Here is a 57671-nt window from a genome sequence, read left to right as displayed (position 1 = left end):
GGCGATGCCTTTGATCACGTCCACCACACTGCCGATTTCGTCGCTGTCCTTGGCCAATTGCGCCACGGTGGTGCCGGTTTCGCCCACCACGGCAGACAACCGCTCAATGGCCAGGCGGGTATCACGCGCCACTTCACGGCCACGGCCGGTCAGCACATTGGCTTGCTGGGTGGCGTCGGCCGTGCGCTGCACATGGCTGGCGACTTCCTGAGTGGTCGCCGCCATCTGGTTGACGGCGGCGGAGACTTGCTCGGTTTCGACGCGCTGGCGATCCAGGCCTTTGGAGCTGGCGGTGGCCAGCTGATCCGATTGCCCGGCCAGGGCGCTGAGCTGTTCGGCACTGTCCTGCAAGCGGGTGAGGCAGGTTTTCAGGCGGGCGTTCTGGCTGAGGAACGCGGTTTCCAAGCGCGCCTGGGGGCCGCTCGCGTCGCTGTACATCTGGGCGATCAAGGCATCCGATGTCGAGGGTTCGACACCCGCCAGCAGGCGCAAGGTGCTGCCTTGGCGTACGCGGGAGCAGAGCACGCCCACCGGCACGGCGACGGCGACGGCTACCGCAATGGCGACCGGGGCGCTGAGGAACAGCCCGGCCACACTGCCGGCGATACCGGTGGCTGCGTAGGGGATGCAGCTCATCAGTGCCGGCACCCAGGCATTCATGGATGAAATACCCGTCTTGCCTTGGCCCAGACGTCGATACAACGCCTCGGCGCGGCGGATTTCATCGGCTGTGGGTTTGACCCGCACGGACTCGAAACCCACCACCCGGCTGCCTTCGAAGATCGGCGTGACGTAGGCGTTGACCCAATAATGGTCGCCGTTTTTCGAGCGGTTCTTGACGATGCCCATCCACGGCAGGCCTTGCTTGAGCGCAGCCCACATGTGTGCAAAGACCGCCGGCGGCACATCGGGGTGACGCACAATGTTCTGCGGCGCGCCGATCAGATCGGCGCGTTCAAAGCCGCTGATTTCGACAAAGGCGTCGTTGCAATAAGTGATGCCACCCTGAGTATCGGTGGCAGAGATCAGTTTTTGTGAAGGCGCGAGTGAAATCTCGCGTTGTGTTACGGGCTGGTTGTTGCGCATTCCGACTACTCCCTGGTTGCACACAGTCCATCGGCGCCAACGTGCAGAAGATTAATCCACATTGGCTATTTCGCCAGCCATTGGTCAAAAGCCTGAAATTAATCGACGAAAAACCCCATAATGGCGGCCATTTTTGTTTAGCCCGTTATTCTGGTGTGCCCCCATGGAAATCAAGGTCAACTTTCTCGACAACCTCCGGCTTGAAGCCAAGTTCGATGACTTCACGGTGATTGCCGACCAACCGATTCGCTATAAAGGCGACGGTTCGGCACCGGGGCCATTCGATTACTTCCTCGCATCGTCGGCGCTGTGCGCCGCGTACTTCGTGAAGCTGTACTGCCAGACCCGCAATATCCCCACGGACAATATTCGCCTGTCCCAGAACAACATCGTCGACCCGGAAAACCGCTATAACCAGATCTTCAAGATCCAGGTCGAATTGCCGGCGGATATCTCCGATAAGGACCGCCAGGGCATCCTGCGTTCCATCGACCGTTGCACCGTGAAAAAAGTGGTACAGGCCGGGCCCGAGTTTGTGATCGAAGAGGTGGAAAACCTCGACGCCGACGCCCAGGCCTTGTTGATGCCCAGCAGTCTGTCGGAGCAGGGCACCTACATCGCGGGCAAGGACCTGCCGCTGGAGCAGACCATCGCCAACATGTCCGGCATCCTTGCCGGCCTGGGCATGAAGATCGAGATTGCGTCGTGGCGTAATATCGTGCCCAACGTCTGGTCGCTGCATATCCGCGATGCGCATTCGCCGATGTGTTTCACCAACGGCAAGGGCGCGACCAAGGAGGGCGCGCTGGCGTCGGCATTGGGCGAATTCATCGAGCGGCTCAACTGCAACTTCTTCTACAACGATCAGTTCTGGGGAGAGGCGCTGGCCAACGCGCCGTTCGTGCATTACCCGGATGAGCGCTGGTTCCAGCCAGGCCCGAATGACGAGTTGCCAACCGAGATCCTCGACGCTTACTGCCGCAAGGTCTACGACCGCGAAGGCGAGTTGCGCGGTTCGCACCTGTTCGACACCAACTCCGGCAACGAAGCGCGTGGCATTGTTTCGCTGCCGTTCGTACGCCAGTCCGATGGCGAGGTGGTGTACTTCCCGTCCAACCTGATCGAAAACCTCTACCTCAGCAACGGCATGAGCGCGGGCAATACCCTGGCTGAAGCCCAGGTGCAATGCCTGTCGGAGATTTTCGAGCGTGCGGTCAAGCGTGAAATCATCGAAGGCGAATTTGCTTTGCCGGACGTGCCAGCTGACGTGCTCGCCAAGTACCCGAGCATTGTGGCGGGCATTGAAGGCCTGGAAGCCCAGGGCTTCCCGGTGCTGGTCAAGGATGCGTCCCTGGGCGGCGAGTTCCCGGTGATGTGCGTGACCTTGATGAACCCGCGCACCGGCGGTGTGTTCGCCTCGTTCGGCGCCCACCCGAGCCTGGAAGTGGCGCTGGAGCGCAGCCTTACCGAACTGCTGCAAGGCCGCAGCTTCGAAGGCTTGAACGACTTGCCGCAACCGACCTTCGAAGGCCAGGCAGTGACGGAGCCGAACAACTTCGTCGAGCACTTCATCGACTCCAGTGGCGTGGTGTCGTGGCGCTTCTTCAGCGCACAGTCGGACTACGAATTTGTCGAGTGGGACTTCAGTGGCGAAGGCGAAGACTCCAACGTCCAAGAGGCTGCGACTTTGTTCGGCATCCTGGAAGGCATGGGCAAAGAAGCCTATATGGCGGTGTACGAGCACCTCGGCGCCACCGCATGCCGCATCCTGGTGCCGGACTACTCGGAAATCTACCCGGTGGACGACCTGATCTGGGACAACACCAACAAGGCGCTGTTTTTCCGCGAGGACATCCTCAACCTGCATCGCCTGGACACAGAAGAATTGCAGGCGCTGGTCGAGCGCCTGATCGAAAGCGAACTGGACGACTACACCGACATCACCACGCTGATCGGCATTGAGTTCGACGACAACACTGTGTGGGGCCAACTGACCATCCTGGAGTTGAAGCTGCTGATCTTCCTGGCCTTGCAGCAGTACGAGGAGGCGAAGGAATGCGTGGAGATGTTCCTGCAGTACAACGACAACACCGCTGACCGTGGCCTGTTCTACCAGGCGCTGAACGGGGTGCTGGAGATGGAACTGGACGACGACCTGGACCTGGCGGACTACGAAGCCAACTTCCGCCGCATGTTTGGCAATGAGCGGATGGACGCAGTGATCGGCTCGGTCGATGGCAGTGTGCGGTTCCATGGGTTGACGCCGACCAGCATCAAGCTGGAAGGGCTGGACCGGCATCTGCGCTTGATCGAGAGCTACAAGAAGCTGCACAGCGCACGGGCGAACATCAAGTCGAACTGATCGCGTGCACAGGCGCACTGGCTTCTTGGGGTGAGCAGGCTTCTGTGGTAATTGGGCTACCTAGGGTGAGCAGGCTTCTGTGGTAATTGGGCTCCTTAGGGTGAGCAGGCTTCTGTGCTAAGTGGGCTCCTTAGGGTGGGCAGGCTTCTGTGCTAAGTGGGCTTCTGTGGTGAGCGGGCTTGCCCGCGCTGGGCTGCGAAGCAGCCCCAATAACAAACACCGCGTAGCATCAGCAAGGGCCCGGTCGCCTGGTTTTAGGGCGGCTTCGCCACCCAGCGCGGGGCAAGCCCGCTCACCACAGAAGCCCGCTCACCACAGAACCTCACTTACCAAGGAACCCTGCCCGCCATAAGAACCCTGCTCACCACAAGAAGCCCGCTCACCACACAAACCCGGTAGCGCAGTTAGATGCGGGCCAACGCCTGCGCCAAATCCGCCCGCAGATCTTCCACATCCTCAACCCCCACCGACAACCGCACCAGCCCGTCACCAATGCCCAACTGCGCCCGCGTTGCCGCCGGGATGCTGGCATGGGTCATGATCGCCGGATGTTCGATCAGGCTTTCCACGCCGCCCAGGCTTTCGGCCAGGGCGAAGATCTGCACGTTTTCCAGAAAGCGTGTGGCGCCAGTCAGGTCGCTGTTCAGGTCCACTGAAATCATCCCGCCGAACCCGCGCATCTGCTGGCGGGCCAAGGCGTGCTGTGGGTGAGAAGCAAGACCGGGGTAGTAGACCCGCGACACCTGCGGCTGCTGTTCCAGCCAGGTGGCCAGGTCCAGGGCGTTGCTGCAATGACGCTCCATGCGCAGGGCCAGGGTTTTCACGCCGCGCAGGGTCAGGAAGGCGTCGAAGGGGCCGGCGATGGCGCCCACTGAGTTCTGGAGAAAGCCCAGGCGTTCAGCCAGTTCGGGGTTGTCGCCGACAACGGCAATGCCGCCGATCACATCGGAGTGGCCATTGAGGTATTTGGTGCTGGAGTGCACCACCACATCAACGCCCAACTCCAGCGGGCGCTGGATCCATGGGCTGGCGAAGGTGTTGTCGGCCACGCAGATGATCCCGCGGGCCCGGCAGATGCGTGCGATGGCGGCCAGGTCAGTGAGGCTCAACAGCGGGTTGCTCGGCGTTTCGACCCAGACCATGCGCGTATCGTCTTGCAGCGACGCTTCAAACGCCGGTACATCACTCAAATCCACAAAGCTGAAACGGTGCCCGGCGCTGCGTTGGCGCACCTTGTCGAACAGCCGAAAGGTGCCGCCATACAGGTCATTGCCGGAGACGATATGCGCGCCCGCGTCCAACAGTTCCAGCACCGTGGAAATCGCCGCCAGCCCAGATGCAAAGGCAAACGCCTGGCTGCCGCCCTCAAGGTCAGCCACGCAACGCTCCAGGGCGAATCGCGTGGGGTTGTGGGAGCGGCCGTAGTCGAAGCCTTTGTGCACGCCGGGGCTGTCTTGCAGGTAGGTCGAATTGGCGTAGATCGGCGGCATCAGCGCGCCGGTGGTGGGGTCGGGGGATTGCCCGGCGTGGATCACACGGGTGGCAAACGCGCTTTTATCGGGCTGGCTCATGCAAGGGACCTCCGCAGGTGGTTGAGCAGGTCGACGCGGGTGATCAGGCCGTAAAAGCCGTCTGCGTCGGCAATGATGGCGACCAGGCCGCGATCCAGTTCGGCTTGCAGTTCGATCAGGCTGGCGCTGGGGGCCAGGGTTTGCAGGTGGTCGGTCATGGCGCTGGCGACGATCATCGTGAAGTGCGCGGCGTCGTGGTGCAGGCCCAGCAGGATGTCGGACTCGTCGATCACCCCCACCAGTTCACGGCCGTTTACCAGCACCGGCAGTTGCGACACATCGGCCAGGCGCATGCGCTGGAAGGCGGTGAGCAAGGTGTCGTCGGGGCTTACGCTGATCACGCGGCCGTCTTCGAAACGGCGGGCGATCAGGTCGCGCAGGTCGCCGTAGTGGGTGTAGTGCAGCAGGCCTGCGTCGGTCATCCATTGGTCGTTGTAGACCTTCGACAGGTACCGTGTGCCGGTGTCGCACACAAAGCTGACCACGCGCTTGGGCGTGGTTTGTTCACGGCAATAGCGCAGCGCGGCGGCGAGCAGGGTGCCGGTGGAAGAACCGCCGAGAATACCCTCGGCCTTGAGCAGTTGGCGGGCGTGGTCGAAGCTGTCTTCATCACTGATGGAATAGGCGTGGCGCACGCTGGACAGGTCGGCAATCGACGGGATGAAATCCTCGCCGATACCTTCCACGGCCCACGAGCCGGGAGTGATCAACTGGCCGCTGCGGCTGTATTCGGCCATCACCGAGCCCACCGGATCGGCCAGTACCATCTCCAGTTCCGGTTGCACGCGCTGGAAGAAACGGGTCAGGCCGGTGAGCGTGCCTGCCGAGCCGACGCCGACCACGATTGCATCCACGTCGTGCTGGGTTTGCGCCCAGATCTCCGGCGCGGTGCTGGTTTCGTGGGCCTGGGGATTGGCCGGGTTGTTGAATTGGTCGGCGAAGAATGAACCGGGAATGTCCTGGGCCAGGCGTGCGGCGATGTCCTGGTAGTAATCGGGATGGCCCTTGCCTACATCGGAGCGGGTGATATGCACCTCGGCGCCCATGGCCTTGAGGTGCAGCACCTTTTCGGTGGACATCTTGTCCGGCACCACCAGTACCACGCGGTAACCCTTGGCCCGGCCCACCAGCGCCAGGCCCAGGCCGGTGTTGCCGGCCGTAGCCTCAATGATGGTGCCGCCGGGGCCCAGGCGGCCGTCGCGTTCGGCGGCGTCGATCATGGCCAGGCCAATGCGGTCCTTGATGGAACCGCCGGGGTTCTGGGACTCCAGCTTGAGGAACAGCGTGCAGGGGCCGGTATCGAAGCGACTGACGCGAACCAGTGGCGTGTTGCCGATCAGTTCGAGTACGGCGGGGCGTGAAGGTGTGGGCATGTCGTCACCTGGGTACGCAAGGCAGACATGAAACAGTAGGTCGGTATTGGTTGAGTCGCAACCGGGCGGTCGGCTTGCTGTCTTTTTTCGGCGCATGGGCGACGCTGTACCTGTGGCGAGGAGCTTCGCGACCAGCCACTGTTTTTCGACTACCTGAGCATTTACCCCGAGACGCCGCAGGATCAATGGCAAACCGATATTTATGTGCCGTTGCAGTAGCGCCAGAGGGGAAGGCGGCAAGCATTCATGAGTGCTGATGAAGACGAGTCTTGCCAGTGACACAAAGTGTCATTAGTATTCATTTGTGTCCTTGTCGGTGGTCCGTAAGGGCTTGGTTCTGATGGTCATGCGACGTTCGTTGAATCTGAGGGTGAAGAATTGAAAGTTCATTTTTTGGTGCATGAATCCTACGAAGCACCCGGTGCATTTGAAGACTGGGTAAAAGCTCGCAGCTATCAAGCCACTTATTCCCGCGTGTACCTGCAGGATGCGCTGCCAGCCAGCGCAGCATCGTTCGATCTGTTGGTGGTGTTGGGTGGCCCACAAGATCCGGCAACGACGCAGGCGCAATGTGCGCATTTCAATGCCGTTGCCGAGTGTGCGCTCATTAATGAAGCCATTTCGGCCCGACGTGCTGTGGTTGGAGTGTGCCTGGGGGCGCAATTGATCGGTGAAGCCCTGGGCGCGACGTTCAGCCACAGTCCCGAAAAGGAAATTGGCAAGTTCCCGATTTACCTGAGCCAGGACGGCTCGGCGAATCCGAAGTTCGCGCATTTTGGGGAAACCTTGGACGTCGGCCATTGGCACAACGACATGCCAGGGCTCACGCCGGATGCAAAAATCATCGCGCGAAGTGAGGGTTGTCCGCGTCAGATCGTCGAATACACCCCTTTGGTCTATGGCTTCCAATGCCATATGGAACTGACACAAGACGTCGTGGAGCAGTTGATCCAGGCATCCGAAGTGCAATTGCGAACGCTGGTTGATCAGCGATTTGTTCAGCAACCCGCCGTGTTGCGGGCCAATGAATATGATGAAATGAACCAGAAGCTGTTTTTGTTTTTGGACAAGTTGATGGCCGATTACCACGCACGATAAAGAGAGAGGCAGGCCACAGGCCTGCCTCTGTTTGGTTGAGCGTCAGCTTATTGTTGACGTCTCCACACCGCCAATTCGTTGAACTCGATATTGTCGATCTGTCGGTCTTGCCCACGCGTGCCCATGGTTGCCTCCTTGGCATAGGTATCTACACAACTCTTAAAGGTTGACACAGAACCCTGTGGTGAGTGGGCTTGCCCCGCGCTGGGCTGCGAAGCGGCCCCAATTCAGGCGCCGCGTTTTCTCAGTCATAACCCATTGGCCGGTTTTGGGGCCGCTTCGCAGCCCAGCGCGGGGCAAGCCCGCTCACCACAACAGCGCGTTTGACATAGATTCCGCCTTCACCGGAAGTTGTGTGGATACCTATGCTCCTTGGCGGATGATTGAGGTGCGAGTGTAGCGGTTCTTGCGCTGGACTGAGTTACCATGCCGCCGCGAAATTCCCGCCGACCGCTCTGGCCACCTATGTCCTCCAATGCGCTGTACACCGACCTGTCCATCTATTACGACCTGATGTGTGCCGACATCGACTACCGCGCACAAAGCCACAGCGTGCACCGCCTGCACCAACTGTTCGGCAATGGCGGACGCCGGCACCTGGACCTGGCCTGCGGTACCGGCCCTCACGTGCGCCATTTCCTCGACTTCGGCTACCGCAGCGCCGGCCTGGACATCAGCCAGCCGATGCTCGACCTCGCCCAACGGCGCTGCCCCGAGGCACTGTTCAGCTGCCAGGACATGGCGGGTTTTCAGGTGGACGACGCGCAAGATCTGATCACCTGCTTTCTCTACTCGACCCATTACAACGCCAGCCTGGCCCAACTGCGCGCTTGCCTTGCCAGCGTGCACGCTGCGCTCGCTGAAAACGGCGTGTTTTGCTTCAACGCGGTGGACAAGCTGCACATCGACAACCGTTTGCTGGTGCGCCATAGCGTTGAGTGGGAAGGCAGCCACTTCACTTTCGGTTCCGGCTGGCACTACAGCGGGGCAGGTGAGCAGCAGGCGTTGCGCCTGAGTATCGAGAAGACCACGGCGGGCGTGACGCAGGCTTGGCAGGACGAGCACGCTATGGTCGCGCTGAGTTTCGTCGAGTTGCAGCAATTGCTGCAGGTGCATTTTGAAGTGCAGGTTTTTGAGCATGACTATGAGCGGATTACGCCTTGGGCTGGCACGACCGGGAACGCGTTGTTTGTGTGTGTGAAGCGCTGAGGATGTGCCTGCGCTCTGTTGTTATGGCTTGCCCGCCGCCGTCGCGGGCAAGCCTGTAGCGTTTTTTAGGCCTGACGCGAAAGCACCGTCGCCGCGCGTTTTTCTTCCGAACCCACATCATGCAGCGAGATCCTCGACGTCTCCGGCAACGCCAACCCGCCTGCCAGTGCCAACACGGCCACCGCAATCAGATAAAACGCCGGTGACAGGTTGCTGCCCGTGGTGCTGATCAACCACGTCGCCATCAGCGGCGCGGTGCCGCCGAAAATTGTATAGGCCATGTTGTAGGTGATCGCCGAGGCGGTATATCGCGTGCGGGTCGGGAAGGTCTCGGACAGCAACGCCGCCGTGACCACTCCACACAACACCGCACCCACCGCAAGCAGCATCACCCCCACAATCGATGCTGCGAACGACCCGGAACTGGCCATCAGGAACGATGGATACACCACCACCATCAGCAACACGCAGGCCGTCATCACAGTGACCCGACGCCCGACCCGGTCCGAATACAGCCCCGCCAGCGGGCAGATCGCCGCGGCGAAAATCAGCGCGATCAGCGACACCAGCAACGCCACCGCCCGACTCAGTCCGCCTGCCACTTGCAGGTACGTCGCAAAGTAGGTGGTGAACATATAAAACGACAACGCCGTCAGCGACACAAACGCGCCCAGGCAGCAGATCGCCGCACCGTGGTTGCGCAAGGTTTCCTTGAGTGGAGAGTGGGCAACCGCGTGTTCCTGCTTCACGGCCTGGAAGGCCGGCGTCTCATCCAGTTTCCAACGCAGATACAGCCCCACCAAACCCAGTGGTGCGGCGATCAGGAACGGCAAGCGCCAGCCCCAGCTGCCCATCGCCTCGGCGGACAACGACGCTTCCAGGGCGTACGCCACCACCGCGGCGGCGGCGAACGCGGAGAACGTCGACACCGGCACGAAACTGCCATACCAGGCGCGTTTGTCGCTCGGCGCATGCTCCATCAGATAGGCGCAGGCCCCGGCGTATTCGCCCCCGGCAGAGAAACCCTGGGCGCAGCGGATCAACGACAACAGAATCGGCGCTGCGACGCCGATGGCGGCATAAGTGGGCAACAGGCCAATCAAGGTGGTCGCGCCGGCCATCAGCAAAATCGTCATCGCCAGGGTGCGCTTGCGGCCGATGCGGTCGCCCAGCATGCCGAAGAAAATCCCGCCCAACGGCCGAAAGGCAAAGGCCACGGCAAACACGGCAAACGTCTTGAGCAGCGCCGCGCTGGCGTCCCCACTGGGGAAAAATTGTTGGGCGATGGTCGTGGCGAGGAAACCGTAGACGGCGAAATCAAACCACTCGACGAAGTTACCGATGCCGGCGGCGATGATGACTTTTCTCAGGGTTTGGGGGCTGACCTGTTCGGTGGATGAGCTCGTCATGGGTGAAGGCCTCGGAGTGCGCAGGGGGATGCCTGATTATCCGAGGTGGTGGGCGGGCGGCGGGGTTCAAAAGAGGCCTGCGCGTAGTCAACAGCGACTTCTTCGCGCCGGGACCGGCCCGCTTCAGGCCTTGGCGGAACGCTGGGCGGACTTGCGATACGTCAGCAGCACAATCCCCGTCACCACAATGACGCCGCCGGCCACCTGCCCGGCGCTGAGCATTTGATCGAGCACGAGCCAGCCCATCAGCAGCGTCGCCAGCGGCTCAATGTTCATGACCGGCGCATTGCGCGGCATATCCAGGCGCGGCACCGACATGAACAGCACGATAAAACCGGTGCCATACAGCACCACCAACGTCGCCAGCGCCAGCCAGCCGGTCGGCGACGCTGGCGGGTTAAGGCCGTTGGCAAGCGCGCCACTCCAGCCAGCAAGGTTCACGCTGCTGAACACAATGAAGATCGTCAGCAGGCTGCGCACCGAACCCCGTACCTGGGACAACTTGTGATCGGTGATCCACAGCGCGCAAGCGAACACGAAGGCGGCGCAGAGGGCGAGGGTAACGCCCAGCAGCCATTGCGGGCCGATGTCGGCGTCGGCCGAAAGCCGAGTCGGCACGTCCAGCACAAACACCAACCCCACCAGAATCAAACCCATCAGCAACGCGGTGCGCGCCGTCGGGCGTGGACCGCCTAATCCCCAAGTCAGCAGCGCCAGCAAAATCGGGAAAACGTTAGCCACCAGCAACGCCAGCGCGACTGGCACACGGGCCACGGCCGAGTAAAGGCAGAGGCTTTGGGCGGTAATGAGTAGCCCCAACAGCAACTGCCAACGCCATGCTCCCGAAGGCAGGCGCACACTCTGGCGTTGCCAGAGCACCAGCGCGCCGAGCACCAACAACGTGCCGCCAGAGCGCAGCAAAATGGCCAGGAGCACACCGGCGCCATCGTCGAAGGCGACGCGAGCGGCGATGTGGTTGCCAGCGAAGGCACAGCCCATGCAGAGCAGGATCATTACGGCGACGTGGCGGGGGAAAAGGGCGGGGGCAGGGGGTGTCATGGTAAGGGCTCGGACAAGGGGTGCCATCTTCGGGAATGGCGATTTATTTTTATGGTCATCGTACAACCGTGTTGTAGGTTTGTAGCGTGTTTCAAGCGAAGGGGCAAGCGAGGATTTACAGAATATCCCAGCATATTGGGCTTGTAGGGTTGGCTTAAGATGTTTGGATGATTTCGCGGCGGGGCGGACGTATTCAATTTTTGGCAGGTTTGGCGGTGGTTGTATGATGTTTTAGGCAGAAATTGGGGGCGCCGCCATTTTTTTAAATGGGGTCTGCCGATCAACGGTCTGATCCGTAAATGTTAGAATCAGTTGCAAGCCTGACCTAACCTGGGTGCAAACTGGCGTTATGGGACAACCTTGGATAACCAGATGGGCCGGAAGGTGCAGTAATGTTTCTAAGCCTTGAAGTTCGCAGCTATGAGAGGGAAAACCCTCACCCTCACCACCACCACGAGTATGCTCAATTGGTACTGCCGATTCGTGGCGAAATGGAAATTGACGTAAACGGTCGCGGCGGCTGCATTGATCAGTCATTGGCAGCGCTTGTGACACCTGGCTCGATCCACTCGCAGCAGACTAACCTCGATAGCCGGTTTCTTGTTTTGGACTGTGCGCCGATGACCCTAGAAACGCTCCAGATAGAGCGTCTTGCTCAGAAAATATATGTGCCCATTTCGCCCGCAACTCGTCGGCTTATAGAGTTCGCTGAGCTAATCGGCAACGCACAGCTGTCCATCACTGCTTCCCAATTGGGGCCTTTGCTTTTGTCGTCCCTAAATCCCGACATCTCTTGCTTTCCAGACCCCATGGAGCAGTTGATCGCTCGTCTTCGGGCGGATCCTGGAGCCAACTGGAGCAATGAGGCTATGGCTCAAGTAGCAAGAATGAGCGTGAGTCAGCTGCACCAGCGATTCCGGCTATCGTTCGAGATGAGTCCGCAAGCCTGGTTGACCGATCTACGCCTGCAAGAAGCTCAACGATGGTTGCGTGGAACCTCATTAACCATATCCGAGATTGCCTTGCGTGCTGGCTTTTGCGATCAGGCATCGCTGACCCGTGCCATGCAGCGCGTGAGGGCCACGACCCCGGCGGTTTATCGTAAAACGCAAAAACAGTCTGGGTAAAAAATTCCGCAGTTACCGACAATACTCCCTGAATCAGTTGCTCCAGACTTCATCCATTACGCTTTGGAGCGCGGATGAAATGTTTGCTGATCGGTCACTGTTAAAGGGCATTGTCTACGGAGTTTGCGCGGGCCTGTGTTGGGGAGTGATTTTCCTCGGCCCCCAGCTCACCCCGGGCCTGAGCGGCCTGCAATTCGCCGTTCTGAGATTTCTCTGCTACGGCGCGATTTCGGTGGCCTTGCTTATGCCTCGCTGGAGGCGCGTTTGCGCCAATCTCACTATGGCCGACTGGAAGTCGCTCTTCTGGCTTAGCCTGATTGGGAACCTCATCTACTACACGCTGGTGGGCACCGGTGTGCAGTTGGTTGGCATTGCGACAACGTCTCTGATCGTCGGACTCATTCCGGTGTTCGTCACATTGGCAGGTCGTCATGACATCAACGCCGTTTCTTTGCGCAAGCTCACTCCCTCGCTGTGCTGCGCAGTGGGCGGGGTCACACTTATCAGCTGGCACGCACTGATCAACGGCGACAGGCCCGATACACTGACAAACATTGCCGGAATTCTATGCGCGGCGGGCGCGTTAATGACATGGAGCTGGTTCGCAGTGAGCAACGCTCGGCGGCTGGCTCAGGTAGCCAGCGTTTCCGCCCATGACTGGGCACTGCTGACAGGGGTCATGACTGGCGCTCAATCACTGCTTTTGGCGGTACCTGTCCTGGGTTGGCAGGTCGGAACGCATGGCAGCTCCGAATGGCTACACTTTGTCATGGTAGCCGGTGGCGTAGCGTTTTTATCTTCGGTTGTGGGTAATGCGTGCTGGAACCAGGCGAGCCGACTTCTACCACTGGCACTAAGCGGACAAGTGCTCGTGATTGAGACGTTAGCGGCGCTGTTTTTAGGCTTTCTATGGGAGCATCGGGTGCCCGACTCATATGAAATTGCGGCGATTGCACTTCTGGTCACCGGTGTCATGTGGTGTCTGAATTGTCATCGTACTCCCCGTCACTCTCCGGCTGTTTAGCTCTTACAGAGCCGCTGAACGACATGAATGCTGACTGCACCTAGATGACTTAGCCGGACGCATACCTCTGAATAGATAATAAGGAACGTTTATGAATAATCTCGCGGACATAGCTTTGAACTATCTTTGGACGCTAAATTTTTCAAGCGATGATTTAGGGTTTGACGAAGATTGGGTAGTAAAAGAAATTGAGTCTATGTCTCATGAGATGGAACATAATTTCACTGACGCAGAGCGTCAAGCTCTCAAGGAGTCTGCAAGCCGAGCTTTGACGAGGTGGCTGAGGGAGCCTGATGAGCACGGCTATACGCCACGCAAACTTCTTAAACCAGAACAAAGAATTTTTCTAGAGTGTATTGCATCAGGAAAATTCAGCGGCCCAGAGCTCTGATTACTTCAAGCGGGCAACGCGGCCGGTTGAAAAAAGAAATAGCGTTATTCAGCCTCACCGTTCGACTCGTGATGTCGGGTCGTAAAGTCAGTCAACAGCTGGTTCTGGCCAACTGTCGCTGATCGCGAAAGGCTGCAATGGGTCGACTGCTGACCTTTCTTACAGGCAGAAATCGGCCAGAAGCAGACATTTGCGATTTCTTTTATGGGACGAGGCTTCCGCTGAATTTAACGGATAAAGGCACGCGGCCAGCTTGAGATTTGTCAGTTCCATATCCGTCACTTCCGATATCGCCTCGCTGGTAGAGGCGTCGCAGTAGGCGCGAAGGCTCGGAGTAGGTGGTGTACCGAAAACTTGTAAACCACTGATTTTATTTAAGAATATCCTTGAAAAAAATAAGAACTTGCAGTCCATGCTGGCAAATGGCAATTTCTCATTCGGATCCGGCCATCTTCGAATGGAAACGACATGCCAAACACTTATAATATTTATAAAATTAAGCATCATAAGATAAAAGAACTAAAAGAAAAGCTTAAGTCCGTAGGGCTGGTTGAGCAAAAGACCCTTCCGGTTTCAAATTACTCTAAAACTTTTTATTTCTCAGAAAATATTAAAGGGAATGATGTTTGGTGGTGGGAAATCTATAAAGAGTTTTTTAACGATAATGTAAAGGAGCCAAAAAATACTTTTAATTTTGGCGTTCTGTTGTGCCAAAATCTAGAGAACGAAGAGAAAATTTATGCTGTGAGCTTAGGAAAATCCCACTTTTATCTCTCCAAATTTATTCACCTCGACTTTGGGATCGATCTTGCGATACATGTTGCAGATGAGAGCTCAATATTGCTGAAAAAAAGCCGCTACTTCACGGGTACAAAACGACAAGACGTGTCCTCCTACCAACAATTTCAGAAAGATAGCTATGAGGCAGGCGAATCGGTCGACCACTTAAAGCTCAAGGCCGCTAACAAGGAAATATGGGGTGAACGCAATATAATTTTTGCCGATTCCATTCAGATGGATATGGATAAACAACCTTTGGAGTTGTCAGCCATTTTCCAACTGATTGACGAAAGTTTCTGTGGTGAAAAGATTATACATTTACCTAAGCTTGAATCAGTTGGAGCCGAGGCAACAAGTGAGCTTGACAAGCTATTACTCGAGCATCTCAAAAATGCAAACGGTAAAGTTCTAATTGAAGAGTTTCAGGTGCACGGCATAGCCATTTGCTTTAGCTTCCATGATTACGATTATGAAATTAAGGCGAAGGGAGAAAATAGTAACTATCGCAAGGCTTTGGGTAATAGCATTGATGTCCAGTCTATCTCGGACTTCTTGGGAGAACATCCTGATGTTACTGACATTAACAACGTTACTGTTCAATTCAAAAACGAAGATACAGGACGTTTTACGCGATCCCTGAAGGAAATTCTTGACTGCCCAATCGAATACGAAGAGCAACAATATTTCCTAAAAAGTGGAGAATGGTTTCTCTTTAATCAAACGTTCATGGAGTACCTGAGGCGATCGTTAGGCAGTATTGAAATCAAGCTAGAAGAGCCGCTGGTTGAATCCGCATTCATTGCTTGGCAAAAAAAGAAAAGGGAAAATGCGAAGCCGGACGATGACAAAGTTGACTATCGAGAGGCGTATTTTAATCAGAAAATATGCGTCGAACGAGGTTGTCAGCTTTTAGATCGGGTTCTGACAGATATTAAATCACTCGAACAAAAAAGACGTAGCTATCAAGTAGAAGTTGCCGACATCTATAACGATGGAGAAATTATATCGGTAAAAATCTCAAAGAAGAAACCAGAGCTAATCTATAATATCGAGCAGTCTAGAGACGCCATTACTCTGATAAAGAATAAAACAATAAAATTTGATGAAGAACTACGTAGCGCTGCGCTGTGGTTTGTATTTGAAGATGATGTTAAAAAAATCACTGACGTTAACTCCATACAATTCCTTTTAGCTGTGGAGTCTTGGCACAAATTAGTCACGAGTCATGGGCTCATCCCTAGGATCTATATATCCAAACACGAAAGAGATGTTGATAAAGAAGGAAAGAAAAAAACGTAGGCCTCAACAATAAGTTTGAGTGTGTCGCAGTTGGATTATATTCTTAGACTCTACCGCGCAAAATGCACTGGCTCATCGAGTGACTAAGCCTTACGACGTTACTAGTTAATTATGATCTTTTGTAGGTGTGATCATCGTTTTGACAGGGTGTTGAACAACTGAACTTGCGAAAGAAAGAAGAATTTAAAACACGTAAAGATGATGAGTTCGAAGGGCATCTGTACTCTAGCGTGTTTTTCTACCATAGAGTTTTCGCGTGCTCCAGCGCTTGATGTGAATGGCTGCGTTTGGCCGGAAGCGCTCGTTTGTGGGTGACTGCTTTCGGCCATATCCGGACATTCGTGGCAGTCACAAAATCGCCATCGTGAGTAGCTACGGTTGCAGATCCCAACCCTGAGAAATGGCAAGCGTATCGGAGTCGCACCCAATCCTTCTCAGTGCCGCAGTGACCGAATTTAATGTCGCATATAATTGAGCACCAGCGACAGACTCACGCGACGCCGCAAAGCTTTATCCTGCGGTGCGAGCGCAACGTCGCGTAACTTAGGAATTAAGCGATGGTGGCTTGGTGCGACAGACAACGATCTGTCGCGCTGATACCGAATTGACCCAGCTGCAGGGGTAATGTTGACACGCGTCAACTCTCTAAAGATTCAAAGCCAATAATGGTTTACTTCATAACCGCTTGAGGCAATGCTACATTAGCTACTGGGTTAATCATGCTCCAGTGGCAATACGCAGCGAAGAACTAGTCCGACAACATGCATTTGTTATGCATTTCAGCCTCGGTATAACTCCGGAATGTTGACATATTCTTTCGCTCTTCCGCTTACTCCAAAAAAGTACTCATGAGGTTGAAAGTCAATCAGTGGAACAATCCTAAGGTAGGATATCAACTCATATGCTAGTTCAATAAGAGGAGGCGTATAATTTTCTGCCTCTGGGTCTGATATTGCAAAAGCTATAGCATTTCTTGGAATTACCGTTACATGTTCTTTGCTATCAACGTATCTAAAAGATGAAGCTCGGACATCGATATAAATATTTGGCCACAAATTTTTATCAGGCGTTTTCTCAAAAAAACTTATAAATTCATTTTTTAAACTTTTACTCGAAAGTGACCGCTCTGTTAATATGGCACCAAAGACTTGATGCTGAAAATTATTTTTATCATAGGCGCCTCGTGGAGATACGATTATATTCCTCCCTCGACTTGAGCGGTCTAAGGATTTTACTGATTTGATATTATCAAAAGCTTGATTTAAAGTTTTTGCATCAGATATAGAAGCCTTATTTTCGATAACAGCTACAACAGACTCAATCATGAAGTGCTTTATATTTCCAACCTCAAGAACAGAATGGTAGTCACTTCTGTAAATAACAATATCTATTTGATTACTTATTCCGCCTACTGTATCTATAACAAACCCGGTATCCACAGAAAATTTTGATGGAATGATCTTTCTTAAGAAACCTGAAAGAATTTGCTCTCTGGCTCTTCCATTTTCACCTGGGTGCTTGATTTCTCGAGACAATTCAAGCTCATCCAAAACTCCTTTATTCAATGAGCTTACTATTTTTCTAACTATTGAACTCATTTTTACTCCTGGTTGCATAACGCCGAGCTAAGCGGCAGTTTGTTAGTCGTATTTTTGTGGATTACTTTTGCGCAGCAAAACTACAAAGCCACAAATTAAAAATTTGTCCAGCGCCGAAGGCGCGATGCTCGAGCGGCTTGTTATAACTTTACCTGCAATAAATCAATACAATATAGGCAGCGAAAAATAATACCATAGCGAATATTAGTAGTTTTTGAGCCAATACATTGGCTTTTTTATTGGTGTTTTTACTAAACTTATCATTTAACCATGCTGTTCTTCCAGTGTATGCAAAGTCTACTAGTATCATTAGCAGGGTTAGGCAAAGGCAAATTATTATTGCTTGTATATATAAGTGAAAATTCTTCACTGCTAAAGCTATGACAACTGTTATAAACATACCGTAGGTAAAAGATAAAATCTGGCCTAAATTTTCAGCTGTCCTGGTGAGAGTGGACTCCTTAAACTTGAGTAGCAACATCAATAAAGCCAATTCTAGGCTTGCAAAACCACTAGCCCAATACAATGGTTCTGAAACAAAACCATCTAGCGCTTCGGAATAACCTTTAAATGATAGTAGAGGTAGCAAAAATACGCCGAACAAAACAATAAAGGGTGTGCGAAAACCTACTCCGGTCAAAATTTCTCTCCTTGCTTATAACTTTTAGATTAAGGGGCTACAGTACGCAGTCCCAGGGTGCGAAGCGAACGATTTTTACCACTTTTTAGGCATTTACCGCAGAAATTTAGGAGCACCAGCGAATAAATTTTCCGTAGCGGCGCCTTGTTAAGTTTTAACCATATCTGGGTTTGGCACAGCACTATGTAGGAAAAACGCTGTGTGATCTGCCGCATTTACTCCACCATCATGTACAGTCCCTAAATCTTCAGGTATACGGGTGGAGATCGATTTCTTCGTCTTAGCCACCCGATTTTGCATACGGACGTAAGTCGTAGCAAGCCAACGCTCCCCTCTGCCGCAAGCGCTAACGATTCGCTATGCCAATACCAGAGCTTGCCTCTGCTACTGAATTGCCCCTGTTTCGCTGGACGCCCCTGACTGGCTCCTTTTGGCCGATTCCTGCCCATCGCGACCGTCAAAAACCGACCCATAGCTGTCGCTCAGCAGAGGCAGAAACGCTACCTCACTGATGAAACCGCCGCCCCAACGCATCCAGCCGCACTGCAATCGGCGGCAGTTGTTCGCTGCTCCGCGCTAGCATCTCCACATCGTCTGCGGTGCTTTGGGCAATGCCCTGCACCGACTGCAACCGCCCGACAATTTCCAGGTTTGCTGAGCTCTGTTCCCGCGAGGTGGTGACGATTCGTCCGTTCAGCGCATCGATCTGGCTGATGTCATTGCCCACGGCCCTTAGCATGTCCACCGCGACCTGGCTGTCTTCCACGCAGCGCTCTACGCCTTGGCGGCTGTCGTGCATGGCTTCGACGGCTTCGCGGCTGCCTTGCTGCAAGCTGTCGATGATGGTTTTGATTTCCTGGGTGGAGACGGCTGTGCGTTGCGCCAGGCTGCGTACTTCGTCGGCGACGACGGCGAAGCCGCGGCCTTGTTCGCCGGCGCGGGCGGCTTCGATGGCGGCGTTGAGGGCGAGGAGGTTGGTCTGGTTGGCGATGCTGCTGATGACTTCGAGCACCGAGCCGATCTGTTCGGCCTGCACGGCCAGGCCTTGGACGGTCTGGTGGGTGCCGCTGAGGCGCGTGGCCAGTTGGGTGATTTCGTGTTGGGCGCGGCCGACGCTTTCCTGGCCGCGCAGGATTTGCTGGCTGGCGATGCCGGCGTGTTCTACGGCTTCCTCGACGTGCACTGTAATGTTGCCCATGGCGTGTTCCATGCGCTCCATGGAGTCGGTCATTTGCGCAATTTCGGCGAGTTGGTGGCGCGCGCCTTTTTCCAGGGTGCCGCTGGCGTGGGCCAGTTCCTGGCCGAGTTGGCCGAGGCCGTGGGAGTCGCGGGCGACCCCGTCGATGAGGCCGGTGATCTGGTGCAGGAAGTGGTCGAAGCGTTTGGCCAGGGAGACGTGCACCTTGCCTTCGCCCTGGGCGGTTTCCACGGTGAATTGGGTGGTGACGGCGAGCATCTTTTCGAGCATTTCCTGGCTCTCGACGGCTTCGGCGTGGCTGTGCACGGCGAGGTAGAGCAGGGCGACGGTTTCCATCACCACGTAGAAGGCGTGCACAAACACCATGGTCCAGCCGCCATGGTGTTCCATCACGAACACCGGGAAACCTTGATGCTGCAAGGCATGGAAGACTACGTGGTGCACGGCGATAGTGAGTGCGGCCACCAGGATCGGCAGCCAGTCGCGGTAGAACGTCAGCACCGCCAGCAGGGCGAAAATCCCGAAGTGGGATTCGATCACGCCCTGGGCCTGGTTGATGTGCAGCGCGGCCATGATCATCAGGCCCGCGCCGAGTGCGCAGCGCATTGCCCGGGTGCCGCCGATGGCGCGGTAGAGCGCGGTCAGCACCACACTGGTGCCGCCACCGACGACGATTGCCTGGGCCAGGGTGTCGTGCCAGAACGCCAGGCCTACGGAGAACAGTGTCATCAGCCAGATCAGCGCCAGCATGATGCGGTCGGCCTTGCGGTAGTGCTCTAGGAAGCGCGCGTGGACAGGCATTCACTCTTACTCCATGTGGTCTGGCCAGGAACAAAGCATGCGGCGTGCCACGATGGCGCGCGGGTACAGAGCAAAGCAGGTATCAGGTTTTTTTCAGGATCGGGGTGCCAAAAGGCTTATCGGCATTTGTGGTGGGGACTTTAAGTGCCGCAACAAGAGGAAAGGCTGCCCGAGCGGGCAGCCTTGATGAGGGTCAGAAGCTGTACTTGGCCGTCAGCATCATGTTGCGCGGGTTGCCGTACGAGTCGCCGCCATAGCTCACGGAGTTGGCAATCGACGAATAGTAGCTGCGGTCGAAGATGTTGTTGGCGTTGAGCTGCAGGTCCAGATGGTCGTTGACCCTGTAGCCGGCCATCAGGTCGGTGACGGCGTAGGCGCCTTGTTGCAGGCGGTAGGTGCTGCCGTCGGCCAGTTTGATGTCGTTGTACATGCGGCTCTGCCAGGAGATGTTGCCGCCCACGCGGAATTTTTCCAGCGGGCCCTGGAGGTTGTAGCGGGTGGTCAATTTGAACAGATGCTCCGGGGTGTCGGTGTCGTACTGCTTGTTGACCTTCTCCGGGCTGGCTTCATCCTTGATGGTGTGGGTCCGTGCGTAGGTGTAGCCACCGCCGACCTGCCAGTTGTCGGTCAGGGCGCCTTGCAGTTCGAAGTCGATACCCTGGCTGCGGATCTCGCCGGAGGCTTCATAGCACTCCGTCTGCGGGCAGTTCTGCACAGTCACTTGGCTAGCACGGTTTTCCTGGTCGACACGGAACAGTGCGACGCTCGCATTCAGCGCGCCGCCCAGGTATTCGCCCTTGACGCCGACCTCGTAGTTCTTGCCGACGATTGGCTTGACCGGCGTGCCGGAAATGTCCTTGGCGCTCTGTGGCGTGAAGATGTCGCTGTAGCTGACGTAGACCGAGTGATGGTCGTCCAGCTCGTAGATCAGGCCCGCGTAGCGCGTCAGGTTGCGGGTGACTTTGTAGTCGCCGCTGTTGCTGCCGTGGGCATCGTAGTCGTACCAGTCCAGGCGCCCGCCGAGGATCAGCTTCAGCGGGTCCGCCAGGCTCAGGCGGGTGGTGACGTAGACGCCGTCCTGGGTGGTGATTTCGCGGGTGTCGGAGGTGTGCACGAAGTCCGGTTTGCCGGCGTTGATCGGCCAATTGGTGTCGTACGGGCTGTAGTCGTGGCTGGTCATGTCGTAAATGCGGCGGCTGGCGCCGACCACCAGCTCATGGCTGCGCCCGAATGCCTGGAACGGACCGCTGACGAACGCGTCGACGCCGGCCTGGTTCTCGTCGTAGGCGGCTTGGTAGACGGTTCGTCCCAGCGACTTGTCCGCCGCCCAACGCGATTGGTAGGAGCCCGAGAACAAGGCTTTCTGCTCGGCGTAGTTGGCGTTGACTTGCAGCTTCCAGTCGTTGGCCAGGTTCTGGCGCAGTTCGGCGAAGACCGTGTTGATCTCCTGGTCCTTGTTTTCCCAGTCGGTGCCGGGGTTGTAGGAGCGGGGCAGGTCGAGGTGATGGCCGTCCTGGCCGATCATCGAGGAGCCCCAGAAATAGTTGGTCTTGTCCTTCTGGTTCGAATAACCGAGGGTCAGGGTGGTGTTTTCGCCCAGGTCCGCTTCGGTGACGGCGTAGAACAGGCCGTGATATTCCTCGGCGTTGTCGATGAAGCTATTGGCGTCGCGGTAGGAGGTGACGACGCGACCGCGCCAGGTGCCGCTGTCATTGAGCGGGCTGGAGGCGTCGAGTTCGCCACGATAGTCGTCCCAGCTGCCAGCGGCGCCGGTGAGGGTGACTTTCTGTTCATCCAGTGGGCGTTTGCGGATCAGGTTGATGGCAGCCGATGGGTTGCCCGCGCCGGTCACCAGGCCGGTGGCGCCGCGTACCACTTCAACGCGGTCGAACATCGCCAGGTTTGGCTGCGCCCCCACTGAAACGCCGTTATAGCCGCTCGGAATGCCGTCGTACATCAGGTTGTCGATGTCGAAACCGCGTGAGGTGTAGGACTGCCGACCTGGCCCGTTGGAGTAGTTCAGGAACAGCCCTGGCGTGGCATTGACCACGTCGTTGATGCTGGTCATCGCCTGGTCATCCATGCGCTGGCGCGTAATCACGGTGACGGCTTGTGGCGTTTCACGCAGGGTGAGCGGCAGTTTGGTCGCGGTCTTCATTGCGCCGGTGGTGTAGGACTGCGTGCCCTCGGTGGTTTCGCCCAACTGCTGTTCGCCGGAGATTTGGGTGGCGCCCAGTTCCAGCGTGGTTGCCGGGGCTTCGGCGGCGAGGGCCGCGTGCGAGGTAGCCAGGCAGACCGCCAACGCAATTAAACTGGGTGCAAAACCTTTACCGCCGGATGGGTGCACAGACATGGAACGGACTCTCCCCAAGAGTGCCGTCCCTGGCGAATAATAAAAGTGTTGATAATTATTCGCATCAGTGTGCCAGATTGATTCTGTAGGAAAAAGCCTTTGGGGAGAATTAGTTAACGAATTTTTCACATGCGCGCGATAGGCAATTAGCCATCACTTGCCGCTGTTGAACGCTTTTGTACCGGGCTCAATCGCGCGTCCCAATCGCCACCCGGCTCGTCGCTTTTACCTCGCGCAGCGCCAGGCTCGACTGGATCGACGCAATCCCCAACTGCCGCCTCAACACGCTTTCGACAAACTCGCTGTAGCTGTCCAGATCTTGCGCCAACACCTGCAACAGGTAATCGGCATCCCCTGTGATCTTGTGACACGACAGCACCTCGGGCAGCTCTTTGATCACCGCTTCAAAGGCGTCCGGCGCGTGGTCGGTGTGGATGGCAAAGCGCACATGCACAAACGCCAGGATGTCCAGGCCGAGCAGCTTGCGATCCAGGTTGGCCTGATAGTCCTTGATCACGCCTTCTTCTTCCAGGCGCTTGCGGCGACGCCAGCAGGGCGTAAGGCTCAGTGAGAGGCGCTCGCTGAGTTGGGCATTGGAAATGCTCGCGTCTTCCTGCAGCAAGGCAAGGATGGCGAGATCGGTGTCATCAAGAACGACCTGCTTGGTTTTATTTTTCATATCTGCTCGGGCTTGGGGTAAAAACGCCCGATAAAGCTACCAGTGCCAGAAGTAAAAGCAAAGAAAGTCCCGAACTGCCAGAACAAAATAGAGCCTGACTTTCACTGGCGGATATCTACACATGTTGACTGTTTTCAGCGATGCCCACCGTTTGCACCACGGCACCGAATTGAAGGATGGCGTACTCAAGCCATCGTTCGAGCAACCGAGCCGCGCCGACACCGTACGTGACCGCGTCCAGTTCGTCGGGCTAGGCGATATCATCGTGCCGCGTACCTTCGACCGTGCCTGTTACGTCAATGCCCACAGCGAGCGCTACGTGGCGTTTCTCGAAAGCGCCTGGGCCGAATGGACGGCCATCGGCCGCAGCCATGACGCATTGCCGCTGGTGTGGCCGGTGCGTGACCTGGCTAACCAGCAGGTGCCGGACTTCATCGACGGCAAGCTGGGCTTCTTTGCCATGGACGCCGGTTCGCCGATCACCGCCACCACCTGGAACGCGGTCAAGACCAGCGCAGACATCGCGCTCACCGGCCTGGCGCTGATCGACGAAGGCCACCACAGCGCCTTCGCCCTGTGCCGCCCACCCGGTCACCACGCGGCCCGCGAATACATGGGCGGTTATTGCTACCTCAACAACGCCGCGATTGCCGCGCAACAGGCCATCACCCAGGGCGCCAAGCGCGTCGCGGTACTGGATGTGGATTTCCATCACGGCAACGGCACGCAGAATATTTTCTACGATCGTCCGGACGTGTTGTTCATCTCCCTGCACGGTGAACCGGCGGTGTCCTATCCGTACTTTTCCGGCGCTGGCAGCGAGCGCGGCGTCGGTGCCGGGGAGGGCTTCAACCTGAATTATCCACTACCGAAAAACACCACCTGGGATCGCTACAAAACCGCGCTGATCGATGCGTGCCAGCGGCTAAAACACTTCGCCCCTGACGTGCTGGTGATTTCCCTCGGCGTCGACACGTTCAAGGACGACCCCATCAGCCACTTCCTGCTCGACAGCGACGACTTCCTCGGCATGGGCGAGATCATCGCCAGCGTGGGCGTGCCGACGCTGTTCGTGATGGAAGGCGGCTACATGGTCGATGAGATCGGCATCAATGCCGTCAACGTGTTGCACGGTTTCGAAAGCCGGACCGCCTGATAACCACGACCGCAGCATTTTTCTTCTGCCAAAACTCAAAAACATAACAAGAGGTTTTGTGATGAAAACAACCACGCCCGGACTGTGTGAAAAGCCTGCGTTGCAACGCACCCTGAGCAACCGCCATATCCAGCTGATGGCCATGGGCGGAGCGATCGGCACCGGCCTGTTCATGGGCTCCGGCAAGATCATCGCGCTGTCCGGCACCTCGATCATCCTGATCTACATGATCATCGGGCTGTTCGTGTATTTCGTGATGCGCGCCATGGGTGAACTGCTGCTGTCCAACCTCAACTTCAAGAGTTTTGCCGACTTTGCCGGCGCGTACCTGGGGCCGCGCGCGGCGTTCTTTCTCGGCTGGTCGTACTGGCTGAGCTGGAGCGTGGCGGTGGTGGGGGACGCGGTGGTGGTCGGCGGCTTTTTCCAGTACTGGTTCCCGGACGTGCCGGCGTGGATACCGGCCGTGGGCATGCTGTTGACACTGTTTGCGTTGAATGTGCTGACGGTCAGGCTGTTCGGCGAAGTGGAATTCTGGTTTGCGATCATCAAGATTATCGCCGTGGTCACCCTGATTGGCGTGAGCGCGGTGCTGATCGCCAGTTCGTTTGTTTCGCCCACCGGGGTTACCGCGTCGTTGAGTCACTTGCTTGATAAACAGGCGGCATTCCCCAATGGCCTGTTCGGTTTTTTTGCCGGGTTTCAGATGGCGATCTTTTCCTTTGCCGGAACCGAGCTGATCGGCACCGCAGCCGCCGAAACCCGCGCACCGGAGAAGACCTTGCCCAAGGCGATCAACTCGATTCCGCTGCGGATCATCCTGTTTTACGTGCTGGCATTGGCGTGCATCATTGCGGTGACGTCGTGGCACCAGGTGTCGCCGAGCAAAAGCCCGTTCGTTGAGTTGTTCCTGGTGGCGGGGTTTCCGGCAGCGGCGGGGATCGTCAATTTCGTGGTGCTGACCTCGGCGGCGTCCTCGGCCAACAGTGGGGTGTTTTCCGCCAGCCGGATGCTGTTTGGCTTGTCTGATCTAGGCGACGCACCGGGTATCTTCCGGCGATTGTCGAGCAGCAGCGTGCCATTTATGAGTCTGGCCTTTACCACGCTGTTGATGTTGCTCGGCCTGGTCCTGCTGTTTGTCGTGCCGGAGGTGATGACCGCCTTCACTATCGTGTCGACGGTCTCGGCGATCCTGGTGATTTTTACCTGGTCGACCATCCTCGCGTCCTATATTGCCTATCGCAAAAAACGCCCCGACCTGCATGCCGCCTCCACCTACAAAATGCCCGGCGGCGTGCCGATGGCGTGGTTCAGCCTCGGGTTTCTGGCATTCGTGCTGTGTCTGCTGGCGTTGCGGCCGGATACACGCCTGGCGCTGTGCGTGATGCCGGCCTGGTTTGTCTGGCTGGCGATTGTCTACCAGGTCAGAACTCCATTCTCAGGCCAACCGTCCCTTGGCGGCCGTTGAAGGTGTTGCTGTCCAGGTTGCGGTTGTAGCCCATCTCGCCGTAAACACTAATGCCCGTGGCCACCTTCAGCGTGGCCCCGACATTCACGTCCAGGGTGGTGGACTTCTGCTCGGTGTCGATGTCGGTGACATCGGCAAAGGTCACGGTGTTTTGCCCGGCGCTGTTGTGCCAGACGTTGGCCCTGACATAAGGCTGCAGCGGCATGCCACGCACTTGATAGTCGCCCCGCAGGCGGCCCCCCAGGCGCGTGGTGAGGTTGGTGTCGGCGTCGTAGGACACATCGGAAATCCCGTCGTGCTGGCTATCGAGTTTGGTCTTGCTGGCGATCACCTGAGCCTGGGGTTCCGCGACCCAGTTGGTCGTGATCGGGATCGGCCAGCCGACTTCGGCTGAGGCCGTAACGTTGCGCCCACGGGTTTTCATTTTCACGCCCCGGTCAGACTCGTTGTTGCCATTGAAGCGCGTACCCATCAATACCAGGTCCAGGTAGGCCTGGTTCGCGCCGATCAGCGTCCAGTAGATTCCCAGGCTATCGCCGCGCAAGGTGGTCTTGCCCGCGGCCTTGTCCTCCCAGCCACCATTGAAACCTTTGACGTTGCCCTTGAGGCGGCTGTGGCCGACGAAGAACCCGGCGCGCTGCTGGCCGTTGCCCAGCGGGCTGGCGTACACATCGGTGCCCACCTGGAAGCCTGTCACCGAGCTGTCCAGCGTCGGGCTGACGGTGCCGGCGAAACTCTGGCGACTGCTGCTGCCATACACCCGGCCCCAGCCCGCGGCCAATGCGCCGGTTTGCTGTTGCTGGCTCTGGTCACCCATACGCTGATGAAACGTGCCGAGCATGCCTTGCACCAGTTGCTGTGCGGCGGGAAACAATGCGGCGTAGATCGGCACTTCCGGACGGTAGATCGGAATTGGGGTCACTCCGGGGTTGGTGGGCAGCGGTGGCTCACCGGGCACGGGCACCGGCAATGGCGCGATAATCACCGGGTCCGTCGGCGTTACCGGGATGGTCGTGCGCAGGTAGTAGTTTTCTGCGGTACCGGCGGTGACGCCGCCCTTGAACACGTAGTAATTGAACGCGCCGGCAGACACCGGTTTGCTGGTAAAGGCGATGCCGCCACCGGTGGCGCCGTTGAGCGCCTGTACCACCTGGATACCATCTTGCAGCGTCTCTGCACCGGCGCCGCCGAGGTTGGTCACGTGGATGTTCGTACTGCCCTGGATAGTGCCCTGGCTGATCACCAGTTTGTCGCTGGGCGAGCCGTCGCCGCCCAGCACACTTTGCAACGCGAGTTGGCCGCCGCTGGCGTTGTAGTTGCCGTTGACCGTCAGGGTATCGCTGGTGCTGGAGCTTGCGGTGGTCATGTCGATCAGGCCGCTGTTGTTCAGGGTCACCACTCGGTCTGTGATAAACGGGCTGATGATCCCTGTGCTGACCCGTAACACGCTGCTGCCGTGCAGGTTCAGGGTGCCGGTGCCGGTACCGCTATCACCGAGGGTGACGGTGCCGCCCAAGTCAAGACTGGCACGGTTATCCAGGTTCACAACTTCCCAATTCACATACCGTTCGGGTGTACCGAGTTGGCTGTTATCCAAGGTCAGCGTATCGGTACCCAGGCCGCCGTCCACGCGGGGTGTGGGGAGCACGACGGCCTCTGTCAGGTTGGCCAGCAATGCAGCATCGTTATCGTCGCCCATCAGCACCGCCGAGAGAATTTGCCCGCCGCCATTCCACTCAAATTGATCAGCCCCCGCACTGGCACGGATTTCCCCCTGGACGGTGCCGCCGGTCACGGTAATGTTGTCGACACCGCCACTGACGCTGATATTGCCGCCAATGAAACTGTTTCCTGAGACCCGGATGTCATCGTTGCCAAACCCTGTGACCAAGTTGCCGAGGATCCTGCCCCCACGCATATCAAACACGTTGTCGTCGAGCTTCATGTCGACCCGCCCGATAGTGCCTCCTGTCATCAACGCGTGGTCGCCATCCTCGAAGGCCCCGGTGATGGTGCCCGCACTCATGGTGAAGGTATCGAGCCCATCCCCTTGGGCCAGCGACGCGATTGTCCCGCCGCTCATGGCGAAACTGTCTATTCCGGCGCCCTGGCTGATGCTCAGCGCTTGCCCGCCACTGATCTGGACGATATCGGCTCCGGCGCCCTGATTCACCGCGGACTGGACCCGGCCTTGGAAGAGCCGGAAGATATTCGCGCCATCGCCCATGTTGACGCCCCCGGCGCCAATCACGGCATCCGGCGTATTGAGCTCAATCAAGTCGTTCCCGGCACCGTAGGTCACGCCCGTCACACTGCCGTTACCGGTGGAAAAGATCAGGCTGTTATTGCCTTGGGTGTCCACTAAGTTGCCGGCGGCGCCACTGTTGCAGTTGATCACGTCATCTCCTGGCGTGATTGTCAACGTGCAGGCCTGCGCGCTATCAGGCCAGGCGGCCAACCAGGACGCTGCAGCAATGGCCATGCTCAGGCAGGCCAGCGGGGGAAGTCGTTTGCTCATGATCTATCCTCGCTCAATGCGATCTATCTTCACGGTGCCTGAGGGCAGGCACGGTTAAAGACCATGGCAACAACGAACGCGATACGGACCAGGGACGACGGCTTACCTGAATCTGAAAACACCGGCCAATGCAAAGGGTTGGCATGGCTTTCTCGACTGCACCTGAACCTGTGCAGCACTTTTTTCACCTTAGACGGACATCTCTGGTGGCGCTACTGTGAGAAATAACAGGTACAGACGAGTGAGCGGCTCACGCGAACACGATCTCGTAAGGCTCGCGCATGCGTTCCAACAGCACCTGCGCCAGCGTCGGCGCCAGCCCGATCAGCGGGTCACCCACTAGCTGGCTCGCATAGGCATGGGTCGCGTGGAGTTTGCGCGCCACGCTCCAGGTATCCAGGCGCACCTTGCGCGCCCGTTGCCAGGGGATGATCGCACTGTCACGCGCGGGCCAGTGCCAGGCCCGGATCGGCAGCTCATACAACTGGGCACCGACCAGATTGCATGCCTTGGCACTGGCGCGACCGACCGCGTCGTGGTCGGGGTTGCCGTCGTTGCGCCAGGTGGTGAACACCACATCCCCGGCTTGCAGGTAACGGGCAATGAATTGGCTCAGTTGCGGTTCACGGGCCGTCAGGGCGTTGTCGCAGAAACCGCCGCGAATCCACTTCAGGCTGTGCATGGGCATACCCAGGCGACGCAGCGCTTCGGCACTTTCCTGGGGCCGCACCACGCTCAAGCGGCTGGCCGGCCACACATGCGAGCCGGGGTGGCTGGCGCTGCCGTCGGTGATGGAGATCAGTTGCAGCGGGTATTCAAGGGTGCTGAGCAGTTGGAGCATACCGCCGCAGGCCAGCACTTCATCGCCGGGATGGGGGGCGATGACCACCACGCGCGCGCCGGCGGGGACCAACGAGGTTGCCGAGATAGGGGCGATTTGCGCCAGCTGCGGTGCGCTGTTCCAGATTTGCGCGGGGCCGCGACGGCCTTCACTGAGGGAGGCAGGTTTCATGAGAATTACATCCTTGTCGATTGGTGCTGGGTCGTGCCCCGTTGACGGGACGACTCTATTTATTCACCACAGACTCCGCCGTGGTGGTGCGTGGTCATTCAACCCTGAATGACCAGCAAGGCGTTTTCAGCATAGACAAGGATTCGCCGCTTTTACATTCCGCAACGTGGAATTTTTCACGGCGCGTGCACCAGGCTCTTCAAATAATCGCCAAACCCACCCTGGGCGCGGGCGTCCAGGCGCGCACTGGTGATCACTTGGGGCGAGTGGCTCCAGGCAATCGAGGCACCGCAGCGTTCCAGGCTGCGCACCAGTTGAACATCTTCATCGCAGGCCAAGGGTTCGAAACCACCTGCGCGAATGTAAGCACCTGCGCTGACCCCGAGGTTGGCACCGTGGATATGCCGATGCCCGTCCCGCGCCTCGTAGCCCTGGAGATAGCGGATCTGCGCGGCCGGGTCGAAGTCTTCGCTCCAGGCATCTACCGTCACCGTGCCGCATACCGCATCGGCGTTCAGCGCCAGCTGCGCCACCAGCCAGTCCGGCGCGACGCGGCTGTCGGCGTCGGTACAGGAGATCCAGCGGGCGCCCTGATTGAGCAAGTGCCGCGCACCGACGCCGCGCACATGCCCCACATTGCGCGCCCGTACTTCCAGATACTGCACCGGGTAGGCCCTCGCGATGGCGGCGCTACCATCGCTGCAGCTGTCGAGCACCAACAGGATCTGCACCGCTTCACCCTGCAGGCCGGGGTGGCAGGCCGCGATCAATGCAGCGTCCAGGCACTCGGCCAACATGGTTTCTTCGTTATGCACCGGGATCAGCACGCCGATCATCGCAAGCCCTCATGGCGAGCGACCGAGGTGCCATCGCGGCACCACAGGTCGAGGAGAAAATCCTGTTCGTGGTAGCTGGCGAGGCGCGGCATGGCCAGTCGTTCGTGGAGCAGGGCATGTACCTGCTCGGCCGTCTGCGGGCAGCCTTCGATTGGCATACGCCAGTGGCACGCCAGCAGTTGACCGTCGTCGGTCAGGCTGGCGAGCGCGTGGTCGATCACGCGGCCCAGATCGTCGGCGTCGAGGTAGTAACACAGCTCGCTGAGCACGATCAGCTCGAACCGTTCCGTCGGCCATTGTTCCGGCAGGCGGCGTTGCTGCGCCTCGGCATGGGGGAACCCCAATAAACGGCTGCGCGCCAGACTGACCGCGGCTGCGGCGGTGTCACAGCACAGCAGGCGATCACAGCGCGGGGCCAATTCGAAACTCAGTTCGCCATTGGCGCAGCCCGGCTCAAAGATGGCGGCGTAGCGCGGCCGCGTCAGTACGGCCAGGGTCAGCGCACGTTTGCGTCGCTCGTACCAGCGTTGACGAAACGCCCAGGGGTCGTCGTTTTTGGCGAACAGTTGGTCGAAATACGGCGTGGCCACACTCATACAAATACCACTTCAAAGGGCTGCAGCAGACGCTCCAGCACATAGGGGGCCAGCACGGGGGCCAGGCCGATCTGCGGGTCACCTTCCAACTGGCTGGCAAAGGCATGGATGGCGTGACGCTTGCGGGCCACGGTCTCGCAGCTCAGGGGGATTTTGCGCGCGCGATGCCACGGCACTTGGCGGTCTTCGGGGGTTGCCCAGTGCCAGGTCCACACCGGCAACTCATACAGCGTGGCGCCCGCTGCCTGGGCTGCCTTGGCACTGGCACGGCCGACGGCTTCGTGGTCGCAGTGGCCGTCTTCGCGCCAAGTGGTGAACACCACATCCGTGGGCTTGAGGTAGCGCTGGATAAACGCGCTCAATTCATCTTCCCGCGCTGCCACCTGGCTGTCGCTGAAGCCAGCGCGCAACCACTTCAGGCTGTGCAACGGCAACCCCAGCCGATGCAGGGCCTGCGCCGATTCCTGTGGCCGCACCACACTCAGACGCTCCACCGGCCAGCGCCGGGAGCCGGGGTGGCTGGCGCTGCCGTCAGTCACCGAGATCAGCTGTATGGGCCGGCTGAGCGCGGCCAGACCTTGCAGCAACCCGCCGCAACCCAACACTTCATCATCCGGATGGGGCGCGATGATCACTGCGCGATGGCCCTCAGGCACCAGTTGTTCGACGCTGATCTCTGGTAACTCGGCCATCCGTGGCGACGTCTGCCAGCGATGCAGCGGCGTGCCTTGGCCGACAATCGGGTTGGGTTTCATAATTGCCACCTGCCCGTGGGTTCGCCGGCGACCAGCTCACCGAGCCCGGCCAGGTCACGTTCGGCGTGACTCTGGCGCAGGTACACCGGCAAATCCGCCATCAGCTGTGCAAAGTGCGGGTCCTTGCAATAAGGCCCGGCACCGACCGCACGGCCCACGTGGTGCATCACTTGTGTGACCGTGTCCTCGATGCAGGCCCGCGTCCGCTGGGCCAGCGCGCGGGCATCGGCCTTGGGCTCCCGGTCGATGTGCTCGGCGCTGGCGCGCAAGACGCAGGCGGCCGCGTTCAACGCGCTGTCGACGGCGCCCAAGTGGGCGAGGGCATGGGGCTCCGGGCGCTTGGCGCATTGTTCACGCAACACTTCTGCCAGGCGTTGGGCGGCGCCATACCAGCACGCGGCAATCCCTATCCCGCCTTGCCAGAAGCCTGGACGGCTGAGGTAGTCACCCGGATGGCCGACCGCAATGGCGGCGGCCTCCGTGAACAGCACTTCGACACTGCCCGTAGCGGCCATGCCGACCGCATGCCAGCCTTCATCGGTCACCGTGACCCCCGGCGTGCGCATCTGCACCGCCACCAACTGCTGGCGGTCCTCCTCGTCCCACGCCGTCAGCAACCCATGACTGACCACCGCCGCGCCGGAACACCAGGCTTTGCGACCGTCGACGATCAGACGATGGCCGTCGCGCCGCACGCGCACTTTTGCACTCGGCGGTTCGGCGGCCCACATGCCCCACGTGCTGCCCAAGGGCGGCAGGGGGCTGTCCAGCTCGGCGATGATCGCCAACGCGTCGGTGTGGCCTTCGAATAACTTGCACAGGCGCAGGTCATGCCCGGCCACCTGGGCCAGGCGGCTGAAGCGTGCCAACGTCTGGCCGCTGCCGGGCAACGGCAGTTGGTCCAGGCCTTCCTCCTGAAGCGCCTTCAGGGCCTCGCCCAGGGCCTGCGTGTCCGCATAGCCCCGGTAGCCATGAAGGAATCCTTGCAAAGCCATGTCATACCTCGTCTTCGCGCTGCAGCTCAAACAGCAACAGCGAGCGGCCGGTCACGGCGTATTCGTGTTCGAAATCAAAACGCTCCTGACCGCGCACGGCAATGTCATTGGTGTCGAGCATGCAGGTCCAGAACTCACCTTCGGGCACCGGCGGCAGGCGGAAATTGACCAGGTCGTGGTGCGCGTTGACCACCAGCAACAAGGTCGCATCGGCACCGGCGCGGCGAATCCCGGTTTCCTGGGCGCGGCCATCCATCAACATGCCCAGGCAGCGGCCATGGCTGTCCTCCCACTGTTCGGTGGTCATTTCATTGCCATCGGGGGCGAGCCAGGTCACGTCTTTCACGCCGATGTCTTCGTTGTAGTCGCCCACCAGGAAGCGCCCACGCCGCAGGATCGGGTACGCCAGGCGTAGTTTGATCAGGCGCTTGACGAACTTGAGCAGCGATTTGCCGTCATCGTCCAAGTCCCAGTTGACCCAGCCGATCTCGCTGTCCTGGCAATACGCGTTGTTATTGCCATGTTGCGTGCGGGCGAACTCATCACCGGCCACGATCATCGGCGTGCCTTGGGCCAGCAGCAGGGTGGCGAAGAAGTTGCGCATCTGGCGCAGGCGCAGCGCGTTGATTTCCGGGTCGTCGGTGGGGCCTTCGACGCCGTGGTTCCAGGACAGGTTGTTGTTGCTGCCGTCCTGGTTGTTTTCGTCGTTGTCTTCGTTGTGCTTGTCGTTGTACGACACCAGGTCGTGCAAGGTGAAGCCGTCATGGGCGGTGATGAAGTTCACCGAGCTGTAGGGGCGACGGCCACGATGGTTGAACATCTCACCGGAGGCTGTCATGCGCCCGGCGAAGTCCGCGAGCTGGCCGTCGTCGCCTTTCCAGAACGCACGCACGGTGTCGCGGAAACGGTCGTTCCATTCCACCCAGCCCGGTGGGAAATTGCCCACCTGATAGCCGCCGGGGCCGCAGTCCCACGGCTCGGCGATCAGTTTGAGCTGACGTAGTACCGGGTCCTGGCGGCAGGCCACGAGGAAGCTGTGGCGCTCGTCGAAACCGTCGCGGTAACGACCAAGAATCGTCGCAAGGTCAAAGCGGAAGCCGTCGACGTGCATCTCGTTGGCCCAATAACGCAACGAGTCGGTGACCATTTGCAGCACGCACGGATGGCTCAGGTCCAGGGTATTGCCGGTGCCGGAATCATTGATATAGAAGCGCTTGTCGTCAGGCATCAGCCGGTAGTACGAGGCGTTGTCGATGCCGCGCATGGACAGGGTCGGGCCGCGCTCGTTGCCTTCGGCGGTGTGGTTGTAGACCACATCGAGGATCACTTCCAGCTTCTGCTCGTGCAGGTGCGCGACCATCTCCTTGAACTCGGCGATCTTGCCGCTGGCCAGGTAGCGCGGGTCGGGGGCGAAGAACGCGATACTGTTGTAGCCCCAATAGTTGGTCATGCCTTTTTCCAGCAGGTGCTGGTCGTTGACGAAGGCGTGCACCGGCAGCAGCTCTACCGACGAGATGCCCAACTGGCGAATGTGCTTGAGCACGTCGTCTTCCATCAGCCCGGCGCAGGTACCGCGCACGGATTCGCCCACCGAAGGGTGACGCATGCTGATGCCGCGCAGGTGGGTTTCATAGATGATCGTGCGGTCCCACGGCACCCGCACCGGTTGGTCGTTGCCCCAGGTGTGCGCGGGGTCGATGACCTTGCACTTGGGCACGAACGGCGCGCTGTCGCGCTCGTCGAAACTGAGGTCGTCGTCAGGGTGGCCGATGGTGTAGCCAAACAGCGCTTCGGACCATTTGAGCTCGCCCACCAGTTGTTTGGCATAGGGGTCGATCAGCAATTTATTGTGGTTGAAGCGATGGCCGTTGGCCGGGTCGTATGCGCCGTAGACGCGATAGCCGTAAATCAGCCCTGGATGGGCGTCGGGCAAGTAACCGTGGAAAATTTCGTCGGTGTATTCCGGCAGCTCGATGCGCTCCAGTTCCACTTCGCCCGAATCATCGAACAGGCAGAGTTCGACCTTGGTGGCATTGGCCGAAAACAGCGCAAAGTTGACACCCAGGCCATCCCAGGTCGCGCCGAGTGGGAAGGGCAAACCTTCACGAATCCGCGACGGCTCATGGTCCGGCGTCGCTTGGCTTTTGTCGGGTTTGCTCATTGAAGTTGCTCCTGCAGGGTCTTTTTCGGGCCGAACGTCGCCGTGCTGACGAACATACAGCTGACAATCTGTGTGATGAAATGACCTCCCGCCGACACGTCGACGGGAGGTTGATGGAATTAAGGCTTGGGCTTTTTCGGCGCCGGTGGTTTCTTCGCCGTTGCTGGCGTCGGCTTGCCGGCAGCGGGGGCTGGCGGCTTGGCCTTGGCCGGCGGCTTGGGGGCGGCCTTGGGCTTGGCGCCCGCCTTGGGTTTGCTCGGCGTCAGCGCTTCAGATTCGGCCAGCTTGCGCGCCATCTCCCAGTGGCGTGCGTCTTCGCCATGGGGTTTACCTTCAGACTCCCAGATCTGATGCGCCAGCTCGCGTATGCGTTTGTCTTCAGTACTCATCACAATGCTCCTCACAGAAAATTTTCAGCTTTCTTGATCATCAGGATTGATAAAGACATTGACCGGGAAATCCCCCAGGGCAGCGCTGATCAACAGCTCCTTGTCTGGTGTGACTGCGCCTGTATGAAAAAGTCCCTTCCAGTATTGAGTTGGTGCGGCGAACGGTAATTTCAGTCGGGTATCGCCCCAAACCTGCGCATTGATCTGGGGATGCACACCGTTATCCAGCAGGTGATGAGGCCAGCGTGGCACCACCACCAGCAGGCGTTTGCCCTGGTGTTCGCGGCAGAATGCGACCACCCGCCCGGCGTGCTGGCCGACCACTTCCAGCGGCGTGTAAGTGCCGCTGCGAAACAACTCAGGCTGAGCCTTGCGCAAGGCCAGCACCTGGGCAATCAAGGCCTGTTTGATGCGCCCGTCCCGCCAGTTGAACAGCAGTTCGCCGATGTCCGGCGGCGTATCCAGGGCCTGTTGCCGTGCACTGAAATCCACCGGGCGACGGTTGTCCGGATCCACCAGGCTGAAGTCCCAGAACTCAGCGCCCTGGTACAGGTCCGGCACGCCCGGCACCGTGATGCGAAGCAAGGATTGCGCCAGCCCATTGAGCGCACCCGCCGGGGCAATCGCCTGGGCGGCCGTCGCAATCGCGGTGCGCAGCGGGCGGCCTTCGTCACTGAGCAGCAGGCGCGACAGAAACGCTTCGACGCCTTGTTCGTAGGCGTCGTTGGGCGCGCTCCAACTGCTGTTCAACTTGGCTTCGCGCAGGGCTTTCTGTTGCCACTGCCACAGGCGTTGTTGATAGCCGTCGAAGTCATCCCCCTGGTCCAGCGGCCAGCTGCCCAGCAGCACTTGGTAGAGGATCAGCTCGTCACCGGCCGATGGCGTGGCGGCATCAGTGCGCAATGGCGCGGCCAGGCTGCGCCATTGCTCAACCTGCTCCACGTACCAGGTGGCGCACTCGCTGAGCACTGCGAGCCGTGCACGGGTGTCTTCGCCGCGTTTGTGGTCGTGGGTGGCGGTGGCCAGCAGGTTATCCGGGAAGGCCTGCAAACGCTGTTGGTTGATCCTGTGAAACTCAGCCAAAGGGGCGCTGAACTGCTCGGTGCTGAAGCCCACATCATTGCGCGACAGCAGCACCGCCGAGCGATAGAACGCGGTGTCTTCCACAGCCTTGGCGGCGGCGGGCGAGGTCAGTTGCTGGAAGCGTACACAGGCGTGCTTGAGGATCTTGCGCTCCCGGCCCACCGGGCGTTGGCGCCAGGGCTGGCCGCCGAGCCATTTTTCGAGGTGATCGAGCACCGGCCAGTCGCCCTCGCTCAAGGTGGTGCGGGCACCGTCCATGGCCTGCTGGAACACCGCGTCGTCGGCGGCGCTGCGGCCGAGGACGCTGATGTAGGTGCGGTACACCGGGAAGTGCACGATCAGTTCCTGCAAGGCGCGGCGAATCGCGCCCAGGGTCAGGTCGCGGGTCATCACATCGTCGCGGGCCACTTGCAGCAGCGCTTGGGCGACGCTTTCAAAATCCCCGCCCAACGAGCCGTTGAGGATTTGTTGGCGGGCCAGGCGGGCTTCTTCGATAAACGCCGAGGGCCGCTCGGTATGGCGCGTCCACAGTTCGGCCAGCGGTGCAAAACCGTCCGGCTGGTGTTGCAGCAACGACAGTTGGTCCATGAATTCATAGCCGGTGGTGCCGTCCACGCGCCAGTCTTCACGCAGGGTCTCGCCTTCGCCGAGGATCTTCTCGACAAAGATCGGCAAATGCCGACCTGGCGCAAGAGCATCCACCCGGCGACGCAGCTTGCGGCAATATCCACGGGGGTCGGCCAGGCCGTCGATATGGTCGATGCGTAACCCATCCACCAAGCCTTCGCTGATCAACTCGAAGATCTTGCCGTGGGTGGCCTCGAACACTGCTGTGCGTTCGACGCGCAGGCCGCCCAGCTCATTGACGTCGAAGAAGCGCCGCCAGTTGATATCGTCCGCCGCCGTGCGCCAGCTCGCCAGGCGGTAGGCCTGTTGCTCCAGCAACTGATGCAGGCGGTTGAAGCCTTCCGGTTGGCGCCCGTCGAACTGGCTCAAGCGCTCTTCAATGGCCGGCATGACTTCGGTGGCGCGCTCGGCGAATGCCTGCTTGAGCCACGCGGCTTCGGCGTAGGCGTCGTCCTGATAGGCGAGGGCGGCGAAACGGTCAGCCATGGGCTTGAGCGTTGCGTCGTTGCCCAGGATCAGCGCGTAATCCCGTGGGCAGATCGGGAAACGATGTTCGTAATGCTCGACATGAAACGCGCCGTGCTCGGCGTCGAAATGCAACGTCAGGGTGCCGGTCTGCAAGGCCTCGCCGTAGTCGCTGCCCAGAAACGGCATCAACAGTTGGCCCTTGAGCAGCGGGTCGGGCGAGTGCCACTGAATATCGAAAAATTCGCTGTACGGACTCAGGCGACCCCACTCCAGCAGGTCCAGCCACCACGGGTTATCGGCACCGCCGACGGCCATATGGTTGGAGACGATATCCAGGATCAACCCCATGTCGTGTTCACGCAGCGCCGCCACCAGGCGGCGCAAGGCCGGCTCGCCGCCCAGTTCCGGGTTGACGCGGGTCGGGTCGACCACGTCGTAGCCGTGCATGGAGCCGGCGCGGGCGCTGAGCAGCGGCGAGGTGTACAGATGGCTGATGCCTAGCTGGGCGAAATACGGCACCAAAGGCACCGCGTCGTCCAGGGTAAAGCCTTTATGAAATTGCAGGCGCTGGGTAGCGCGCAGGGGTAGGGTCTTCATCGGTCACGCTCATGGGCCTGGTTGCGCGCGACGGCCAGCAATTCGAGGCGTCGTGCAGCACCGGCGTTGTCCAGCAAACTTGAAGCTTCACCCGCCAGGCGTCGGCGCCAATTGGGATGGGTGTCGGTGGTGCCGGGCAGGTTGGCTTGTTCTTCGACGCCCAGGGCGTCCTCCAATGGCAACAGCACCAGCGGCGCACGGGTGTGGCCGAGGTAGCGCACGCTGGCGTCGATCATGTGATCGGTTTCGTTGCGAATCTCTTCGACGAAGTTCTGCGGGTCCTGGCTCAAGGCCTGGCGCAGCGCCTGGCGTTCGCGCAGACGGTGTTCGCTCCATTGATCCACGGTGGGCGCATCGATCAGGCCGAGCTGGATGTTCCAGTCGATATCGCGGCTGTGCCACCAGCCGTTGAGCGTGGGCAAATCGTGGGTGCTGGTGGTCGCCAGGGCGTTGTCCGGCCAGTCGAGGATCGGCTTGAACTGGCCGTTATGGCCTTGCTCGAACAGCAACACGCGCATGCCCAGGATGGAGCGGCCGCTGAGTTTTTCGCGCAGGCCTTCGGGCACGGTGCCGAGGTCTTCACCGAGGACGATGGCCTGGTGGCGGTGCGATTCCAGCGCCAACAGGCGTAACAGGTCGTCCACCGGGTAATACAGGTAAGCCCCTTCCCGGGGCGATGCGTCCATGGGGATCACCCACAGGCGCTGCAGGCCCATCACATGGTCGATGCGCAAGCCGCCGGCATGGGCGAAGTTGGCGCGCAACATCTCGATAAAGGCACGGAAACCGTTGCGCTTGAGGCCTTCGGGGGAGAACGCGGAAATGCCCCAGCCCTGGCCGGCGCGGTTAAGGATGTCTGGTGGCGCGCCCACGGTCAGGTCGGCCAGCAGCTCGTCCTGGCGACTCCACGCCTGGCTGCCACCGCCGTCGGCGCCCACGGCCAGATCGGCGATCAGACCGATGCCCATGCCACTGCCCTTGGCGGCTTGTTGGGCACGCTCCAGGCACCGGGCGATCAGCCATTGGGTAAAGGCGAAGTAGCCGATCTCTTCACGGTTGTCCTCGGCGAACTGCGCCAGCGCCGGGCTTTGCGGCGTGCGCCACTCTTGCGGCCAGTGGCGCCAGTCGAGGTCTTCGCCGGCAGCTGCGCGGGCGGCTTGCACGGCTTCGAAGCGACAGTGGTTTTCCAGGGCTTCACCGCCGGCCTGGCGGAAACTCAGGAAGTCCGCATGTTGCGGATGCTGGCCGTGGCGGAAGTCTTCATACAAGGCGCGCAGCAGGCGTTGCTTGGCCTTGGCGGCGGTGGGCCAGTCGATCAGGGCGTGTTGCTCCAGCGCGTGCAGCTCCTCCTCCAGGCCGAGCGCCTCGATGGCGCTGCGCACTTCACGTTCGCCGAGGATGCAGCCGGGCGAGGCATACAAGCTGTTAAGGAACAACCGGCTCGATGGCGAATACGGGCTGTAGCGTCCGGTATCGGCGCTGAACATCGCGTGCATCGGGCTGATCGCCAGGGCATCCGCACCGCGTTCGGCGGCCGAACGGGCCAGGTGCTCCAGGGCCAGGGTGTCGCCGAAGCCACCATCGCCCAGGCGGCGCAGCGAGTACAACTGGGCACTCAGGCCCCAGGCGCGGGCGGGTTGGCTGTCGACGGCTTCGGCGACGCTGTAGCAGTGGGTGGGGGCGACGGCGAGGGTGAACGTCTGGTCGTTGATGTACACGCGGTGATAGCCGAGGGCGATCACGCCGGGCAGCACCGCGTCGCCATCAAGGCGCAGCTCCAGGGTTTCGCCGTTTTCCAGGCTGACGCGGCACTGCGTGTCGGGTTCGAAGTAGCGCGCCAGGTCCAGGCCGTGGCCGCTGTCGATGGTCAGCAGCGGCGGCAGGTGTTTGTCTTGCTGCTGTTGTTCCAGTTCCAACAGGCTGGCGTCGATCTCTGCATCGGTGTCGGCAGGGTGGCCCAGACCTTTGAGCACGGCGCGCAGGGCATCGGGTGTCACGCGTTGCGGACGGCCGTTGGCGTCGATCCAATCGACGGCAAGGCCCGCGCGGCTGGCGAGGATTTCCAGGTTCGCTTCGCTCAAGGGTGTTCTCCAACAGGGGAAAGGCTGACGCGCGCGCTGTACGGCGGCAGTTGCGCGCCTTGCTCAGCGGGCGTGGCGAAAATAACGTGCTGCGGCGCCGGGTGATTCACGGGCGTGGCACTGAGGTTGAGGTCGATCTGCAACAGGCTGCCGTCGCCCAGGCGCCAGCGCGCGGTGACGGCGCCGTCTGCCAGTACCTGGGCGCCCAGCGCCACGCTGCCGGGCAGGTGCGGCACGAGGTGGCGACGGCGCAGGCTCAGCAGTTGGCGGTAGAGCTGCGCGTGTTCGCTGTCGGCAAACACCGGGGCCGATTGCTCGAAGGTCGGCAGGGCGTTGGGATCGGGAATACGTGCGCGTCGTTCGGGATCCTGGAACGCGGCGAAGTCGGCAAACTCGCTGCGCCGGCCTTCACGCACCGCTTCGGCCAATTCGCCGTGGTGGTCGGTGAAAAACAGAAAGGGTTGCTGGGCGTTGACTTCATCGCCCATGAACATCAGCGGGATCATCGGCGACATCAACAGCAACGTGGTCGCGGCCCTGAGTGCCTGGGGCGTGCAGAGTTGGTGCAGGCGCTCGCCCATGGCGCGGTTGCCGATCTGGTCATGGTTCTGCAAGAACAGCACAAAGGCACTCGGTGGAAGGTGCGCGCTGGGCTCGCCACGGCGATGGCCATGGCGGGTGGTGTCACCTTGGTAGATGAACCCTTCGCTCAGGCAGCGGGCCAGTTTGGCGGTGGTGTCTTGGGCGAAGTCGCTGTAGTAGGCGTCGGTTTCCCCGGTGAGCAGCACATGCAGCGCGTTATGGCCGTCGTCGTTCCACTGTGCATCGAAATCATGCTCCAGCAGGCTGGCCTGGTTGAATTCGTTTTCCAGCACCAGCCATACGTGGCGGCCGGTGTCGACCTGTTGGCGCACCCGTTGCGCCAGTTGTTGCAGGAAACCGGGATTGTCGATGGCGTGCACGGCGTCCAGGCGCAGGCCGTCGAAGCGGTACTCCATCAGCCACATCAGGGCGTTGTCGAGGAAGAAGTCGCGCACCTCGCGGCGCTCGAAATCGATCCCGGCACCCCAGGGCGTGTGCACGTCGTCGCGAAAGAAACCTCGGGCGTATTGGCCCAAGTAGTTGCCGTCAGGGCCAAAGTGGTTGTAGACCACGTCGAGGATCACGGCCAGGCCGTGTTCGTGGGCGCTGTCGATCAGGTGCTTGAGCTGTTCGGGCGTGCCGTACGAGGAGTGGGGGGCGTAGGGGAGAACGCCATCGTAGCCCCAGTTGCGTTCGCCGGGGAACTGCGCCAGGGGCATCAATTCAATCGCGGTCACGCCCAGCTCGGCCAGGCGCGGCAGGTGCTTTTCGACGCCGGCGTAGCCCCCCAGCGCGCCGACGTGCAGTTCGTAGATGACCGCCTCATGCCACGGGCGACCGGCCCAGTGGCTGTGCCGCCATTCGTAGGCGAGGGGGTCGACCACCAGGCTCCAACCATGCACATCTGCAAGCTGGGCTCGGGAGGCGGGGTCAGGCACGTCCTTTTCCCCGTCGATGTTGTAGCGGTATCGCGTGCCCGCCGCGCATTTTATTTCTACTTCGAACCAGCCGTCTGCCTGCGGCAGCATGGCGACCGATTTACCGTCTTCCAATTCAACGCTGACATAAAACGCGTCTGGCGCCCACAAGGCAAAACGCGTGTGTTGCGCGTCCAGCATGATTGCGCCGTGGGGCCAGGTTTCCAGAGTCCGTAATGGCATCTATAGAGACCTCCCTTGATTACTTGACTGATTTCCCCAGGGCCTTGGCCACAAGTTGTTCGTAGAGTTCTGCGTAGGGTTCGACCGCCTGGCACCAGTTGAATGGTTGGGTCATGGCCCGGCAGCGCATGGCGTTGAGCAGTCCAGGGAAGGCGAAGACCTTGAACGCACGGCTCAGCGCTTCTTCATAGCTTTCCACGGTGGATTCATTGAACAGGAACCCAGTGACGCCGTTCTCGATGGTGTCCGCCAGGCCGCCGGTATTGCGTGCCACCGGCAATGAGCCGAAGCGCTGGGCGTACATCTGGCTCAGGCCGCAGGGCTCGTAGCGCGAGGGCATCAGCAAAAAATCACTGCCGGCGAACATGCGGCGGGCGTCGGTTTCGTTGAAGCCGATGCGTACGCCGACCTGGCCCGGAAAACGCAGGGCCAGTTCACGCATGGCCTGTTCTTCTTCCGGCTCGCCGCGTCCGATGATCGCGATCTGGCCGCCGTTCTCGACAATGAAACTGGCGACTGCTTCGGTCAGGTCCAGGCCTTTTTGATAGACCAGGCGCGAGACCACGGCGAACAGCGGGCCGGTGGAGTCGTGCAGGCCGAACAGTTCGCGCACATGGGCGGCGTTGATGGCCTTGCCTTCCCAGTCGCCGATATTGAAGTTGTGGGTCAGGTGTTCGTCGGTGGAGGTTTCCCAACTTTCATCGATACCGTTGGGGATACCACTGAGCAGGCCTTGCTGGGTCTTGGCGGCGAGAAAACCGTCGAGGCCGCAGCCAAATTCCGGGGTGGTGATTTCCTGGGCGTAGGTCGCGCTCACCGTGGTGATATGACTGGAATACGCCATGCCGGCCTTGAGGAACGACATCTTGCCGTAGAACTCCATGCCTTCCTGTTGCAGGGCGTGGGGCGGGATACCCAGCTCCGGTGTGGAGGCGAGGCTGACCACACCCTGGTAAGCCAGGTTATGGATGGTGAACAGGGTCGGTGTGCGTGACCCACGCCAGTGCATATACGCCGGGGCCAGGCCAGCGGGCCAGTCGTGGGCGTGCACCAGGTCCGGGCACCAGTGGATCTGTGCGAGGTTGGCGGCGATGTCGGCGGCGGCGAGGCCCAGGCGGGCGAAGCGGATATGGTTGTCCGGCCAGTCGCGGCCGTTGTTGGCGCCGTAGGGCGTGCCTTCACGCTCGTAGAGTTCGGGGCAGATCAATACGTAGATGACCAGGCCGTCCTTGAGATCCATGCGCCCGATCTTGCACGGCGGCAGCGCGGCGTGACCGCCCAGTTCACCGATGATATGGATCGGGTTGTCGCTTTCCATCACCTGCGGGTAACCGGGGATCAACACGCGCACATCATGCAGGTGGGCCATGGCGCGGGGCAGGGCAGCGGACACGTCGCCCAGACCGCCGGTTTTCACCAGGTCGGCAAACTCGGAGGTGACAAACAGGACTTTCTTTCGATTCGGGTTTTGACTCACGACTGGCCGCACAGTGTTGGGCAGGTCGGCCAATGATGTAGGCCCCCCTGCGGGCTGACTGAAACGCTCTCCCTGAGTATCTACTGCGGCACTGATCATAATGCACTCCCATTTTGTTGGTCGGCTAATGGCCCGCTGCCATTAGCTCCGATTGACCGCATCCTGCGGCCAGGCGCACAAGCACTGTACAAACTGGCAAGGCGTATGCCAGTTGCACGGGTTGTGAAAAAAGATTGGATGGACGGGCATTTGCCGTGAAGCCAACGCGCTCGCCTTACCTTAAAACTGGACCAATGGCAGAGTCTGAAAGTTTCGATTTTTTGCGGGGTTTTTGTTTTGGAACGGACCCATCGGTCATGAGTCTAGGACAGATCCCAGAGCCTGTAGGGTTTCTAGGCAGATTTTGTAGGACAAAATACTTGTAACCAGACATTCAACTGTTATTAACCGATTGGGTGCAGCTGTGTGGTGAGCAGGCTTGCCCTGCGCTGGGCTGTGAAGCGGCCCCATTGGGGCGACCGTCCCTATGCATGGTGCAGTGAGGTGCCCCGTATTGGTGCGTCAGCCGAGTACGCGCATGGGCGCCGCTTTGGCCCACGCCTGGATATCCTCAATCATCTGCTCGTAGAACTGCCGGTAATTCTGCGCGCTCACATAGCCCACATGGGGCGTGGCCAGCACATTCGGCAAGTGGCGAAACGGATGATCCAGCGGCAATGGCTCCTCGGCGTACACATCCAGTGCCGCCCCGGCCAGGCGGCCACTGCTTAACGCCTCGACCAGCGCCCGCTCATCCACAATCGGCCCGCGCGCGGTGTTCACCAGTCGCGCCGTGGGTTTCATCCAGCCCAGCGCTTGGGCATCCACCAGCCCACGGCTGCGGTCGCTGAGTACCAGATGGATGGTAAGGATGTCGGCCTGCTCGAACAGCGCCTGCTTGCTGACCCAGGTGGCGCCAGCTGCGGCCGCACGTTCCGGCGTGAGGTTTTCGCTCCAGGCAATCACGCGCATGCCGAACACCTGGGCGAATTGCGCGACCTTCTGGCCGATGCTGCCCAGCCCGAGAATGCCCAGCGTCTTGCCGTACAGGTCACCGCCCAGCCCGACCTGCCAGTCGCCAGCGCGCAAGGAGTTGGCCTCGGCCAGCAGGTTACGGGTGGAGGCCATGATCAACGCCCAGGTCAATTCCGGCGCGGCCTGTTTATAGCTGTCGGTGCCGCAGACCTGAATGCCCAGGGCCTTGGCCGCAGGAATGTCGATCGCGGCGTTGCGCATGCCGCCGGTGACCAGCAACTTAAGCCTGGGCAAGCCCTGTAACAGCGCCTGGTCGAAGGTGGTGCGTTCACGCATCACACAAATCACTTCGAAGGCTTGCAGGCGCTCGATCATCACGGCGGTATCCGCCGGGTAATCGTGCAGGAAATGCACTTGGCCCACCGACTCCAGTACCGACCAATCCACCACGCCACTGGCCACGTGCTGCCAATCATCAATCACTGCGATCTGTAGCGACATTCACGGGTGCCTCGAAAAAGGTTGGATTAAAGGGCGTTCAAGCCCTGCAACAGCGCCTGGTGAAACTTCGCCGGTTCTTCCATCTGCGGCGCGTGGCCCAGGCCGGGAAACTCCACCAGGGTTGCGTGGGGAATCAGCTTGGCCACGTTTTTGCCCAGCACCGCGTAGTTGCCCAGCGTGGCCTTGACCGCTGGCGGCGCGACATCCTTGCCGATGGCGGTGTTGTCGGCCGTGCCGATCAGCAACAGGGTGGGCATCTGCAGGTTCTTGAACTCGTAGTACACCGGCTGGGTGAAGATCATGTCGTAAATCAACGCCGAGTTCCATGCGACCCGCGTATGCCCAGGGCCGTTGCTCAGACCGGCGTACATGTCCACCCAGCGCTCGTACTCCGGCTTCCAGCGGCCGACGTAGTAAGTGTTGAGCTGATACTTGCGAATCCCCTCGGCGCTGACTTTCAGTTCACGGGCATACCACTGGTCGACGCTCAGCGCGGGCACGCCCAGGGCTTTCCAGTCTTCCAGGCCGATGGGGTTGACCAGCGCCAGTTGCTCGGTCTGCTCGGGGTACATCAGCGCGTACCGCGTGGCGAGCATGCCGCCGGTGGAGTGGCCGAGGAGGGTGGCCTTTTGAATACCGAGTTTTTCCAGCAGTTGATGGGTGTTGAGGGCCAACTGCTGCAAGCTGTACTGGTAGTGCTCGGGTTTGCTGGAGCTGCAAAAACCGATCTGGTCCGGGGCGATCACGCGGTAGCCGGCGTCGCTCAAGGCCTTGATCGAGCCTTCCCAGGTGGCACCGCAAAAGTTTTTGCCATGCATCAACACCACGGCGCGACCATTGGCAGTGCCTTTTGCCGGCACGTCCATATAGCCCATTTGCAGGGATTCGCCTTGGGATTGGAAGTGGAAATGTTCCAGCGGATAGGGGTACTGGAAGCCTTGCAGCTCGGGGCCGTAGGTGGCCGCGAGCGCAGCGGTGGTGCTGGCCGTCAGCAGGCCGGCGACGCAAAAAGCACGGAATAGAGGCATGGGCGGGGCTCCACAAAGGTTGCCTGGATGCTCTTGGCGAGGGATTAAGTGGGGATTAACACCCAGTGCAAGGTCACGGCGGCCAACACTGCATAGCGCAGGCCTTTGGCGAGCGTCACCAGCAGCACAAACCGCCACAGCGGCTCACGCATCACCCCGGCCACCAACGTCAGCGGGTCGCCGATGATCGGCAGCCAACTGAGCAGCAGCGTCCAGTGCCCCCAGCGCTGGTAATGGCGGCGGGCTTTTTCCAGCTGCTGATCGCTGACCGGAAACCAGCGTCGCCCTTTGAAGTGTTCGACCCAGCGTCCCAACCACCAGTTGACCAGCGAGCCGAGCACATTGCCCAGGGTGGCAATGCCCAGCAGCCACCCCAGGCTGTAATGCCCGCTGAGCAACAGGCCCACCAGCACCGCTTCCGATTGCAAGGGCAGCAGGGTCGCCGCACCAAAGGCGGCGACGAACAGGCCGAGGTAACCCATCAGCACCGATCAGTGCGCCGGGTAGTCAGCCACCACCACATCCTTGCCGTCCCGGGTCAGGCCGATGACTTGATAGGCCTCGCCGCGCCCGTCCATTTCCATGCCGGGCGAACCCATCGGCATGCCCGGTGCGGCGATGCCCAGCAGGTCGTCGCGCTTGCGCAAGGCCAGCACTTGCTCGGCGGGCACATGGCCCTCGACAAATTTGCCGTCGATCACGGCGGTGTGGCAGGAGCCCAGGCGCGGCGCTACGCCCAGCCGTTGCTTGACCGCGCTCATGTCGGCTTCGACATGGTCGTTGACCTTGAAGCCGTTGCTTTGCAGATGGCTGATCCACTTTTTGCAGCAACCGCAGTTGGCGTCACGGTGTACATCGATGGGGATCAAGTCAGCGGCCTGGGCCAGGGTCGTGGTGAACAGGGCTGAAAGCAGGGCCAATCGCAATGAGGTTTTCATCAGGTTTCCGTCCGATACCAGGCAGTAAGCCGGGCATTCTCCGCGCTTTTTTCGCGGGGACGCCGTGGTAATGTTTCAAAGTTATACAGAGTCGGGGTTTTCCAGCCGCTGCTTGAGCCGGTCCAGCGCCTTGGCCGAAAGCTCGATCATGCGCTCATGCAGGCTGGCCAACTGCAATTCGGTCTCATAGGTCAGGATGCGCTTGAACAGCGTGCCGTCGCGAAACGGCTGGAGGAAGTAGTGGAGGGAGCCATCGACGGCCAGCGAAGTGAACACGGCCTTGAACTCGCTTGGACGCTGGGCGATCTGCACGCGGTAGCTCATGGGTACGCGTACACCGAGCAGGTCGATCATTTCGTTAAAGCGTGCACCGGCGGGGAGTGAGCCGGTGGTACCGGTATCGGCACTGAGGGAGGTGGGGTGCCATTCGTGCCAGCGATCCGGTTGGGTCACATAGTCGTAGACGGCATCGATGGGGGCCTGGATAAAGCGTTCCTGACTGATCCGCTCCAAGCGGACCGACTGCTCGACAACGCGCATGGCACACCTCCTGTGTGGCGGGGCTAACACTTGGAGCTGTCAGAATAGTCCGACTCCCGCGCTTTGCACGGGAGCATTCAGAGAATTGATCAGCGCACTTTAAAGCGGCTCATCAAGGCTATCACCCGGCCATTGGCGTCCAGCAGGCTCTGGGTATTGGTTTCAGTGGCATGGCCACTTTGTACCAGCTCTTCGACCATGTGGCGGATCTGCACCATGCTGCGGTTGATCTCTTCGGTCACCGCGCTTTGCTGCTCGGCGGCCGTGGCGATCTGGGTGCTGAGGTTGTTGATATGGCTGACGGAACCGGCCATTTCATCCAGCCCGGTGTTTACCCGCGCCGTGGCATCCGCCGCCGATTGGCAACTGGCCTGGGTGTTTTCCATGGCCGCGACCGACGAACTCACCCCGGCCGTCAGGCGTGCCAGCATCTCGTTGATCTGCGAGGTGCTGGCCTGGGTGCGCGCGGCCAGGGCGCGGACTTCGTCGGCTACCACGGCAAAGCCACGGCCTTGCTCGCCGGCCCGGGCCGCTTCAATCGCGGCGTTGAGAGCCAGCAGGTTGGTCTGGCCGGCAATGGCGCCGATCACGCCGAGGGTTTCGGTGATGCGTGCGGCGTCCTGGCGCATGTTTTCCACGGTGTGGGTGGCGCTGGCGACTTCGCCGATCAAGGCGCTGACGCTGGTGGACGCTTCCCCAACCACTACGCGGGAGCGGTCGGCATGTTCATTGGCGCGCTGGGTGAACGAGGCGGTTTCGGCGGCGTTTTGCGCCACGTTGTCGGCGGTGGAACTCATCTCGGTGATGGCGGTGACGGTCTGGTCGGTTTCCGAGGCGTGGCGCACCAGGATCTGGTTGGTGTGGGCCGAGGTCTGTTGCAGTTGCTCAAGGCCCGACGACATCGCGCCGGTGGCCTGGGTGACCTCGCCGATCATGTTTTGCAGGTAGACGATAAAGCGGTTCACCGAATGACCGATGGCACCCAACTCGTCTTCGGCGCGGATGGTGATGCGCCGCGTGAGGTCGGCATCGCCGGCGGACAGCGCGTCGATGTTGGCTTTCAGGGTCTTCATGCGCTGCACCAACTGGCGGATCGCATACGCGGCCAGCAACACCAGCAACAGCACCATCGGGATCTGCACCAGCGCCAGGCTGCCGAGCACGTCATCGCGCTGGGCGGTAATCAGCGAAGTGGGCAGGGCGGTGGCGAGGAACCACGGCGTGCCTTCGATGGGGCGCATATAGAACGTGCTGGCGACGCCGCCGTTGTCGAACTCGCTGCGTTGCAGCGCCTGGTCGCGATGAGCCAGGGCTTTGCTGACCTGGGTGGCAAATGCCGAGGTCGCGGTCAGTTCGCTGATGTTCTTCAACACCACCGGGCTGCTCAGGCGCGAGCTGTTGCTGATGATCTTGCCGTCGCCTTCGACGATCAGCATTTGCCCGCCGATGTCTTTTTCCTTGCTGGCGACCAGGTCATTGAAGAAACCCAGGGTCACGTCGATAGTGGCCACGCCATACGCGGCGCCGTCACGCTGGATCGCCATGGCGCAGTTGGTGCGCGGCTCCTGGCTGGCGTCGTCCTTGTAGGCCGCGGCCCAGGCGCATTGCCCGCGTGGCGACGCGAGGCCGCCCTTGTACCAGCTCTGATCGTAATAGTTGGGCGCGGGGTCGCTGTTCCAGAAGGTGTTCACTGCCAGCTTGCCCGACGCATCGCGGTGCCAGAACGTGCTGTGTTTGTTGCGCCCCGGCGTGCGCTGGTTGGGCAGCGGCCAGATGCCGCCGCCGAATACTTTCAGCTCGCCATATTGGTCGACCAGCCCCGGCAGCACCTTGTCGATGGCATCGCTGTCGAGCAACGGGATGGTTTGGGTGATGGTGCGTTGCTGGGCCTGAACCTTGTTCAGTTCGCCCTGAATCTGTTCGGCCACCTCGCTGATGCGATTGAGCACCACCTGTTCTTCGGTCTGTCGCAGCTTGGGCGCGACCAACTGGCCGATACCCACGACGGTCAACACGAACAACACCAGGACGAACAGCACCAGAAACAGGGTATAGCGGGCTTGGATAGAGCGCAGTGGGGGCATGGGGCCGTCCTTACGAAGCGTTTATTATCGACGCGGCTTTTTTGGAGCTTCGTAGGGCTATCGGCCTGACAATGCGCAGCTTTAGGTACGTCCGTGCAAGAAAATAGAGGCGCCGCCAGACGGCGCCCCCCTCGTCAGATATCCAGCATCGCCATGACCTCTGCGGGGTAGCGCAGGCCGGCAGTTGCATCGGCCGGAAAGATCGTCTCCAGCGCCGCCAACTCCTGCGCGGTGAGGGCGATTGAGACCGCCGCCACATTCTCTTCCAGGTATTTGCGCTGCTTGGTGCCGGGGATCGGCACGATGTATTCGCCTTGCGCCAATACCCAGGCCAGCGCCAGTTGGCCGGCGGTCACGCCTTTTTCAGCCGCAAGGGTCTGGACCTGCTTTACCAGTTCCAGATTTTTCGCAAAGTTCTCGCCCTGAAAGCGCGGATTGGTGCGGCGATAGTCATCGGCAGCGAAGTCTTCAGGACGTTTCAGCGCGCCGGTGAGAAAGCCACGCCCCAGCGGGCTGTAGGGCACAAACGCAATGCCCAGGCGTTGGCAGGCGGCGAGGCAGCCGTTGTGTTCCTGGTCACGGCTCCACAGCGAGTATTCACTTTGCAGTGCGCTGATGGGGTGAACCTTGTGCGCCCGCTCCAAGGTGGCGGCCGAGGCTTCGCTCAGGCCCAGATAACGGACCTTGCCTTCCTTGACCAGATCAGCCATGGCGCCAACGGTTTCTTCGATGGCAACCTGCGGGTCGATGCGGTGCTGGTAGTACAGGTCCAGAGTGTCTACGCCAAGGCGTTGCAGGGTGCCGTTGATCGAATCGCGGATGTATTGCGGACGGCCGTTGACGCCGCGCAGGGCTGGGTTCGCCGGATCGCGGACGATCCCGAATTTGCTGGCCAGGAACACCTGGTCGCGCTTGCCGGCGATGGCCTTGCCGATCAGTTGCTCGTTGGTGTGCGGGCCGTACATGTCGGCGGTGTCGAGGAAGTTGACCCCCAGTTCCAGGGCGCGGTGCAGGGTGGCGGTGGCTTCGGTGGTGTCGCTGTCGGGTGCGTAAAAGTCAGTCATGCCCATGCAGCCGAGGCCGATGGCGGAGACGCGAGGGCCGTTTTTACCGAGTTGACGAGTGTGCATGGGTTGAGCTCCTGTTGATGAAGGCGTCCATTGTTACTCTCGACAAAATCGGGATAAACAGGCTAAAACCACTATCACTGTTCGTAATATCTAAATAATCCACACAGGACGTGCCCTTTGGACCGTTTCAACGCCATGCGCGTATTCACCCGGATCGTTGAGCTGGGCGGCTTCGCCAAGGCCGCCGACAGCCTGCAACTGCCTCGCGCCTCGGTGACCGTGCTGATCAAGCAACTGGAGGCGCACCTGGGCGTGCAATTGTTGCAGCGCACCACGCGCCAGGTCAGCCCGACCCTGGACGGCGCCGCGTATTACCAGCGGTGTGTGCAGTTGCTTACGGACCTGGAGGAAACCGAAGCGGTGTTCTCCACCCAACGCCAAAACCCGAGCGGCACCTTGAGCATCGATATGCCGGCGGGTATCGGCCGCTACCTGGTGATCCCGGCCTTGCCGACATTTACCGCCCGGTATCCGCAGATCGACTTGGAAATCGGCCTGAACGATCGTCCGGTGGACCTGATTCGCGAAGGTGTGGACTGCGTGCTGCGTGGCGGGCTGGCACTGGACGAATCCCTGGTGGCGCGGCCGTTGGCAATGATGGATCAAATCACCCTGGCCAGCCCTGCGTACCTTGAACGCATGGGGGTGCCCGAAACCCTGGAAGACCTGGGGCGGCATCAGATGGTCGAGTACGTCTCCAGCGCCAGTGGCAAGCGCTTCGGCCTGGAGTTTGAGCTTGGCGCCGAACTGCGTCTGGTCAACCTGGCCAAGCGCGTCGCCGTCAACAGTTCCGACGCTTACTTCGCGGCGTGCGAGGCTGGGTTCGGTTTGATCCAGGCGCCGCATTATCACGCCATGCGCCAATTGGCCGAAGGCATACTGGTGCATGTGTTGCCCGGTATCCCGGTGCCGAAAATGGCGCTGACTGCCCTGTATCCGCCGCACCGTCAGCTGTCACAGCGGGTAAGGGTGTTTGTAGATTGGTTGGTTGAGCTCTGTGCGCAGCCCGGCACCGGCTTGCAGCGCCAGGCCTGCGGTAATCACCCATGTGGAGGCTAGGCGTAGATATGCAGGTCGCCAGGGCGGTCGGTTCCACTGAGGGGTTTTTGAGGGTTGGGGACGTTAACGGTATCCCTGAGTCCTACGGACACCTGGTGAGGCCTGTTCTGGAACACACCGATGCCAATACTTCCCGTCATCTCGGCCAGCCCAGGTACACCTTCGGAGGTCTTCATATGGGAGTGGCCGACCAAGGCGACCCACTTTTCCGTGCCTGAGTTGGCGTTGATCACTTCAGAGGCATAGTAATTGAATTCCTCAAGCCTGCGCGCCGATCCCGACCCGGCTTGGGGGAGGCCAAGTCTTGCGTCTTTGTGCCGTGTCAGATAGTAGTGATCCAGGGGCAGTACCTCGATGCCGTTCAACTCCAGTTTGGTTTTGAGCTGCTTGAACGTCGGGCCTGTACGCGGCGTGCTGGCCGCCCCGAGATTGCCAATACCATCGTCCACGACTCCCTTGCCGGGTAGATCGATGACACCCTCGAAATAGACTTTTTTAACCCCTTGTTGTTTGAACGTATCAACGTTGTCGAACAGCGTTTTGAAGCTGGCCATCTCGCGATGAGATTCTCCAAACACGATGCCATCGGAGACCTTCAGCGCTTCTGTGATCAAGTCCTTGGCGGGCACGGGCTTGGGAATCGCTGGAATGCTCGGACGTGGTGGTAGGCCTCCGTGCTTTAACGCGTTATACGTCTGGTCCATTTCCCCGAGAAATTTTTTGAAGGTTTCATCCTTCCCGTTGCCGCGCAGAAAGTGCCCCGGCTCCAGCCTCCCTTTCATGCTTTCCACATAGCTGCCTACGGGGAGCGGCACTTGTTTGAGGGGGCGGCGGCGAGCGCTTCGATCCAACGGGTTGTGCCGAACGCCGTCGGTGCTTTTAGGGGGGGTGGTATGGGTCGGTGCGAGGGTGTCGCTGGGGTTGAACGTGTCAAGCGGCGGCCCATATGGCTGCCGTGAGTGGGTATCCGCTGCGTACCATTTGCCATCGTGCAACACTGCACTGCCTTCCAGGCGTCTTCCCCCCTGCGTGAAGACGCCGATTGCCGCGTCGTCAAACCCGCGACTGGCCTCTATCAAGTCGCTGCCTCTGAGCATGCCTTTGAGTCGGTGAATACCCTCGCCGGCAGTGCTCACGCTAACCAAGGCCAGTTTGCCTGCACCCACAGCGACGTCGCCCACACCGCTCAAAGGGTTAAAGGCGCTTAAGGCATTCACCCCGATTATTCTGGTGCCTCGCGCCACTTTGGCGAGGGTTGAGGCAACCGTGCTTGCACCTTTTGCCACTTTTGCCACCGTAGCAATGCCTGCGGTAATAAAGCCAAAGATGTCGAACGCGAGGTCCCCAGCGGCGTCCTTGTAGTGACCTGCACGAAAATTGACGATGGCGGATCTCAAGGGGACAAGGTCCAGCAACAACTCCCCGACAGCGTCCAGCGTGTCGCGGTTTCGTTCGGCAGATGTTCTGCCCGCGGCTTGACGCTTAACGGCGTCACCGTCTATGCCCTCGGCGTTGACCACTGCCTGGGCGATTTGTCTGATGCGCGAATTGGTAAAGGTGTTGGCCTCGGCATCGCCGCGTGTTTGTGCTGTTTCCAGTTCACTTAATGCTGCACCGACGGGGAACGCTTCGATCTTGGTGACCTCACTCGGCCCGGGCTGGTCAGGCCCTATTCGGCTTCTGGCAACTTTCTTGATCGTCGACGTTGTGGTGTCGAATTCGTAAACATGCTTTTCGCCGTTGTAATCTGCTTGCATCAATATTTTGGGGCTGGTGTGGAACAAGGTGTCTTTGACGAACGGAAGCGCGGAGATTCGGTAGGAGTTCTCTTTGTAGAAACCCAGTTTTGCCTTGTTAAGAATATCTCGGTCTGCCAAAGGCAGAAGGGTGATGGCATTCATCAAGGCGTAATGCTTGATTTTTTTGTACTGGCTCGTCACCGCGGTGAACTTTCTATCGAACTCACTGGGTACGTTGAATGACGCGCCGTTAGTGAAGCGGACGACAGCTTGCAGGTTGATATCGTCACGCGTTGGAACGAACCTCCAGTCGTGAGCATTGATTTTGAGCCCCTGCATGACGATATCCACCAACGAGTAGTAGGTAGCGGTTCGTCCTACGAGCAAGAAATTTGGCATGAAGCAGAGGTTTTTTTCTTCAAACCACGGTTTATCCCCAAAGGTTTTTTTGAGTAATGCGAGCGCCATTTCTTTGCGGTTCGGCAGGGGCGCGTCGAGCAAACCGGATGCCTCTTTCAAGGCTTCATGTTGTGTATTGAAGACACTGCGAGCTTCCTCAATATCTTCTGTGGAATAGAGCGCCTCATCTGCGCGTGGGAGCACTTGGTTGGCCACACTCCAGTCAATCAGCACGGCTTTTTTAGTTGCCTCGCTCGTCTCGCTTGTCTGGCCGGCTGCGAGCATGACTTCGCTGAAGCTCATGTGGACCGACTTACCCGGCGTGTCGGCTTCGATACCGGCGACTGCAAGACACAAATGGGCCCACGCCTGACTGCCGTAGACCACTGTCGCAGGGATGTCTTTGACCAGGAACTGCGGAGCAACGCGCGTCAACAGCAATCGGGCTGCCAAGGGGGCGGTGGCTGACGCTGTTCGACCGCTGCTGCTCAGGTGGTTCGCCAAGGCGTCGACGACGGCGGCGGGTGAATGGCCCCAGTGACGCTCGGCTGCCAGGTCAAAGCCTGCCACTTTATTCCGCTCGGGTTGCTCAAGCGCTTCGGAGTCAAGGCCCAGATGGATGGCGGCCAACACATAATCATTGACGCTGCTGTCTGTGGCGATGCCGCCAACGCTGGCTTGAATAGCTGCGCCCAGCGCCGCAGCACGGGGGGTGTCGAGAAGCTGTTCCAGTGCGGCGGCGGGGTCTTGCAGCGCGGTCGGGGAGAGTGTGACGGCATCGGTCAGGTAATCCAGCGCGCCGGCGCGGGAGCTGATCAGCGGCAGGCCGGGCAGGTTTGCACTGTTACATGCAACGACGTCGTACACCGTGCGTTGATGCTCCACGCTCAACGGCAGCGCCCAGGACAGGGCGCCCCCGAAGTTGCCCAATGGATGTTGCAGGGTGTGATCGGACAGTGCCAGGGCGGTGTTTTTGAGTTCTTCCCAGGTTTTCGGCATGTAGGCGCACGTGGCGCGGATGAGTGACTCAAGATTGGCAGTGTGTGCACTTGCGCCGGCTGTATCCGGATCAAGCGGCAGGTGTGTGCTGCGCAAATAAGCGGCCAGTGCCTCGGGCGTCGCGTCTTCCCCGAGTTTTTCCACCGCGGTGTGCAGCGCCTGGGCCAAGGCGTGCACGTCACGCCTGTCGCCCAACCGGTCTTTCAGGGCTTGGCGCCCGTCCGGTTGTACCTGTTCAGTTTGCGCTGTGAGGTGCAACGAGGAGCTTTGTGTCGGGGCAAGCTCAAGGAGAAAGGGGAAGGGCTGCGGGAAAATACGAGGTGAAGTGCTGAGAAAATTCATCGTGATTGACCTTTATGGCGCGCAAATGTCGGCGCTACGAAAGCCAAATCGCTGGTGGCCTGAGCGCATTAGTCTGTGCGCGTTTCAGGCGTTGCAGTTCCCGGGGTGGTCCTTGCGTATGTAAGTGAACGAAACGATGAGGTGTTACTTTTCCTTTTGTCAGGGCAGGGGCGAGCTGAACCTCAATACCGGACAAGCCAAAGCTTTTCATCACCTGTAACATAAGGCCATGCCGACCTCAGTGGATTCCCGACGCGGGGCCATGCAGGGATTAAATTTTTCAGGTTCAGGAACCCGTCATGACGCAAAAGCAACGTTTGAAATATTCGCTTCTGATTGCCCTGGCTGTACTGGGGACGATGTTTGGTCTGTCCTACTTGCAGAACACCGGGGTCATCAGTGAGAAAACGTTCCAGACCATCGCCATTGCCGTCGCGGTGATCGTGGTGGTGATCAACGGCATCATGCGCCGCAAGGTCAAGCTCTGAACATGAAGGCCGGGGCGTGAAGCGCTGACTTCAGGCCCGCCCTTCGAGCACCTTGGCAGCCTCTTCATGGAGGCTGTAGCTCTTATCGGCATTGAGGGTGATCACGCCTTCGCTGCACAGGCGCTTGAGCACTTCGCGCACGCTGAGAAACGACAACGGGATGCCCAGTTCCAGCAAATGGCTGTGCACGCCGCGTACCCCAAGGGTGCGCTGGTTGTCGGCAGCGGTGAGCAGGGCGTCGATCACCTTCAGCCGAATCAGGCTGGTGCGCAAACCGAAACACTTGAGCAAATGGCGAATACGCTGGTTGCCTTGCTGTTCGGGCGTTTTGCCGAACGCTTGCGTGCCGCCGCCAAAATTGACGTCGGCAACCGATGAATGTCCGTCCGTGGGCACTTGCGGGTTGTACATGCAAAAACTCCTTATCAGAGCCTGATCAGGAAAATGATGGCGCTCTTATCTAATAAGACGAACGAGCGAGCAAAATCATGAAGTGTTGGATGTAGAAATTTCGTCAGTGTCGGTTTTGTCACAACCCACGTCCTTCAGATAAAGCTGCCACACGGCTAAATTTCTCCCGGTTTTATGCGTTCTTACGGTGGGGTAACTGCCCCCGGTGAGGGTGTTCAATTTGACTGTGGAGTCTGCGTGATTATTTCCAACGGGTTGTCCAGGGTAGGTATCGCAGGGTTGCTGCTGGGGTTGAGCCTGGTCGCATCGGCGCGCGAGCAGGTGACGCAGGCGTCGGCAGATATTCGCCGTACCAGTTATGGGGTGCCGCATATCCTCGCCAGCGATGAGCGTGGCCTGGGCTTCGGCATCGGTTACGCCTATGCCCAGGACAATCTGTGCCTGCTGGCCAATGAGGTGGTCACGGTGAATGGCGAGCGGGCAAAGTTTTTCGGCCCCGATCAGTCGACCCTGGAAGAGCGCAACAATCTGGCCAGCGATGTGTTCTTTACCTGGCTGAATACGCCAGAGACGGTGGCGGCCTTCTGGAAAGCCCAGACCCCTGAAATAAAAGACCGTATTCAAGGGTACGTCGCCGGCTATAACCGCTATCTGAAAGAGCAGGGCGCCCCTGCCCAGTGTCAGGCTGCGTGGGTAAGGCCGCTGGTGGCTGAAGATCTGGTGAAGTTGACCCGCAGGCTGCTGGTGGAGGGCGGTGTCGGCCAATTCGCCGAAGCGCTGGTGGGCGCAGCGCCGCCTCAAACCACGGCCAGCGTGCAGCCTACCGCCAAGGCGTTTGAACTGGCGGCCGCCAACCAGCAGCGCTTCACCCTGGATCGCGGCAGTAACGCCGTGGCGGTGGGCCGTGATCGTTCGTTCAATGGGCGCGGCATGTTGCTGGCCAACCCGCATTTTCCATGGGCCGGTGGCATGCGCTTCTATGAGATGCACCTGACCATCCCAGGCCAACTGGATGTGATGGGCGCCGCGTTGCCGGGCCTGCCGGTGGTCAATATTGGCTTTAACCAGCATGTGGCGTGGACCCATACGGTCGACACCTCCAAGCACTTCACCGTGTACCGCCTCACGCTGGATCCGAAGGATTCGACGCGCTATATGCTCGATGGCAAATCCATCCCCCTGGAAAAAACCTCGGTGACGGTGCAGGTCAAGCAGGCCGACGGTAGCCTCAAACCCGTGGTTCATCCGGTGTACAGCTCGCAGTTCGGCCCCGTCGTGCAATGGCCCGGCAAACTGGACTGGGACAGCCACTACGCTTTCAGCCTGCGCGACGCCAACCTCGGCAACGACCGCGTCCTGCAACAGTGGTACGCGATGAACCGCGCCGGCAGCCTTAAAGCGCTGCAAACGTCAGTGCACACCCTGCAGGGCATTCCGTGGGTCAACACCCTGGCTGCCGACGATCAGGGCCAGAGCCTGTACATGAACCTGTCGGTGGTGCCCAACGTCAGCGCGGCCAAGCTCGCGCAATGCAGCGACCCGCGTGCCGGCCTGCAACTGATCATGCTCGACGGCGCCCACAGCGCCTGCGCCTGGGACGTCGACCCGCACGCAGCCCAGGCCGGTATCTTCCCGGCCGACCAACTGCCGCAACTGGAGCGCACCGACTACGTGCAGCACTCCAACGATTCAGCCTGGATGGTCAACCCCAAGGCGCCGCTGACGGGCTTTTCACCCGTGATCAGCCAGGACAATATCGGCCTGGGCCCGCGCGCCCGATTTGCCCTGCAACGCCTGCACTCCCTGGAAAAACAGCCGATCAGCGTTGCCGACCTGCAAAACATGGTGATGGACAACGAGGTATACCTGGCCGGCCAAGTCATGCCGGATTTGCTGGCGTTCTGCGCCAAGCATCTGGGCACCGACGCGGCTGCGCTCAAACCACTGTGCACCAGCCTCAGCGATTGGGACCGGCACGCCAACC

Annotated in this window: 42 protein-coding genes and 4 pseudogenes (2 of these 46 only partly in view); 13 read left to right on the top strand and 33 right to left on the bottom strand. The window is 59.7% G+C overall.

The window, feature by feature from the left end; genetic code table 11:
* On the bottom strand, window positions 1-636 hold the 5' portion of the coding sequence (locus tag DNK50_RS18010) for a methyl-accepting chemotaxis protein (protein ID WP_371929526.1). It extends 480 nt beyond the left edge of the window; only the first 636 of its 1116 coding nucleotides appear in the window; the start codon lies at window positions 634-636; its stop codon lies beyond the left edge, outside the window.
* Window positions 637-813: 177 nt separating this feature from the next.
* Window positions 814-1086 (bottom strand): annotated as a pseudogene (locus DNK50_RS29590) (PAS domain-containing protein); the annotation flags it as partial.
* Between the two features lie 163 nt (window positions 1087-1249).
* Between DNK50_RS29590 and DNK50_RS18005 the strand changes: the two are divergent.
* A complete protein-coding gene (locus tag DNK50_RS18005; protein WP_099585320.1) occupies window positions 1250-3448 on the top strand; it encodes an OsmC domain/YcaO domain-containing protein in 2199 nt (732 codons plus the stop codon).
* Window positions 3449-3852: 404 nt separating this feature from the next.
* On the opposite strand, the gene DNK50_RS18000 is transcribed toward DNK50_RS18005, so the two are convergent.
* Window positions 3853-5019, bottom strand: a complete 1167-nt coding sequence (locus tag DNK50_RS18000) for a cystathionine gamma-synthase (protein WP_112195536.1) — start codon at window positions 5017-5019, stop codon at window positions 3853-3855.
* Window positions 5016-6392, bottom strand: coding sequence for a cystathionine beta-synthase (locus DNK50_RS17995; RefSeq protein ID WP_112195534.1), 1377 nt, complete (start codon window positions 6390-6392; stop codon window positions 5016-5018). The genes DNK50_RS18000 and DNK50_RS17995 overlap by 4 nt, the downstream gene beginning before the upstream one ends.
* A 114-nt stretch (window positions 6393-6506) precedes the next feature.
* Between DNK50_RS17995 and DNK50_RS29585 the strand changes: the two are divergent.
* From DNK50_RS29585 to DNK50_RS17980, 3 genes and pseudogenes are all read left to right on the top strand, one after another.
* Window positions 6507-6611 (top strand): annotated as a pseudogene (locus DNK50_RS29585) (AraC family transcriptional regulator); the annotation flags it as partial.
* A 159-nt stretch (window positions 6612-6770) separates the two neighbouring features.
* Complete coding sequence (locus tag DNK50_RS17985) at window positions 6771-7490, top strand: glutamine amidotransferase (protein WP_112195532.1); 720 nt, start codon at window positions 6771-6773, stop codon at window positions 7488-7490.
* A gap of 465 nt (window positions 7491-7955) precedes the next feature.
* Complete coding sequence (locus tag DNK50_RS17980) at window positions 7956-8699, top strand: class I SAM-dependent methyltransferase (protein ID WP_160385004.1); 744 nt, start codon at window positions 7956-7958, stop codon at window positions 8697-8699.
* Between the two features lie 65 nt (window positions 8700-8764).
* On the opposite strand, the gene DNK50_RS17975 is transcribed toward DNK50_RS17980, so the two are convergent.
* Window positions 8765-10108, bottom strand: a complete 1344-nt coding sequence (locus DNK50_RS17975; protein ID WP_099585314.1) for an MFS transporter — start codon at window positions 10106-10108, stop codon at window positions 8765-8767.
* Between the two features lie 123 nt (window positions 10109-10231).
* Window positions 10232-11167: a DMT family transporter gene (locus DNK50_RS17970; protein WP_112195530.1), complete on the bottom strand. Its 936-nt coding sequence runs from the start codon at window positions 11165-11167 to the stop codon at window positions 10232-10234.
* A gap of 392 nt (window positions 11168-11559) precedes the next feature.
* Here DNK50_RS17970 and DNK50_RS17965 point away from each other — a divergent pair, with 392 nt between their 5' ends.
* The 4 genes from DNK50_RS17965 (at window position 11560) to DNK50_RS17950 (ending at window position 15788) form a co-directional block, all read left to right on the top strand.
* The gene (locus tag DNK50_RS17965) at window positions 11560-12294 is read left to right on the top strand and encodes an AraC family transcriptional regulator (protein ID WP_112195528.1); all 735 of its coding nucleotides are present in this window, start codon (window positions 11560-11562) and stop codon (window positions 12292-12294) included.
* 79 nt (window positions 12295-12373) lie between these two features.
* Window positions 12374-13318: a DMT family transporter gene (locus DNK50_RS17960; RefSeq protein ID WP_112195526.1), complete on the top strand. Its 945-nt coding sequence runs from the start codon at window positions 12374-12376 to the stop codon at window positions 13316-13318.
* Window positions 13319-13409: 91 nt separating this feature from the next.
* On the top strand, window positions 13410-13709 hold the full coding sequence (locus tag DNK50_RS17955) for a hypothetical protein (protein ID WP_099585310.1): 300 nt from the start codon (window positions 13410-13412) through the stop codon (window positions 13707-13709).
* Between the two features lie 468 nt (window positions 13710-14177).
* Window positions 14178-15788 (top strand): DUF6119 family protein, encoded by a 1611-nt coding sequence (locus DNK50_RS17950; RefSeq protein ID WP_112195524.1) that lies wholly within the window; start codon window positions 14178-14180, stop codon window positions 15786-15788.
* Between the two features lie 779 nt (window positions 15789-16567).
* Here DNK50_RS17950 and DNK50_RS28825 read toward each other — a convergent pair.
* From DNK50_RS28825 to DNK50_RS17930, 5 genes are all read right to left on the bottom strand, one after another.
* Window positions 16568-17386, bottom strand: a complete 819-nt coding sequence (locus DNK50_RS28825) for a DUF6602 domain-containing protein (RefSeq protein WP_162633384.1) — start codon at window positions 17384-17386, stop codon at window positions 16568-16570.
* 148 nt (window positions 17387-17534) lie between these two features.
* Window positions 17535-18026, bottom strand: a complete 492-nt coding sequence (locus DNK50_RS17945) for a hypothetical protein (protein ID WP_162633383.1) — start codon at window positions 18024-18026, stop codon at window positions 17535-17537.
* A 505-nt stretch (window positions 18027-18531) separates the two neighbouring features.
* A complete protein-coding gene (locus DNK50_RS17940) occupies window positions 18532-20025 on the bottom strand; it encodes a methyl-accepting chemotaxis protein (protein ID WP_112195520.1) in 1494 nt (497 codons plus the stop codon).
* A gap of 193 nt (window positions 20026-20218) precedes the next feature.
* On the bottom strand, window positions 20219-22378 hold the full coding sequence (locus DNK50_RS17935) for a TonB-dependent siderophore receptor (protein WP_112195518.1): 2160 nt from the start codon (window positions 22376-22378) through the stop codon (window positions 20219-20221).
* A gap of 187 nt (window positions 22379-22565) precedes the next feature.
* Window positions 22566-23057 (bottom strand): Lrp/AsnC family transcriptional regulator, encoded by a 492-nt coding sequence (locus DNK50_RS17930; protein WP_099585306.1) that lies wholly within the window; start codon window positions 23055-23057, stop codon window positions 22566-22568.
* 121 nt (window positions 23058-23178) lie between these two features.
* Between DNK50_RS17930 and DNK50_RS17925 the strand changes: the two genes are divergently transcribed.
* Entirely contained in the window at window positions 23179-24213 is a 1035-nt protein-coding gene (locus DNK50_RS17925; protein ID WP_112195517.1) for a histone deacetylase family protein, read from the top strand.
* Window positions 24214-24274: 61 nt separating this feature from the next.
* Window positions 24275-25678 (top strand): amino acid permease, encoded by a 1404-nt coding sequence (locus DNK50_RS17920; protein WP_099585304.1) that lies wholly within the window; start codon window positions 24275-24277, stop codon window positions 25676-25678.
* Here the strand turns inward: DNK50_RS17920 and DNK50_RS17915 are convergent.
* From DNK50_RS17915 to DNK50_RS17825, 20 genes and pseudogenes are all read right to left on the bottom strand, one after another.
* Window positions 25635-28196, bottom strand: a complete 2562-nt coding sequence (locus tag DNK50_RS17915; RefSeq protein WP_112195515.1) for an autotransporter outer membrane beta-barrel domain-containing protein — start codon at window positions 28194-28196, stop codon at window positions 25635-25637. The genes DNK50_RS17920 and DNK50_RS17915 overlap by 44 nt on opposite strands.
* A gap of 250 nt (window positions 28197-28446) precedes the next feature.
* On the bottom strand, window positions 28447-29208 hold the full coding sequence (locus DNK50_RS17910; protein ID WP_112195513.1) for a PIG-L deacetylase family protein: 762 nt from the start codon (window positions 29206-29208) through the stop codon (window positions 28447-28449).
* Window positions 29209-29384: 176 nt separating this feature from the next.
* Complete coding sequence (locus tag DNK50_RS17905) at window positions 29385-30044, bottom strand: glycosyltransferase family 2 protein (RefSeq protein WP_112195511.1); 660 nt, start codon at window positions 30042-30044, stop codon at window positions 29385-29387.
* A complete protein-coding gene (locus tag DNK50_RS17900) occupies window positions 30041-30640 on the bottom strand; it encodes an SAM-dependent methyltransferase (RefSeq protein ID WP_112195509.1) in 600 nt (199 codons plus the stop codon). Before DNK50_RS17900 ends, DNK50_RS17905 begins: the two co-directional genes overlap by 4 nt.
* Window positions 30637-31395, bottom strand: a complete 759-nt coding sequence (locus DNK50_RS17895) for a PIG-L deacetylase family protein (RefSeq protein WP_099585299.1) — start codon at window positions 31393-31395, stop codon at window positions 30637-30639. Before DNK50_RS17895 ends, DNK50_RS17900 begins: the two co-directional genes overlap by 4 nt.
* Entirely contained in the window at window positions 31392-32390 is a 999-nt protein-coding gene (locus tag DNK50_RS17890) for an acyl-CoA dehydrogenase family protein (RefSeq protein WP_112195507.1), read from the bottom strand. Before DNK50_RS17890 ends, DNK50_RS17895 begins: the two co-directional genes overlap by 4 nt.
* Before the next feature lies 1 nt (window position 32391).
* On the bottom strand, window positions 32392-34551 hold the full coding sequence (gene glgX, locus DNK50_RS17885) for a glycogen debranching protein GlgX (protein ID WP_099585297.1): 2160 nt from the start codon (window positions 34549-34551) through the stop codon (window positions 32392-32394).
* A 119-nt stretch (window positions 34552-34670) separates the two neighbouring features.
* The gene (locus DNK50_RS17880; protein WP_099585296.1) at window positions 34671-34940 is read right to left on the bottom strand and encodes a DUF2934 domain-containing protein; all 270 of its coding nucleotides are present in this window, start codon (window positions 34938-34940) and stop codon (window positions 34671-34673) included.
* A 24-nt stretch (window positions 34941-34964) separates the two neighbouring features.
* Window positions 34965-37715, bottom strand: coding sequence for a malto-oligosyltrehalose synthase (locus tag DNK50_RS17875; RefSeq protein WP_112195505.1), 2751 nt, complete (start codon window positions 37713-37715; stop codon window positions 34965-34967).
* Window positions 37712-39796, bottom strand: a complete 2085-nt coding sequence (gene malQ, locus DNK50_RS17870) for a 4-alpha-glucanotransferase (RefSeq protein ID WP_112195503.1) — start codon at window positions 39794-39796, stop codon at window positions 37712-37714. The genes DNK50_RS17875 and malQ overlap by 4 nt, the downstream gene beginning before the upstream one ends.
* Window positions 39793-41538 (bottom strand): malto-oligosyltrehalose trehalohydrolase, encoded by a 1746-nt coding sequence (gene treZ, locus DNK50_RS17865; RefSeq protein ID WP_112195501.1) that lies wholly within the window; start codon window positions 41536-41538, stop codon window positions 39793-39795. Before treZ ends, malQ begins: the two co-directional genes overlap by 4 nt.
* Before the next feature lie 19 nt (window positions 41539-41557).
* Complete coding sequence (gene glgA / locus DNK50_RS17860) at window positions 41558-43114, bottom strand: glycogen synthase GlgA (protein WP_099585292.1); 1557 nt, start codon at window positions 43112-43114, stop codon at window positions 41558-41560.
* Between the two features lie 462 nt (window positions 43115-43576).
* The gene (locus tag DNK50_RS17855; protein WP_112195499.1) at window positions 43577-44530 is read right to left on the bottom strand and encodes a D-2-hydroxyacid dehydrogenase family protein; all 954 of its coding nucleotides are present in this window, start codon (window positions 44528-44530) and stop codon (window positions 43577-43579) included.
* A gap of 26 nt (window positions 44531-44556) precedes the next feature.
* On the bottom strand, window positions 44557-45558 hold the full coding sequence (locus tag DNK50_RS17850) for an alpha/beta fold hydrolase (RefSeq protein ID WP_112195497.1): 1002 nt from the start codon (window positions 45556-45558) through the stop codon (window positions 44557-44559).
* A 44-nt stretch (window positions 45559-45602) separates the two neighbouring features.
* Window positions 45603-46046, bottom strand: a complete 444-nt coding sequence (locus DNK50_RS17845; RefSeq protein ID WP_177411544.1) for a YqaA family protein — start codon at window positions 46044-46046, stop codon at window positions 45603-45605.
* A 3-nt stretch (window positions 46047-46049) separates the two neighbouring features.
* Window positions 46050-46496, bottom strand: coding sequence for a DUF411 domain-containing protein (locus DNK50_RS17840; protein ID WP_112195496.1), 447 nt, complete (start codon window positions 46494-46496; stop codon window positions 46050-46052).
* A gap of 81 nt (window positions 46497-46577) precedes the next feature.
* Complete coding sequence (locus DNK50_RS17835; RefSeq protein WP_112195494.1) at window positions 46578-47036, bottom strand: SRPBCC family protein; 459 nt, start codon at window positions 47034-47036, stop codon at window positions 46578-46580.
* An 89-nt stretch (window positions 47037-47125) separates the two neighbouring features.
* A pseudogene (locus tag DNK50_RS29580) lies at window positions 47126-47641 on the bottom strand (methyl-accepting chemotaxis protein); the annotation flags it as partial.
* A 393-nt stretch (window positions 47642-48034) separates the two neighbouring features.
* A pseudogene (locus tag DNK50_RS29575) lies at window positions 48035-49120 on the bottom strand (cache domain-containing protein); the annotation flags it as partial.
* A 134-nt stretch (window positions 49121-49254) separates the two neighbouring features.
* A complete protein-coding gene (locus DNK50_RS17825) occupies window positions 49255-50250 on the bottom strand; it encodes an aldo/keto reductase (protein ID WP_112195491.1) in 996 nt (331 codons plus the stop codon).
* 117 nt (window positions 50251-50367) lie between these two features.
* Here DNK50_RS17825 and DNK50_RS17820 point away from each other — a divergent pair, with 117 nt between their 5' ends.
* The gene (locus tag DNK50_RS17820; protein WP_112195489.1) at window positions 50368-51309 is read left to right on the top strand and encodes a LysR family transcriptional regulator; all 942 of its coding nucleotides are present in this window, start codon (window positions 50368-50370) and stop codon (window positions 51307-51309) included.
* Here the strand turns inward: DNK50_RS17820 and DNK50_RS17815 are convergent.
* Window positions 51306-54788, bottom strand: a complete 3483-nt coding sequence (locus DNK50_RS17815) for a membrane-targeted effector domain-containing toxin (RefSeq protein WP_112195487.1) — start codon at window positions 54786-54788, stop codon at window positions 51306-51308. The genes DNK50_RS17820 and DNK50_RS17815 overlap by 4 nt on opposite strands.
* 299 nt (window positions 54789-55087) lie before the next feature.
* Between DNK50_RS17815 and DNK50_RS17810 the strand changes: the two genes are divergently transcribed.
* Window positions 55088-55276: a hypothetical protein gene (locus DNK50_RS17810; RefSeq protein ID WP_099585282.1), complete on the top strand. Its 189-nt coding sequence runs from the start codon at window positions 55088-55090 to the stop codon at window positions 55274-55276.
* A 30-nt stretch (window positions 55277-55306) separates the two neighbouring features.
* Here DNK50_RS17810 and DNK50_RS17805 read toward each other — a convergent pair whose 3' ends face one another.
* Complete coding sequence (locus DNK50_RS17805; RefSeq protein WP_099585281.1) at window positions 55307-55687, bottom strand: fe2+ zn2+ uptake regulation protein; 381 nt, start codon at window positions 55685-55687, stop codon at window positions 55307-55309.
* Window positions 55688-55924: 237 nt separating this feature from the next.
* Here DNK50_RS17805 and DNK50_RS17800 point away from each other — a divergent pair, with 237 nt between their 5' ends.
* Window positions 55925-57671, top strand: the 5' portion of a protein-coding gene (locus DNK50_RS17800) for an acylase (RefSeq protein WP_112195485.1). It continues 542 nt past the right edge of the window; only the first 1747 of its 2289 coding nucleotides appear in the window; the start codon lies at window positions 55925-55927; its stop codon lies beyond the right edge, outside the window.

The organism is Pseudomonas sp. LG1E9 (assembly GCF_003290225.1).
Taxonomy (GTDB): domain Bacteria; phylum Pseudomonadota; class Gammaproteobacteria; order Pseudomonadales; family Pseudomonadaceae; genus Aquipseudomonas; species Aquipseudomonas cyclaminis.
The sequence above is the reverse complement of the archived record's forward strand: the minus strand, read 5'-3'. Positions and strand labels throughout refer to the sequence as shown.

Bases quoted from the DNA above. Each gene is read 5' to 3' on its own strand.
- DNK50_RS18005 (WP_099585320.1), top strand. From the start codon at position 1,250: ATGGAAATCAAGGTCAACTTTCTCGACAACCTCCGGCTTGAAGCCAAG.
- DNK50_RS18000 (WP_112195536.1), bottom strand. From the start codon at position 5,019: ATGAGCCAGCCCGATAAAAGCGCGTTTGCCACCCGTGTGATCCACGCC.
- DNK50_RS17995 (WP_112195534.1), bottom strand. From the start codon at position 6,392: ATGCCCACACCTTCACGCCCCGCCGTACTCGAACTGATCGGCAACACG.
- DNK50_RS17980 (WP_160385004.1), top strand. From the start codon at position 7,956: ATGTCCTCCAATGCGCTGTACACCGACCTGTCCATCTATTACGACCTG.
- DNK50_RS17975 (WP_099585314.1), bottom strand. From the start codon at position 10,108: ATGACGAGCTCATCCACCGAACAGGTCAGCCCCCAAACCCTGAGAAAA.
- DNK50_RS17970 (WP_112195530.1), bottom strand. From the start codon at position 11,167: ATGACACCCCCTGCCCCCGCCCTTTTCCCCCGCCACGTCGCCGTAATG.
- DNK50_RS17965 (WP_112195528.1), top strand. From the start codon at position 11,560: ATGTTTCTAAGCCTTGAAGTTCGCAGCTATGAGAGGGAAAACCCTCAC.
- DNK50_RS17960 (WP_112195526.1), top strand. From the start codon at position 12,374: ATGTTTGCTGATCGGTCACTGTTAAAGGGCATTGTCTACGGAGTTTGC.
- DNK50_RS17955 (WP_099585310.1), top strand. From the start codon at position 13,410: ATGAATAATCTCGCGGACATAGCTTTGAACTATCTTTGGACGCTAAAT.
- DNK50_RS17950 (WP_112195524.1), top strand. From the start codon at position 14,178: ATGCCAAACACTTATAATATTTATAAAATTAAGCATCATAAGATAAAA.
- DNK50_RS28825 (WP_162633384.1), bottom strand. From the start codon at position 17,386: ATGAGTTCAATAGTTAGAAAAATAGTAAGCTCATTGAATAAAGGAGTT.
- DNK50_RS17940 (WP_112195520.1), bottom strand. From the start codon at position 20,025: ATGCCTGTCCACGCGCGCTTCCTAGAGCACTACCGCAAGGCCGACCGC.
- DNK50_RS17935 (WP_112195518.1), bottom strand. From the start codon at position 22,378: ATGTCTGTGCACCCATCCGGCGGTAAAGGTTTTGCACCCAGTTTAATT.
- DNK50_RS17930 (WP_099585306.1), bottom strand. From the start codon at position 23,057: ATGAAAAATAAAACCAAGCAGGTCGTTCTTGATGACACCGATCTCGCC.
- DNK50_RS17925 (WP_112195517.1), top strand. From the start codon at position 23,179: ATGTTGACTGTTTTCAGCGATGCCCACCGTTTGCACCACGGCACCGAA.
- DNK50_RS17920 (WP_099585304.1), top strand. From the start codon at position 24,275: ATGAAAACAACCACGCCCGGACTGTGTGAAAAGCCTGCGTTGCAACGC.
- DNK50_RS17915 (WP_112195515.1), bottom strand. From the start codon at position 28,196: ATGAGCAAACGACTTCCCCCGCTGGCCTGCCTGAGCATGGCCATTGCT.
- DNK50_RS17910 (WP_112195513.1), bottom strand. From the start codon at position 29,208: ATGAAACCTGCCTCCCTCAGTGAAGGCCGTCGCGGCCCCGCGCAAATC.
- DNK50_RS17905 (WP_112195511.1), bottom strand. From the start codon at position 30,044: ATGATCGGCGTGCTGATCCCGGTGCATAACGAAGAAACCATGTTGGCC.
- DNK50_RS17900 (WP_112195509.1), bottom strand. From the start codon at position 30,640: ATGAGTGTGGCCACGCCGTATTTCGACCAACTGTTCGCCAAAAACGAC.
- DNK50_RS17895 (WP_099585299.1), bottom strand. From the start codon at position 31,395: ATGAAACCCAACCCGATTGTCGGCCAAGGCACGCCGCTGCATCGCTGG.
- DNK50_RS17890 (WP_112195507.1), bottom strand. From the start codon at position 32,390: ATGGCTTTGCAAGGATTCCTTCATGGCTACCGGGGCTATGCGGACACG.
- glgX (WP_099585297.1), bottom strand. From the start codon at position 34,551: ATGAGCAAACCCGACAAAAGCCAAGCGACGCCGGACCATGAGCCGTCG.
- DNK50_RS17880 (WP_099585296.1), bottom strand. From the start codon at position 34,940: ATGAGTACTGAAGACAAACGCATACGCGAGCTGGCGCATCAGATCTGG.
- DNK50_RS17875 (WP_112195505.1), bottom strand. From the start codon at position 37,715: ATGAAGACCCTACCCCTGCGCGCTACCCAGCGCCTGCAATTTCATAAA.
- treZ (WP_112195501.1), bottom strand. From the start codon at position 41,538: ATGCCATTACGGACTCTGGAAACCTGGCCCCACGGCGCAATCATGCTG.
- glgA (WP_099585292.1), bottom strand. From the start codon at position 43,114: ATGATCAGTGCCGCAGTAGATACTCAGGGAGAGCGTTTCAGTCAGCCC.
- DNK50_RS17855 (WP_112195499.1), bottom strand. From the start codon at position 44,530: ATGTCGCTACAGATCGCAGTGATTGATGATTGGCAGCACGTGGCCAGT.
- DNK50_RS17850 (WP_112195497.1), bottom strand. From the start codon at position 45,558: ATGCCTCTATTCCGTGCTTTTTGCGTCGCCGGCCTGCTGACGGCCAGC.
- DNK50_RS17840 (WP_112195496.1), bottom strand. From the start codon at position 46,496: ATGAAAACCTCATTGCGATTGGCCCTGCTTTCAGCCCTGTTCACCACG.
- DNK50_RS17835 (WP_112195494.1), bottom strand. From the start codon at position 47,036: ATGCGCGTTGTCGAGCAGTCGGTCCGCTTGGAGCGGATCAGTCAGGAA.
- DNK50_RS17825 (WP_112195491.1), bottom strand. From the start codon at position 50,250: ATGCACACTCGTCAACTCGGTAAAAACGGCCCTCGCGTCTCCGCCATC.
- DNK50_RS17815 (WP_112195487.1), bottom strand. From the start codon at position 54,788: ATGAATTTTCTCAGCACTTCACCTCGTATTTTCCCGCAGCCCTTCCCC.
- DNK50_RS17810 (WP_099585282.1), top strand. From the start codon at position 55,088: ATGACGCAAAAGCAACGTTTGAAATATTCGCTTCTGATTGCCCTGGCT.
- DNK50_RS17805 (WP_099585281.1), bottom strand. From the start codon at position 55,687: ATGTACAACCCGCAAGTGCCCACGGACGGACATTCATCGGTTGCCGAC.